This is a genomic window from uncultured Roseibium sp., assembly GCF_947496995.1.
In the GTDB taxonomy this organism is placed as follows: Bacteria; Pseudomonadota; Alphaproteobacteria; order Rhizobiales; family Stappiaceae; genus Roseibium.
In genome coordinates, this window is record NZ_CANMFD010000010.1 from 1 (window position 1) to 57,232 (window position 57,232).

At 61.2% G+C, this 57,232-nt stretch carries 52 protein-coding genes (1 of these 52 cut by a window edge); 21 read left to right on the top strand and 31 right to left on the bottom strand.

What is annotated here, in order from left to right:
* Positions 1–179 precede the first annotated feature (179 nt).
* From Q1B40_RS24235 to Q1B40_RS24280, 10 genes are all read right to left on the bottom strand, one after another.
* The gene (locus Q1B40_RS24235) at positions 180–935 is read right to left on the bottom strand and encodes an SDR family oxidoreductase (RefSeq protein WP_299821004.1); all 756 of its coding nucleotides are present in this window, start codon (positions 933–935) and stop codon (positions 180–182) included.
* Positions 936–998: 63 nt separating this feature from the next.
* A complete protein-coding gene (locus tag Q1B40_RS24240) occupies positions 999–1,883 on the bottom strand; it encodes a dihydropteroate synthase (protein ID WP_299821007.1) in 885 nt (294 codons plus the stop codon).
* Between the two features lie 178 nt (positions 1,884–2,061).
* Entirely contained in the window at positions 2,062–2,508 is a 447-nt protein-coding gene (locus tag Q1B40_RS24245) for a dihydroneopterin aldolase (protein ID WP_299821010.1), read from the bottom strand.
* Positions 2,509–2,656: 148 nt separating this feature from the next.
* Positions 2,657–4,069: an FGGY-family carbohydrate kinase gene (locus tag Q1B40_RS24250; protein WP_299821013.1), complete on the bottom strand. Its 1,413-nt coding sequence runs from the start codon at positions 4,067–4,069 to the stop codon at positions 2,657–2,659.
* Between the two features lie 5 nt (positions 4,070–4,074).
* Complete coding sequence (gene rhaM, locus Q1B40_RS24255) at positions 4,075–4,389, bottom strand: L-rhamnose mutarotase (RefSeq protein ID WP_299821016.1); 315 nt, start codon at positions 4,387–4,389, stop codon at positions 4,075–4,077.
* A 3-nt stretch (positions 4,390–4,392) separates the two neighbouring features.
* Positions 4,393–5,403, bottom strand: coding sequence for an ABC transporter permease (locus tag Q1B40_RS24260; RefSeq protein WP_299821025.1), 1,011 nt, complete (start codon positions 5,401–5,403; stop codon positions 4,393–4,395).
* Positions 5,400–6,383, bottom strand: coding sequence for an ABC transporter permease (locus Q1B40_RS24265; protein ID WP_299821028.1), 984 nt, complete (start codon positions 6,381–6,383; stop codon positions 5,400–5,402). The genes Q1B40_RS24260 and Q1B40_RS24265 overlap by 4 nt, the downstream gene beginning before the upstream one ends.
* On the bottom strand, positions 6,380–7,927 hold the full coding sequence (locus tag Q1B40_RS24270; protein ID WP_299821189.1) for a sugar ABC transporter ATP-binding protein: 1,548 nt from the start codon (positions 7,925–7,927) through the stop codon (positions 6,380–6,382). The genes Q1B40_RS24265 and Q1B40_RS24270 overlap by 4 nt, the downstream gene beginning before the upstream one ends.
* Positions 7,928–8,034: 107 nt before the next feature.
* Positions 8,035–9,027: a rhamnose ABC transporter substrate-binding protein gene (gene rhaS / locus Q1B40_RS24275; protein ID WP_068419463.1), complete on the bottom strand. Its 993-nt coding sequence runs from the start codon at positions 9,025–9,027 to the stop codon at positions 8,035–8,037.
* A 146-nt stretch (positions 9,028–9,173) separates the two neighbouring features.
* Positions 9,174–9,980 carry a DeoR/GlpR family DNA-binding transcription regulator gene (locus Q1B40_RS24280; protein WP_299821035.1) on the bottom strand — a complete coding sequence of 269 codons (807 nt, stop codon included), beginning with the start codon at positions 9,978–9,980 and terminating at the stop codon, positions 9,174–9,176.
* 185 nt (positions 9,981–10,165) lie between these two features.
* Between Q1B40_RS24280 and Q1B40_RS24285 the strand changes: the two genes are divergently transcribed.
* Entirely contained in the window at positions 10,166–12,268 is a 2,103-nt protein-coding gene (locus tag Q1B40_RS24285) for a bifunctional rhamnulose-1-phosphate aldolase/short-chain dehydrogenase (RefSeq protein WP_299821038.1), read from the top strand.
* A gap of 126 nt (positions 12,269–12,394) precedes the next feature.
* Positions 12,395–13,678, top strand: coding sequence for an L-rhamnose catabolism isomerase (gene rhaI / locus Q1B40_RS24290; RefSeq protein ID WP_299821041.1), 1,284 nt, complete (start codon positions 12,395–12,397; stop codon positions 13,676–13,678).
* A 129-nt stretch (positions 13,679–13,807) separates the two neighbouring features.
* On the opposite strand, the gene Q1B40_RS24295 is transcribed toward rhaI, so the two are convergent.
* Positions 13,808–14,500, bottom strand: coding sequence for a GntR family transcriptional regulator (locus Q1B40_RS24295; protein ID WP_299821044.1), 693 nt, complete (start codon positions 14,498–14,500; stop codon positions 13,808–13,810).
* Positions 14,501–14,591: 91 nt separating this feature from the next.
* Between Q1B40_RS24295 and uxaC the strand changes: the two genes are divergently transcribed.
* From uxaC to uxuA, 9 genes are read left to right on the top strand one after another with little or no spacing between them, the layout of a single operon-like run.
* Positions 14,592–16,034: a glucuronate isomerase gene (gene uxaC, locus Q1B40_RS24300; RefSeq protein ID WP_299821047.1), complete on the top strand. Its 1,443-nt coding sequence runs from the start codon at positions 14,592–14,594 to the stop codon at positions 16,032–16,034.
* Between the two features lie 24 nt (positions 16,035–16,058).
* Positions 16,059–17,039 (top strand): TRAP transporter substrate-binding protein, encoded by a 981-nt coding sequence (locus tag Q1B40_RS24305; RefSeq protein ID WP_299821050.1) that lies wholly within the window; start codon positions 16,059–16,061, stop codon positions 17,037–17,039.
* 55 nt (positions 17,040–17,094) lie between these two features.
* A complete protein-coding gene (locus Q1B40_RS24310; RefSeq protein WP_299821053.1) occupies positions 17,095–17,619 on the top strand; it encodes a TRAP transporter small permease in 525 nt (174 codons plus the stop codon).
* Position 17,620: 1 nt separating this feature from the next.
* Positions 17,621–18,901, top strand: a complete 1,281-nt coding sequence (locus tag Q1B40_RS24315) for a TRAP transporter large permease (RefSeq protein ID WP_299821056.1) — start codon at positions 17,621–17,623, stop codon at positions 18,899–18,901.
* 10 nt (positions 18,902–18,911) lie between these two features.
* A complete protein-coding gene (locus Q1B40_RS24320; RefSeq protein ID WP_299821059.1) occupies positions 18,912–19,229 on the top strand; it encodes a cupin domain-containing protein in 318 nt (105 codons plus the stop codon).
* Between the two features lie 29 nt (positions 19,230–19,258).
* Positions 19,259–20,083 carry a 5-dehydro-4-deoxy-D-glucuronate isomerase gene (gene kduI, locus Q1B40_RS24325; RefSeq protein WP_299821062.1) on the top strand — a complete coding sequence of 275 codons (825 nt, stop codon included), beginning with the start codon at positions 19,259–19,261 and terminating at the stop codon, positions 20,081–20,083.
* The gene (gene kduD, locus Q1B40_RS24330; protein WP_299821065.1) at positions 20,080–20,808 is read left to right on the top strand and encodes a 2-dehydro-3-deoxy-D-gluconate 5-dehydrogenase KduD; all 729 of its coding nucleotides are present in this window, start codon (positions 20,080–20,082) and stop codon (positions 20,806–20,808) included. Before kduI ends, kduD begins: the two co-directional genes overlap by 4 nt.
* Positions 20,798–22,228 (top strand): mannitol dehydrogenase family protein, encoded by a 1,431-nt coding sequence (locus Q1B40_RS24335; protein WP_299821068.1) that lies wholly within the window; start codon positions 20,798–20,800, stop codon positions 22,226–22,228. The genes kduD and Q1B40_RS24335 overlap by 11 nt, the downstream gene beginning before the upstream one ends.
* Positions 22,225–23,400 (top strand): mannonate dehydratase, encoded by a 1,176-nt coding sequence (gene uxuA, locus Q1B40_RS24340; RefSeq protein WP_299821071.1) that lies wholly within the window; start codon positions 22,225–22,227, stop codon positions 23,398–23,400. Before Q1B40_RS24335 ends, uxuA begins: the two co-directional genes overlap by 4 nt.
* Positions 23,401–23,462: 62 nt before the next feature.
* Here the strand turns inward: uxuA and Q1B40_RS24345 are convergent, their stop codons facing one another.
* The gene (locus Q1B40_RS24345; RefSeq protein ID WP_299821074.1) at positions 23,463–24,290 is read right to left on the bottom strand and encodes an AraC family transcriptional regulator; all 828 of its coding nucleotides are present in this window, start codon (positions 24,288–24,290) and stop codon (positions 23,463–23,465) included.
* A gap of 208 nt (positions 24,291–24,498) precedes the next feature.
* On the opposite strand from Q1B40_RS24345, the gene Q1B40_RS24350 reads away from it, so the two are divergent.
* The 7 genes from Q1B40_RS24350 to Q1B40_RS24380 all read left to right on the top strand — a co-directional run bounded on the left by Q1B40_RS24350 (position 24,499) and on the right by Q1B40_RS24380 (position 31,758).
* Complete coding sequence (locus Q1B40_RS24350; protein WP_299821077.1) at positions 24,499–24,876, top strand: hypothetical protein; 378 nt, start codon at positions 24,499–24,501, stop codon at positions 24,874–24,876.
* On the top strand, positions 24,876–25,760 hold the full coding sequence (locus tag Q1B40_RS24355; RefSeq protein ID WP_299821080.1) for a carbohydrate ABC transporter permease: 885 nt from the start codon (positions 24,876–24,878) through the stop codon (positions 25,758–25,760). The genes Q1B40_RS24350 and Q1B40_RS24355 overlap by 1 nt, the downstream gene beginning before the upstream one ends.
* 66 nt (positions 25,761–25,826) lie before the next feature.
* On the top strand, positions 25,827–26,681 hold the full coding sequence (locus Q1B40_RS24360) for a carbohydrate ABC transporter permease (RefSeq protein ID WP_299821191.1): 855 nt from the start codon (positions 25,827–25,829) through the stop codon (positions 26,679–26,681).
* Positions 26,681–27,802: an ABC transporter ATP-binding protein gene (locus tag Q1B40_RS24365; protein WP_299821083.1), complete on the top strand. Its 1,122-nt coding sequence runs from the start codon at positions 26,681–26,683 to the stop codon at positions 27,800–27,802. Before Q1B40_RS24360 ends, Q1B40_RS24365 begins: the two co-directional genes overlap by 1 nt.
* A 24-nt stretch (positions 27,803–27,826) precedes the next feature.
* Positions 27,827–29,104: an ABC transporter substrate-binding protein gene (locus Q1B40_RS24370; protein WP_299821086.1), complete on the top strand. Its 1,278-nt coding sequence runs from the start codon at positions 27,827–27,829 to the stop codon at positions 29,102–29,104.
* A gap of 61 nt (positions 29,105–29,165) precedes the next feature.
* Positions 29,166–30,674: a glycoside hydrolase family 28 protein gene (locus Q1B40_RS24375; RefSeq protein WP_299821089.1), complete on the top strand. Its 1,509-nt coding sequence runs from the start codon at positions 29,166–29,168 to the stop codon at positions 30,672–30,674.
* Positions 30,664–31,758 carry a glycoside hydrolase family 88 protein gene (locus tag Q1B40_RS24380; protein WP_299821092.1) on the top strand — a complete coding sequence of 365 codons (1,095 nt, stop codon included), beginning with the start codon at positions 30,664–30,666 and terminating at the stop codon, positions 31,756–31,758. Before Q1B40_RS24375 ends, Q1B40_RS24380 begins: the two co-directional genes overlap by 11 nt.
* A 22-nt stretch (positions 31,759–31,780) precedes the next feature.
* On the opposite strand, the gene Q1B40_RS24385 is transcribed toward Q1B40_RS24380, so the two are convergent.
* From Q1B40_RS24385 to Q1B40_RS24405, 5 genes are read right to left on the bottom strand one after another with little or no spacing between them, the layout of a single operon-like run.
* On the bottom strand, positions 31,781–33,421 hold the full coding sequence (locus Q1B40_RS24385; RefSeq protein ID WP_299821095.1) for a S8 family serine peptidase: 1,641 nt from the start codon (positions 33,419–33,421) through the stop codon (positions 31,781–31,783).
* 50 nt (positions 33,422–33,471) lie between these two features.
* Entirely contained in the window at positions 33,472–34,854 is a 1,383-nt protein-coding gene (locus Q1B40_RS24390) for a hypothetical protein (protein WP_299821098.1), read from the bottom strand.
* Position 34,855: 1 nt separating this feature from the next.
* Positions 34,856–35,443 (bottom strand): hypothetical protein, encoded by a 588-nt coding sequence (locus tag Q1B40_RS24395; protein ID WP_299821101.1) that lies wholly within the window; start codon positions 35,441–35,443, stop codon positions 34,856–34,858.
* Between the two features lie 8 nt (positions 35,444–35,451).
* A complete protein-coding gene (locus tag Q1B40_RS24400; RefSeq protein WP_299821106.1) occupies positions 35,452–37,095 on the bottom strand; it encodes a c-type cytochrome in 1,644 nt (547 codons plus the stop codon).
* 12 nt (positions 37,096–37,107) lie between these two features.
* Positions 37,108–39,993 (bottom strand): peroxidase family protein, encoded by a 2,886-nt coding sequence (locus Q1B40_RS24405; protein ID WP_299821109.1) that lies wholly within the window; start codon positions 39,991–39,993, stop codon positions 37,108–37,110.
* Between the two features lie 467 nt (positions 39,994–40,460).
* Between Q1B40_RS24405 and Q1B40_RS24410 the strand changes: the two genes are divergently transcribed.
* The 3 genes from Q1B40_RS24410 to Q1B40_RS24420 all read left to right on the top strand — a co-directional run bounded on the left by Q1B40_RS24410 (position 40,461) and on the right by Q1B40_RS24420 (position 42,556).
* Positions 40,461–41,117: a ParA family protein gene (locus Q1B40_RS24410; RefSeq protein WP_299821112.1), complete on the top strand. Its 657-nt coding sequence runs from the start codon at positions 40,461–40,463 to the stop codon at positions 41,115–41,117.
* On the top strand, positions 41,114–41,767 hold the full coding sequence (locus Q1B40_RS24415; protein WP_299821115.1) for a YcjF family protein: 654 nt from the start codon (positions 41,114–41,116) through the stop codon (positions 41,765–41,767). The genes Q1B40_RS24410 and Q1B40_RS24415 overlap by 4 nt, the downstream gene beginning before the upstream one ends.
* Before the next feature lie 162 nt (positions 41,768–41,929).
* Positions 41,930–42,556 (top strand): YcjF family protein, encoded by a 627-nt coding sequence (locus Q1B40_RS24420; RefSeq protein WP_299821118.1) that lies wholly within the window; start codon positions 41,930–41,932, stop codon positions 42,554–42,556.
* A 114-nt stretch (positions 42,557–42,670) separates the two neighbouring features.
* Here Q1B40_RS24420 and hpxZ read toward each other — a convergent pair whose 3' ends face one another.
* The 14 genes from hpxZ to Q1B40_RS24490 all read right to left on the bottom strand — a co-directional run.
* Positions 42,671–43,057 (bottom strand): oxalurate catabolism protein HpxZ, encoded by a 387-nt coding sequence (gene hpxZ, locus Q1B40_RS24425; protein WP_299821121.1) that lies wholly within the window; start codon positions 43,055–43,057, stop codon positions 42,671–42,673.
* Positions 43,057–43,824, bottom strand: a complete 768-nt coding sequence (locus Q1B40_RS24430) for a 5-formyltetrahydrofolate cyclo-ligase (RefSeq protein WP_299821124.1) — start codon at positions 43,822–43,824, stop codon at positions 43,057–43,059. The genes hpxZ and Q1B40_RS24430 overlap by 1 nt, the downstream gene beginning before the upstream one ends.
* A gap of 30 nt (positions 43,825–43,854) precedes the next feature.
* Positions 43,855–45,258 (bottom strand): AtzE family amidohydrolase, encoded by a 1,404-nt coding sequence (locus Q1B40_RS24435; RefSeq protein WP_299821127.1) that lies wholly within the window; start codon positions 45,256–45,258, stop codon positions 43,855–43,857.
* Entirely contained in the window at positions 45,255–45,440 is a 186-nt protein-coding gene (locus tag Q1B40_RS24440; RefSeq protein ID WP_299821130.1) for a DUF4089 domain-containing protein, read from the bottom strand. The genes Q1B40_RS24435 and Q1B40_RS24440 overlap by 4 nt, the downstream gene beginning before the upstream one ends.
* On the bottom strand, positions 45,437–46,126 hold the full coding sequence (locus tag Q1B40_RS24445) for a cysteine hydrolase family protein (RefSeq protein ID WP_299821133.1): 690 nt from the start codon (positions 46,124–46,126) through the stop codon (positions 45,437–45,439). Before Q1B40_RS24445 ends, Q1B40_RS24440 begins: the two co-directional genes overlap by 4 nt.
* Entirely contained in the window at positions 46,126–47,667 is a 1,542-nt protein-coding gene (locus tag Q1B40_RS24450; RefSeq protein WP_299821136.1) for an ABC transporter ATP-binding protein, read from the bottom strand. The genes Q1B40_RS24445 and Q1B40_RS24450 overlap by 1 nt, the downstream gene beginning before the upstream one ends.
* Complete coding sequence (locus Q1B40_RS24455; RefSeq protein ID WP_299821139.1) at positions 47,664–48,404, bottom strand: cysteine hydrolase family protein; 741 nt, start codon at positions 48,402–48,404, stop codon at positions 47,664–47,666. Before Q1B40_RS24455 ends, Q1B40_RS24450 begins: the two co-directional genes overlap by 4 nt.
* Before the next feature lie 5 nt (positions 48,405–48,409).
* Positions 48,410–49,429 carry a formamidase gene (locus Q1B40_RS24460; protein WP_299821142.1) on the bottom strand — a complete coding sequence of 340 codons (1,020 nt, stop codon included), beginning with the start codon at positions 49,427–49,429 and terminating at the stop codon, positions 48,410–48,412.
* Between the two features lie 10 nt (positions 49,430–49,439).
* Positions 49,440–50,366 carry an ABC transporter permease gene (locus tag Q1B40_RS24465; RefSeq protein WP_299821145.1) on the bottom strand — a complete coding sequence of 309 codons (927 nt, stop codon included), beginning with the start codon at positions 50,364–50,366 and terminating at the stop codon, positions 49,440–49,442.
* Entirely contained in the window at positions 50,363–51,430 is a 1,068-nt protein-coding gene (locus Q1B40_RS24470) for an ABC transporter permease (RefSeq protein WP_299821194.1), read from the bottom strand. Before Q1B40_RS24470 ends, Q1B40_RS24465 begins: the two co-directional genes overlap by 4 nt.
* Before the next feature lie 148 nt (positions 51,431–51,578).
* Positions 51,579–52,691 (bottom strand): BMP family ABC transporter substrate-binding protein, encoded by a 1,113-nt coding sequence (locus tag Q1B40_RS24475; RefSeq protein ID WP_299821148.1) that lies wholly within the window; start codon positions 52,689–52,691, stop codon positions 51,579–51,581.
* Between the two features lie 261 nt (positions 52,692–52,952).
* A complete protein-coding gene (locus Q1B40_RS24480) occupies positions 52,953–53,927 on the bottom strand; it encodes a 2-oxoglutarate and iron-dependent oxygenase domain-containing protein (protein WP_299821150.1) in 975 nt (324 codons plus the stop codon).
* Between the two features lie 17 nt (positions 53,928–53,944).
* The gene (atzF, locus tag Q1B40_RS24485; RefSeq protein ID WP_299821153.1) at positions 53,945–55,768 is read right to left on the bottom strand and encodes an allophanate hydrolase; all 1,824 of its coding nucleotides are present in this window, start codon (positions 55,766–55,768) and stop codon (positions 53,945–53,947) included.
* A 23-nt stretch (positions 55,769–55,791) separates the two neighbouring features.
* Positions 55,792–57,232, bottom strand: partial view of an ABC transporter ATP-binding protein gene (locus Q1B40_RS24490; RefSeq protein WP_299821156.1) — the 3' portion only. It continues 212 nt past the right edge of the window; only the last 1,441 of its 1,653 coding nucleotides appear in the window; its start codon lies off the right edge, out of view; the stop codon is at positions 55,792–55,794.

Consider the following 57,232-nt stretch of genomic DNA (forward strand, 5'->3'; position numbering starts at 1 on the left):
ATTTTCAGGAATTTAGAGCACAAAACCCTGTCGCCAGCGACGTTGCCGCCGTCGATGAGCCGCGTTATACGCAGCACTACAGAACACGTCAACTGCCGATTTGAATTTTCTTGCGAAAAATATCGTTCCGCCCGCAGCGGTGGATATTAACCATTCCAGAACCCTTGAGGACCCTGCGTCTACCCGACTGGAGAATTTCCGAAGCCCATCAGGCACTGGCCCGCGTCCACCACCAGAGTATGCCCCGTCACCTGTTTCGCCGTCACCAGATACCTGACCGCGGCAACGATATCGTCCGGCCCGAGCCCCTGGCCGAGCGGCGTCAACTTCTGGCGGCTTTCGAAGTTTTCCTGGCTCTGGTCGCTGGGAAGCACCAGCCCCGGCGCGACCGCGTTCACCCGGATCCCCTTCGGCCCGAGTTCGAAGGCCGCCAGCCGTGTTGCGCCGTCCAGCGCGAACTTGCCGCAGAAATAGCTGAAACGTTCGGGCGACGCCGAGGACATCTGGGTATCCAGCATGTTGATGATGGCGCCGCCATCCGGCAGCGGATCCTGATCCGCAAAGGCTTTCATCAGAAAGACGGGAGCAGCAGCATTCACATTCATCAGGAACTGCCATGTGTCCCAGCTCATATCGCCCAGGCTGTCAGTGTCGAAGGCCGAGGCGGAATTGACGAGAACCGAAACCGGGCCGCCCAGCGCCTCGGCAGCCTCCCGCACAAGGTCGCCCGCGGTGTCCGGCCGGCTGAGATCCTTCTGGAGGAGCGCGGCCTTGCCGCCGGAGGCAAGAATGTCCTCGTAGAGATCCTGCGCGCCGTCCGCAGAGGAATTGTAATGAAGTCCGAGCGCGTAGCCGTCTTCGGCCAGCCCCCTGGCGATGGCCTTGCCGACCCGTTTTCCTGCCCCCGTTACCAGCGCAATCTTGCCGACCGTCATGACTTGTCTCCCAACTGCACTCCCCTCAGGGAGGCGTGATCCCAACCGCCGCGCGGAACCGCGTCAGGCATAATCCTGCAGGTTCAGAACCGGCTGGACCCGCGACACCTCGTGGCTGCGCACCAGATTGGCCTTCGACATCACCGCCAGCGTCGCCGCGCTGGTCTGCGCCACCCGCACCTCGTCCCTGAACAGATAGACTGCCCCGGTGAGCTGCAACGTCACCGGCCAGCCAAGCTCGCGCAGCCGGAAGGATTGCAGGATACTGTCGGTCTGGTAGCGGATCCTGTCCGGCCCGTCCGGCAGGTGAAGGGCAAAGCCGAAGCCCGGATCGACCCACAGGCGTTCCACCCCGGCATCCGTTGCCAGGGCGACCCTCTCCCGGAAAAAGGCCAGCTGATGATCGAAGATCTCCTCCACCGGCGGCAGATAATCCTTCGAGCGTGCGTTTTCCCCCGGCGTGTAGCACATCACCAGACCGGCCTCATGGGAGGCAATCGCTTCATAAAAAGACCGGTCATCGACCCGGCCGGTAAGATTGACCACACCCGCCCCCGCCTCCAGAAGCGCGACGCCCACCTCCGGATGATAGGTCTCGACGGAGACGAGGATCCCCTCCTCCGCCAGCGCCTTCACCACGGGCCGCATGCGGTCGATCTGTTTTTCCGCCGCAACGAGATCCGCGGCGTCGCCGGTCGATTCCGCGCCGATATCCACCATCGCGGCCCCTTCCAGCGTCATCCGCCGGCCACGGTAGAGCGCTGCCTCGAGCGTATGACACACCGTTTCGCGATAGCTGCTGTCCGGAGACAGGTTCAAAACACCCATCTGGTAGGTTCGGTCCTCGAACCGGCGGCCGAATTTCGCAAACTCGAAAGTCCGGACCGGTGCTTCCAGCGCCTCCCGGTATTTGAGCCACAACGGGAGGAGGCGGTCTGCGGAAATCATGGAAGGCGGGGCTCCAGAGATAAGGCCAGGCAATCAGCACATTGGCGGGCAGCACAGTGGCGGGCAGGGTTCCCCGCGCATGTCACGCAGGCTCCAGAAAAGATAGGAAAATGCGGCGGTACGGCAAGGCCGAATGTCCCCAATCCAGTGTTTCCCGCTCATGTCCGGCGGTTGCCGCTCATGCGGACCGCTTGCGGCAGATCCTGATACCGACCCCTGCCGCATCGTCGAAAATGTCCAGCTTGGTCACCTTGACCGTAACCTGGTCGGCCAGCGGGTTTGTCAGGACGAAGCCGGCGACCGCCTCTGCCCAGTCCTCGACCATATCCGTGTGCCCGCCGGAAGCAGCCTTGTTCTGCACGAACTCGACGGTGTCGGCGTAGGATACATAGGCACCGGTCTCCTGGAAAATCTTGCGGTAGCCCGGCACGGTCCGGATCTCGACATCGAAGCAGACGGATTGGGTCCGCCCCTTTTCGCTGTCCAGAATGCCGATTTCCGCCGGCACCAGCAGCCCTTCGATCAGGATGACATCCTGTCCCTCTTCGGTCAGGCCTGTTTCGGTGCGCGAGCCGCCGGACCCGCCAGTTGGAGAGACTTTTGGAGAAACCGGGGATGCTAACATGAACCCACCTGTTGCCTGGAAAAACAATTGCAATCAGGTAAACGGGTGTAACCACATCCGGCCAAGGGTCAAGAAAACTTCACGTCCAGTTGATCGCACCGCAGCCTCAATTTTCATCACCATACGCAAGAGGCGGACAAAGCGCCCTTCATAAGGACGTGCCCATTCCGGATTTGGCGCCGCTGCGATGAACGTCTTCCAGCCAACGGGAAGCGTAGCTCTCGAGGCGTGGATCGGCGGGAGGACCCTCCACCGGAGCGGCTGCGCCGGATATCGTTTTCTTCTGTGCAACCAGCAGCGCCGCGCCGACGCTGGTCCCGGTAAGCGAGCCGGCGGCCGCCTCGGTTGTCCGGCCGGTCGCCGCCTGCAACATGTCCAGATAAAGCTGGTTCTTCGAAAACGGCCCCTCGACAAGGATCGGCCCCTCCGCACCGGTCATGGCGAGACATTCCGCGGTGGTCAGCGCCAGATAGAACGACAGCGCGGCATAACGCTCCCCGTCGCTGAGCGTTGTCTCGTCGACACTCCAGTCTTGCGCCCGTCCCTGGAACGGTCCGGACCGGGGATCGACCGCCGGAAAAAGCATGATCTCCCTTTCAAGAACGCTGGTGATGTCCGCCACCGAACATGCCGCTTCACGCGCGCCGAGGATCATTTCAAATTCCCGTCCGCCCATGAAACGGGCCGAGGGAACCGGATCGCCGAAGGCATTGACGTTGATCAGCGTGTCTCTGTCCGGGTCGAGACATCCGGCTTGTCCGCCGATGGACAGGACAATGACCCAGGTGCCGGTCGATACGACCGAAAACGGCGCCTGTCGCTTGAGAAGATGCGGATAGAGCGAAGCATTGGAGTCGTGGATGCCACAGGAGACCGGCAGACCTTCCGGCAGTCCTGTCGCTTGCGCGACTTCCGGCAGGATCGTGCCGGGCGGATCGGCCGCCCGCTTCACCGGCGGCATTTTTTCCGAAAGCCCCAGACGCTCCACAAGCGGGGAATAGCGATTGTCGCCCGGACACCACAGATCGGTGTGGCAGCCGAGCGATGTCACTTCGTTGGCCGTGACGCCCGTCAGACGGAATGTCCAGTATTGCGGATAGGTGAGCACCGACGCGGTCCGCTCCGCAAGGCCGGGGTCGGAGCGAAACTGCCAGAAGATCTGCGCGCCGGCATTCAGCCCCATGCCGAGACGCGGCGAACCGGTTTCGCTGAAATCCGGACGGATGGCATCGTAAGCTACGGCCAGCTCGTCGGGTCTGCCGAATTCATAATCGAGGATAGGCGCGGCAAGTTCGCTCTCCGCGTCCATAAGAACCACGCAGGCGCCGTGGGTTGTCACGGACAGCGCATCGATACCATGTTCAAGATGAAGCTGCTTGAGCGCGTCACAGATGAACCGCCAGTGCCCGTCCGTGTCATAATGCGGATACGGCGGGCCGTGCAGAACGCGATTGGGCCGCGTCAGCACGCCGATCTCGCATTCGCGCTCGAGATCGACGACGGCGACCTTGACGTTTGTCTTGCCGATATCGACGACCCCGACATGTTTCAGGCTCCTCATCGCCGTCAGTCCATGTGAAAGACGGTTTCGAGCGGCACCGCGACAGGTTCATTGTCGGGTTTGACCACCATCAGGTCAGCCATATGCGCCCACCACCGGCGCATCACCGGATGCGCAGGCAGGTCATCCATCGTGTGATCGTCCCGCCGCCAAAGGACCGCAAACAGGATATTCGTTACCCGGTCCAGATGGATGGAATAGTCGCTGACGCCGGCTTCCTTCAAAAGCGCAGCCAGTTCGGGCCAGATCTCGTCGTGGCGCTTCCGGTATTCGGCTTCCGACCCCGGATGCAGCTGCATCTTGAAGGCGACTTTTTCCATTGTTCAGTCCTTCCGTCCTGCAAGCAGACGCCGGGCAATACGCGGCAAGGCGATGACGGCAATCAATAGCAAGCCGATGAAGATCGACATGACGATGCCCGGAACATTCAGGAGGCCGAAACCGAAAGTCACCATGCCCATCACGAAGGCGGCGATGACGACGCCGGGAATGGTGCCGGACCCGCCCAGGATGCTGACACCGCCGAGAACGACCATGGTGACGACCTCCAGCTCCCAGCCGAACGCAATGGACGGGCGCGTCGCGCCGAGGCGGGAGGTCAGGCAGATGGCGGCCACGCCGGACATCAACCCGGTCAGTAGAAACAGGGCGAATTTCACGTTCGGCACGCGGATGCCGGAAAACAGCGCCCCAACAGGGTTGTTGCCGATGACATAGACCGCCCTGCCGAAATTCGTGCGGTGCAGAAGCACGGCAAACACCACTGCCAGCAGCGCGAACAGCACGAACTCGAAGGAAATCACCCACCAGACGTAGCCCTGACCGAAAAAGGCGAAATCGGACGGATACCCGGTATAGGCCTTGTCGCCGAGAACGATGTAGGAGATCCCCCGGAAGAGGCTCATGGTGCCGATGGTGACGACGATGGACGGCAGGCCGAAGCCGGTGACGAGCAGGCCGTTGAAAGCCCCGCAGGCGAGGCCGACGGCCAGACCGGTCAGAACCAGCACCGGCGTATCGGCGCCCAGTTGCACGGCGAACCCCATGGCGGTGGAGGCCAGTGCGAGGATCGAGGCGACCGAAAGATCAATTTCACCGGAAATGATCAGCAGCGCCATGGCAAAGGCGATCATGGCTTTTTCGGTGAAATTGAAAGTGGCGTCGGACAGGTTCCAGGGATCGAGAAAATACGGCGAGGCGAAGCTGTTCAACACGAAGACCGCGACGGCAACGCCGAGAAGCAGCAATTCCCAGCTCACCAGAAAACGCTGCAGCGGTGTCTTCAGTCGGTCCGGCAGCTGGCGTCCCGCCAGGTCAGGTGAGGCGAGGCTCATAGCGCGTGCTCCGCTTTTTTCAGGATCACCCGGCCCTTGGCCCGGCTCGACGTCGCGTTGAAGGCAACGGCGATGATGATGGCGCTGCCGGAGATGGCGAGTTGCCAGAAGGGCGAGATATGAATGACCGGCAGGGCGTTCTTGACGATCCCGAGGAACAGCGCACCGAGCAGCGCACCGCCCACCGAACCGATGCCGCCGGCGATGGAAATGCCGCCGATCACGCAGGCGGCGACCACTTCGAGTTCGAACCCGGCCGCGATATCCACATAGGCAACCGCGTAGCGCGCCACCCAGAGATACCCTGTCAGCCCGGCGAGCGCCCCGGAGAGAACATAGGCGGCGCATTGGGTGCGGCCGACATCGATGCCGGTATAGACTGCCGCATGCGGGTTGCCGCCGACCGCGAAAAATGCCCGGCCAAGCGGCGTTCTGCCGACAAGCACCACGAAGCCCGCGGCAACCGCGATCGCGATCCACGACAGGACCGGCAGACCGAACATAACGGCGCGCGGAAAGGCCTTGAACGTGTCGCTCATCTCGTGCGCATTGATCCATTCACCGCCCGAGATCACGAATATGATGCCCCGGAAGATGGTCATCGTGCCGAGCGTCACCACGATCGGCGGAATATCGAGCTTCCACACCAGCAGACCGTTGATCAGTCCCATGAAGGCACCGAGGCACAGGGCGACCAGAAGAATGAGGGGAACCGGAAGCCCGGGCATGACCGTGTTGAGCATGGCGACAGCCATGCCCGTCAGGGCGAGGTTCGCGGCAACGGAAAGATCGATGCAGCGGGTCAGGATGACCACCATCTGGCCCAGCGCCAGGATGATCAGCGGGGCCGTGTCGTTGAAGACATTGGCAAGGTTGGACGGCGCGACAAAGGCGGGGAACCGTGACGCGATCGCCGCCACGAGCACAAGGATCGCCGCACCCAGGATCATTTCGCGTGACTTGAACAGCAAGCGGATCATGTCCGCACCTCCGTTATGCCGGCCGCGGCCCGCACCAGATGCTCCGGCGTCAGGTCCGCGCCTTCGTATTCGGCTGCGATGCGCCCTTCGCGCATGACGATGACCCGGTCGGACATGCCGAGGATTTCAGGAATTTCGGAAGACACCATGATGACGGCAAGTCCGCCGGCGGCAAGTTCGGCCATGAATTCATGCACCGCCGCCTTGGAGCCGATGTCGATACCCTTGGTGGGTTCGTCGAGAATGATGACACGCGGTTTGGTCGCCAGCCATTTGGCGATGACCACCTTCTGCTGGTTGCCGCCGGATAGCTCGCCGATGTCCTGATCGAGGGCGGCGGCCCGCAGGTCCAGTCGCTGTGTGTAGTCGCGCGCCAGCGTGAATTCTTCCGCCAGCCGCAAGAACCCGTTTCGTGACGTTTGTTTCAGTGAAGGCAGCGAAACGTTCTGGAAGATCGGTAATCCCTTGATCACCCCCTGCTTGCCCCGGTCTTCCGGCACATAGACGATGCCGTGGCCGATCGCTTCGTTCGGCGTACGCGTGACGGCGACCTTGCCGTCGATGCGAATGGCCCCCTTGGAGGGTTTGGTGATACCGAACAGCGCCTGCATGAATTCGCTGCGTCCGGCACCTACGAGACCATAGAAACCGAGGATTTCGCCTGCGCGAAGGGTAAAGCCGATATCCTCGAACTCGGTCGGGTGCGCATAGCCGACGACCTTCAGAACTTCTTCGCCGAGTTGAGGTGTCCGCTTGGGGAAGACCTGGTCCACCGACCGGCCGACCATCAGCTTCACCAGCTCCCGTTCACCGACCTCGGCAATCTTTCCCGCGCCCACCATCTCTCCGTCGCGGAAAACCGTATAGCGGTCGGCAATGCGGAAGATCTCGTCGAACTTGTGGCTGATAAACAATATGGCCTTGCCGTCCGCCTTGAGCCGTTCGACCAGCTCATAGGTTTCCTCGATCTCCTTGTGGGATAGGGATGCGGTCGGCTCGTCCATGATGACGATCCGGGCGTCGATGGACAATGCGCGCGCAATCGCCACCAGATGCTTGTTGGCGATGCCGAGATCCCTGAGGGGAACGCCGGGATCGATCTGCGCGCCGATCCTCTCCAGAAGAGCCTTCGCCTTGCGTGTCATTTCCTTGCGGTCGATCAGCCCGAAGCGGGTTTTCGGCGCATGGCCGATGAAGATGTTTTCCGCCACCGAGAGGTCGTCGAATAGCACGGTCTCCTGATGAATGGCCGTCACGCCCGCGCTTCCCGCGTCCTGCGCGGTCGGGAAGCTCATGGGCTCGCCGTTGATGCGGATCTGACCGTCATCCGGCTGGTAGATGCCGGTGAGGATCTTGACGATGGTCGACTTGCCCGCACCATTCTCGCCGACCAGCGCCGTGACCTGACCCGGATAAAGGTCCAGGGCGACGCCCGAGAGCGCCTTGACGCCGGGAAAGGATTTGGAAATGCCCGTCAGGGACAGGACGGGAGCGGAACCTTCGCCGGATTGCGGCGATGCGTCCTCGATGCCCTTCGCAAGCATGACCATGTTCCGGCGCCTGTTCTGGTGAAGTGTCTTTGAAAGGACCCGGTGCGCAGTGCACCGGGTCGGAGTTTGCGGTCCGGTGGCCGGACCGGTTTTGACGCGACTTAGAAAATGTCCTTGAAGTCGTCGATGTTGGAGCTGTCATAGACGAACGGATCCGCCATGGCGCCTTCACTGTTCTCGTCGAGGGTCAACGTCCCCATACGGCCCATCGGAATTTCCGCTCCCGGTGCTGCCTCGGCCGCGCCGGTGGCAAGGTTATAGGCCAGGACCGTGGCGGAATAGCCGAGATCGATCGGGTTCCAGATCGCGAAGGACTTGGACGCACCGGATTCGATGTGGCCGGCCATTTCCGAAGGAAGTCCCAGACCGGTCACATTGACCTGACCGGCCTTTTCGGCGTCGGAGACAGCCTGCGCCGCCGCGACGATGCCGACAGAGGTCGGAGCGATGATCGCCTTCAGGTCCGGATAGGTCTGCATGAGGCCCTGCGCTTCGCGGTAGGACTTGTCGGCAAGATCATCGCCGTAGACGGTGGCGACGACATTGATGCCCGGATAATTGTCTTTCACCTTGTTCATTTCCTCGATCCAGATGTTCTGGTTCGTGGCCGTGGCGGAAGCGGACAGAACCGCCACATCGCCGCCATCAGGAAGATGATCGGCGGCAAGCTTGATGATCATGTTGCCGATCAGGGGATTGGACGACGGGTTGAGGTGAAGCTGACGGCCTTCAGGCGCAACGCCGGAATCCCAGGAGACAACGGTGATGCCGCGGTCCATGGCTTTCTTCAACGAGGGAACGAGGGCATCCTGATCGTTCGCGGAGATCGCGATGGCATCGACCTTCTGGGCGATCAGCGCGTTGATCACCTCGATCTGGCCTTCCGCCGTGGTGTCGGTCGGTCCGGTGTAGATGATCTCCACGTCACCGAGTTCCTTGGCCGCCTCTTCGGCTCCCTTGGCCGCGGCTTCGAAGAAGCCGATACCGAGGGCCTTCACGACAAGCGCAATGCGCTTGGTTTCAGCCTGTGCCGGCGCGGCAATGCAGACCGCTGCAACGGCGGTCGCGGCCAGAAGTGATTTAAGCAATTTCATGGTCTTCCTCCCAGGATCGTCCTGCAGACGTTTGACTGCAGAAACTTGATCGCTTTCAAAATTCCGGATCATCCTGCCCGCGTTTTTCACGGATACAGGATCCTCCGAATGGCTGCCGGCCCTCCCAGGTCCCGGCAGAATGCCGGCTACCCGTTCGAGGTCGCCTTGCTCTGTGCGGCGCCAACCTCCGCCACAATCAGTCTGATATCGGCCTGCTCCAGCATCTTGACCGCGCTGTCCGGAATTCCGTCATCGGTGATGATGGTGGAAATCCGTTCCAGCGGGCACAGGATCAGGCTCGAGCGCGCGCTGAATTTCGATGAATCCGCCAGAACCACCAGGTCGTCCGCCTGGCCGATCAATTTCTGTTCGGCCTGGATCAGCAGCGGATCGGCTTCCATCAGCCCCAGAGGCCCGAGCCCCTGGGCCCCCATGAAAACGCGCTTTGCATAGAAATTTCGCGTCACATCGTTTTCGAAGGGGCTCAGGATAATGTTCTGCTCGCGGTAGATGACCCCGCCCGACAGCATGATGGTGTTCTTGGAATTCTTCAGCAGATGCTCGGCGATCGGGAACGAATTGGTGAAGACCTGACAGCGCTTGGTCGCCAGAGGATGCACCATCTGAAAGGTTGTGGTGCCGCCGTTGATGATGATCGCATCGCCGTCTTCGCACAACTCCACGGCCTTTTGCGCAATGGCCCGCTTCTGCGCAATATTGATGGATTCATTGACGCTGAACGGACGGCCGGCGAGGCCGACGAATTGCGGCGGATGAATGGATTCCGCTCCACCACGCACACGCCGCAGCTTCTTTTGAACATGCAGCTGGGCAATGTCCCGGCGGATCGTCGCTTCGGAGGAATCCGTGAGCGCCACCAGTTCCTGAACTGTCACGACAGGACGGTCCTGGACAGCAGAAAGAATAATCCTGTGGCGTTCTTTTTCGTGCATCTGGTCCTCCCGTTAGAGCAAACGTTTCCACCAACACCGGTCAATGTCAATCACAAAAAATCATAAATCGTCATTTTGCAGCGCAATATGATTGATCTTGATTGTTTTTGATTGACAACCAGACTCGATCAAGCGAGTTTCTGCTGAAACAGCCGCAAGCTGTCAGGCATTACTGGGAGGACATGATGTTGAATTCTGCCGCCGGGTCCCGGCTGGAAAACCTGTGGGACGGTCAAAAGGCTTCAACCATGAGCGAGCCCGAGCGCCTGCTCTACCGGTCCAACCTTCTCGGCTCCGACAAGCGCATCACCAACTACGGCGGCGGCAACACATCCGCCAAGGTCATGCAGAAGGACCCGCTGACCGGCGAAATGACCGAGGTGCTGTGGGTCAAGGGCTCGGGGGGCGATGTCGGCACAATCAGGATGGATGGTTTCGCGACGCTCTACATGGACAAGCTTCGCACCTTGAAGTCTCTCTATCGCGGTCCGGAATTCGAAGACGAAATGGTCGGCTACCTGCCCCATTGCACCTTCAATCTCAATGCGCGCGCCGCCTCGATCGACACGCCGCTGCATGCCTATGTTCCCAGAAAACATGTCGACCACATGCACCCGGATGCGATCATCGCCGTTGCGGCGGCAAGCGAGAGCGAGGCGATCACCCGGGAGATCTTCGGCACCGAGATCGGCTGGCTGCCCTGGCGCCGTCCGGGGTACGAACTCGGCCTTTGGCTTGAAAAGTTCTGTCTGGAAAACCCGCAGGCCAGGGGCGTCGTCCTGGAAAGTCACGGCCTCTTCACCTGGGCGGACGATGCCGAAACCTGTTATGCGACCACGCTTGATATCATCAACCGGGCGATTGCCTGGTTTGAGGAGAAGACCGCCGGCAAGGAGGCTTTCGGCGGCTCCAGGCATCGCGCCCTGCCGCCCGTCGAGCGCCGCGACGTTGCCGCCCGGCTGATGCCTGCCATCCGCGGCATGGTCAGCGGCAAACAGCACATGGTCGGTCATTTCGACGACAGCGATGCGGTGCTGGAATATGTCTGTTCGGCGGACATGGAACCGCTTGCCGCCCTCGGCACAAGCTGCCCGGACCATTTCCTGCGCACCAAGATCCGTCCGCTCGTTGTCGATTTCGACCCGGTAAACCCCGATACGGATGCAACCCTTGCCGGGCTCGGCGAAGCGGTTGCTGCCTACCGCGAGGAGTATGCGGCCTATTACGAGCGCTGCAAACATGCCGACAGCCCGGCCCTGCGCGATCCCAATGCGGTTGTTTATCTCGTTCCCGGCGTCGGCATGATCACGTTTGCCAAGGACAAGGCGACAGCGCGCATTTCCGCCGAGTTCTACACGAACGCCATCAACGTGATGCGCGGCGCCTCCGGCGTTTCGACCTATCGCGGCCTGCCGGAACAGGAGGCTTTCGATATCGAATACTGGCTCCTTGAAGAGGCCAAGCTGCAGCGCATGCCGAAGCCGAAAAGCCTTGCGGGGCGGGTGGCTCTGGTCACCGGCGGTGCCGGCGGCATCGGCTCGGCCACGGCGGAACGCTTCCTGCGCGAGGGCGCTTGTGTCGTTCTTGCCGATATCGATGCCGAGGCGCTCACAGCGGCGGCTGAAAACCTGGAGGGCCGCTTTTCGAAGGACGTCGTGCGCACCGTCACCATGGACGTGACCAGCGAGGACGCCGTTGCGGGCAGCTTTGCCCGCGCGGCCATGGAATTTGGCGGCATCGACATTCTGGTGTCCAATGCCGGGATCGCATCTTCCGCGCCGATCGAGGAAACCTCGCTGGAGCTCTGGAACAAGAACATGTCGATCCTGTCGACCGGTTACTTTCTGGTCTCACGCTCGGCTTTCCAGGTGATGAAACAGCAGGGCATCGGAGGTTCGATCATCTTCATCGGCTCCAAGAACGGCCTTGCGGCTTCGCCGGGAGCGAGCGCCTATTGCACGGCCAAGGCGTCCGAGATTCACCTCGCCCGATGCCTCGCGCTCGAGGGCGCGCCGGACGGCATCCGCGTCAATGTGGTCAATCCGGACGCCGTGCTGCGCGGCTCGAAGATCTGGTCTGGCGACTGGCTGAAGGAACGCGCCGAAGCCTATGGCAAGGATACCTCCGAACTCGAGGAGCATTACCGCCAGCGCTCCCTGCTGAAGCGCTCCGTGCTGCCGGAAGATATCGCCGAAGCCAGCTATTTCTTCGCCTGCGAAGCGTCGTCGAAATCGACCGGCAATATCATCAATGTCGATGCCGGCAACGTGCAGTCCTTCACGCGCTAGAGCAAAACCTGGTCACACCGGACCACCCCGGTTCGGTGTGACCAGGTAGATTTGCTCGCCTTTTTTGCATGTGAGAGCACTTTCAAGCCTCACAGGATCTGAAGATATCCGGGAAAGGATTTTCTCATGATGATCGACACCTCTCTGATCGACGGCGACAACCGGACGCGGACCGGCAATCTCGAACGCGACTACGATGCGCTCGGCGAGCGGCTCGACCGTCAGGGAATTGCAATTGACGGGATCAAGCGGAAGGTCGCCGCCTATGGCGTTGCCGTTCCCTCGTGGGGTGTCGGCACCGGCGGCACGCGCTTCGCGCGTTTTCCGGGCAAAGGCGAACCCCGCAACATTTTCGACAAGCTTGAGGATTGCTCGGTCATTCAGCAATTGACCCGGGCAACCCCGAATGTGTCGCTGCACATTCCCTGGGACAAGGCCGATCCGTCCGAACTCAAGGCGCGGGCAGACGCTCTCGGACTTGGCTTCGACGCCATGAACTCCAACACCTTTCAGGATCAGGACGGCCAGGCCAATTCCTACAAGTTCGGCTCATTGTCCCACACCGACTCAGCCACCCGGCGGCAGGCCGTCGAACACAATCTGGAATGCATCGAGATCGGCCAGGCCCTTGGCTCCAAGGCCCTGACCGTCTGGATCGGCGACGGATCGAATTTCCCCGGCCAGAGCAATTTCACCCGCCAGTTCGAGCGGTATCTGGAGTCCGCAAAAGCCATCTACGCGCAACTGCCGGAAGACTGGCGTCTCTTTACCGAGCACAAGATATACGAGCCGGCCTTTTATTCGACCGTCGTCCAGGACTGGGGCAGCAACTACATGATCGCGCAGGAACTGGGACCGCAGGCCTATTGCCTCGTCGATCTCGGTCACCATGCGCCGAACGTCAATATCGAGATGATCGTCGCCCGGCTGATCCAGTTCGGCAAGCTCGGTGGATTCCATTTCAACGACAGCAAGTACGGCGACGACGACCTGGACACGGGCTCGATCGATCCCTATCGCCTGTTTCTCGTCTTCAACGAACTGGTGGATGCGGAAACCCGCCAGGCACCGGACTTCGCTCCGGCACATATGCTAGACCAGTCGCACAATGTGACCGATCCGATCGAAAGCCTGATGGTCAGCGCCATGGAAGTCCAGCGCGCCTATGCCCAGGCGCTTCTGGTCGACAGGGCAGCGCTGGAGGGCTTTCAGCAGGACAATGACGCGTTGATGGCGACGACGACATTGAAGACCGCTTTCCGCACTGATGTGGAGCCCATTCTGGCCATGGCCCGCTTGGACTCCGGCGGTGCCGTCGATCCCGTGGCGGCCTACCGGGCATCCGGGTATCGGCAGAAGGTGGCGGACATCCGCCCGGACGTCTCCGGTGCCGGAGGCGGGATCGTCTGAGGCTGGCGTCCTGTCTGTCTTGCCGATCATGAAAATGACGGCGGGGGCAATCATTCAACTGCACGGAGACACCGCCAAGAAACGGCCGGTCACTGACGGCGAAAACCCGTTCCGCCGTCGCTGGAAAGTTCAGTCTTCAAAATGTTCGGGATTGTCCGCGCGTATCCAGCTCAGAATGGTTCCGATCCGGCTCAGATGTACCGTCAGACATGCGCCTGCCCGCTCGCCGTCCCCCGCACGCAGGGCCTCGGTGATGCTGACGTGGTCGTCGAGAGCGGCCTGCGCACCGGAGGCGAGCGAGAGAAAGCGCACACGGTCCATATGAGCCTTCTGCTCGCGGATCAGCGCCCAGACATATTCATGACCTGATATTTCGCAGATGCGCCGATGAAAATCGTCATCAAGTCTGTGAAACTTCTGACGTTCATTCTCCGAGACGGCTGCCTGCTGTTCCTTGAGGAGCTCCTCCAGATCCTTGATGTCGTCCTGGGTCGCCATTTCCACGGCAGCCCTCAGACAGGCGATCTCGAGCGCCGTGCGAACGAACCTGGCCTTCAAAACGGCTGCTTCCGATATCTTGGTGATCACCGTGGCGCGCTGTGGCCGGATCAACAGAAAGCCGAGCTGCGACAACCGGTAGAACGCATCGCGCACCGGCTGGCGGGAGACCCCGAACGCCTTGGCGACCTCCACTTCCGACATGCGGGTTCCAGGGGCAAGTTCCAGGGAAAGAATCTGCTGATGCAACTCCTCGAAGACCGCATCGGCCACCGAAGGGATCTTTATCGGTTCCAGCGCCTTCAGGACGCTTGTTTCTACCATCAGCTTTCTCTCCGTTGACTCGCCTACTCAACTAGCATATCAGTTTACTAGTCGCAACAAAGGACGTAACGTAAGGTCCGCGGGGGTGAAAATGACACTGGGAAAAACGCAGGCGCAGGGTGCCTCCAGGAACGGACTTGATCCGAATCGCCTGCTGCCAGCCGATCCCTCTTCGCGTACCCTGGCTCTGGACCTTTACAATTCGGTGAAGGATCTGCCGATCGTCAGCCCGCACGGACATACCGATCCGCGCTGGTTCGCTGAAAACGAGGCGTTTCCGGACCCGGCGCAGCTGATCATCGTCCCCGACCACTATGTCTTCCGCATGCTGTGCTCCCAGGGCATCGATCTTGGCGCCCTCGGCGTTCCGAGGGTTGACGGAGGCCGGACGGAAAGCGACAGCCGCAAGATCTGGCGGCTCTTTGCAGAGAATTATCATCTCTTCCGGGCGACACCGTCGCGCATGTGGCTGGACCATTCCTTCCAGGAAGTCTTTGGTTGGACAAAGCGGATTTCGGCGGAAACCGCCGATGAATCCTACGACCACATCGCCGATTGCCTGACCCGTCCGGAATTCCGTCCGCGTGCGCTCTTCGAACGCTTCAACATCGAGGCGATCGCCACCACGGAATCGCCACTGGACGACCTGAAGTGGCACCGCCAGATCCGCGACAGCGGCTGGACCGGCCGCGTCGTGACCGCATACCGGCCGGACGCCGTGGTCGATCCCGAGTTCGAGGGCTTTCAGGGCAATATCGAAAAATTCGGTGAACTGACGGGAGAGAACGCCACCACCTGGCAGGGATATCTGAACGCTCACCGGTCGCGGCGCGCCTATTTCAAATCCTTCGGCGCCACCTCCTCCGATCATGGCCATCCGACCGCGCGTACGGAAAACCTGTCGGCCGTCCAGGCAGACGAGTTGTTCCAGAAAGCCCTGAAGGGAAGCTGCACGCCGCAGGAAGCCGATGCCTTCCGCGGCCACATGCTGACCGAGATGGCGCGCATGAGTCTGGAGGATGACCTCGTTCTGCAGATCCATCCGGGCAGCCATCGGAACCATTCGAAGGCGATCATGCAGACCTTCGGCCGGGACAAGGGCTTCGATATCCCGACACAGACCAATTACGTCGATGCGCTCAAGCCGCTTCTGGACGCGGTCGGCCTTGAAAAGAACCTCAGCGTCATTCTCTTCACGCTGGACGAAACTGCCTATGCACGGGAACTGGCGCCGCTGGCCGGTGTCTATCCCGTCCTGAAACTCGGTCCGGCCTGGTGGTTCTACGACAGTCCGGAAGGCATGCGCCGGTTCCGCGAAACGACGACGGAAACGGCCGGCTTCTACAATACCGTCGGGTTCAACGACGACACACGGGCATTCTGCTCGATCCCCGCCCGCCACGACGTGGCCCGCAGGGTCGACAGTGCATACCTCGCATCACTCGTTACATCCGGGAGGCTGGACGAGGACGAGGCTTTTGAGGTCGCTCTTGACCTCACTTACAGGCTTGTGAAGCAAGCCTATCGGCTCTAACGAGCAACTTCTGGGAGGAATATTATGAAAGTATTGAAGTCATTGGCGGCAACTCTGTTGGCAACTGCTGCCTTCACAACCGCTGCGGTCGCCTGCGAAGTGACCCTCAAGTCTTCCGACACCCATCCGGACGGTTATCCGACGGTGGAAGCCGTGAAGGCAATGGGCAAGCTTCTTGAAGAGCGCACCGATGGCCGCATCTGCGTGGAAGTGTTCCATTCCGCTCAGCTCGGCGAAGAAAAGGACACCATCGAGCAGACGAAGTTCGGTGTCATCGATCTGAACCGCGTCTCCATGGGCCCGTTCAACAACCTGGTTGAAGAAACCAAGGTTGTTTCGCTGCCTTATGTCTTCAAGGGCGTCGACCACATGCACCGCGTCATGGACGGCCCGGTCGGTGACGATATCCTGAAAGCCTTCGAACCGCATGGCTATGTCGGTCTGGCTTTTTATGACGGCGGTTCGCGCAGCTTTTACAACAAGGTTAAACCAATTAAATCGATTGAAGACCTTAGCGGCATGAAAGTTCGCGTGATGCAGTCCGACATTTTCGTCGACATGATGTCCGCACTCGGCGCCAACGCAACCCCGATGCCTTACGGTGAGGTTTATTCCTCCATCCAGACCGGCGTCATCGACGGTGCCGAGAACAACTGGCCGTCTTACGAGTCCTCGGGGCACTATGAAGTCGCCGGCTACTACACCTTGGACGAACACCTGATCGTTCCGGAAATTCTGGTCATGTCCAAGGTCACCTGGGACAACCTGTCCGCTGAAGATCAGGCTGCTGTCCGCCAGGCTGCCAAGGACTCCGTCGCAGTCATGCGTGACCTGTGGCAGGCCCGCGAAAAGGCTTCCGAAGAAAAAGTCCGTGCGGCCGGTGTCGAGGTCATCACGGAAATCGACAAGGAGCCTTTCATGGCCGCTATGGACAGCGTCTATGAAAAGCACGTCACTTCCGACAATCTGAAAGACCTGGTCGCTCGCATCCGCGCGACCGACTAACCACACAAGGACCTGCGGCCGCTTTTGGCCGCAGGTCTGCCTTCAGGACATCGACGTGCAAACTCATCTGAAATTCGCCGCGCATTTCTTGCGCTTCGTCTCGACGGCCGCCCTGTGGCTGGCGGGAACCGGTCTCATTCTGATGACTGTCTTCATCACCGCTCAGGTCTTCATGCGCTATGTCATGAACGACAGCATCGTGTGGAGCGAACCGGCCGCCGTCATCCTGATGGGCTGGTTCATTTTCCTGGGCGCCGCTGTCGGCATCCGGGAGGGGTACCATCTCAGCTTCGATGTCCTGCTGTATTTCGTACCGCAGCAAACAAAGCTGATCCTTTTCAGCATTTCGGACGTGGTCGTCGCCGCTTTCGGCTTCGGCATGGCCTGGTACGGCTCCAAACTGGCCCTGTCGGCCTGGGACGTCGTGCTGCCGTCACTCGGGATATCCGGGGCTATCGATTTCCTGCCGCTCGTCGGCGGCGGATGCCTTGTTTTCCTGTTTTCAATTGAACGACTATTCCGCCGTGCGGCCGGCTTACCGACCGCCCGTTTCGGCGAAGATCCTGTGGAAGAGATCTGATATGGAACCGGTTATCCTCTTCGGCACATTTGTCGTTCTGCTCCTCATCGGCACACCGGTGGCGTTCTGCCTCGGCGCGGCCTCCCTTGCCACTGTCCTTTACATGGGGCTGCCGCCCGTCATCGTGTTTCAGCGGCTGAATTCCGGCGTTTCCGTCTTCGCGCTGATGGCGATCCCCTTCTTCATCTTCGCCGGCGAACTCATGGTGCGCGGGGACATCGCCCGGCGGCTCGTTGCCCTTGCGGGGGCGGTCGTGGGCCATATGCGCGGCGGCCTCGGCCAGGTCAATATCGCCGCCTCGGTTCTCTTCGGCGGCATCTCGGGATCCGCCGCGGCGGACGCCACTGCCATCGGCGGCCTGATGATCCCGCAGATGAAGGAAAAAGGCTATTCGGTCCAATACGGCGTCAACGTCACCGTGATGTCCTCGATCATCGCGCTGATGCTGCCGCCCTCGCACAACATGATCATCTATTCGATCTCCGCCGGCGGACGGCTTTCGATCGCCGATCTCTTCACCGCAGGCATCTTCCCCGGCCTCTTGCTCGCCGTGTCGCTGATGATCACCGCCTGGTTCGTGGCCAGGAAGGCCGGATATCCAACCGAATCCTTCCCCGGCTGGTCCGCGCTCGGCGCGCTGTTCCTCAATGCCATTCCCGGCCTGCTGCTGATCGCCATCATCTTCGGCGGCGTCCGGTCAGGCATCTTTACCGCATCGGAAAGCTCGTGCATCGCGGCGGTCTATGCGCTTCTGGTGACCGCCATCGCCTATCGCACCATGCACTGGTCCGAATTCGTCGGCGCGACCAAGGCGGCAGTCCGAACCACGGCCATGGTGCTGCTGGTCATCGGCTCGGCGGCCTCCTTCGGCTGGCTTCTGGCCTTCCTGAAAATCCCGGCGGAACTGGTGGCGTTCATGAAGAACGTCTCGCAGAACCCTCTGATCATCCTCCTGATGATCAACATAGTGCTGCTGTTCCTCGGAACTTTCATGGACATGTCGCCGCTGATCGTGATCACCACCCCGATCTTCCTTCCCGTCGCCACGGCCTTCGGCGTCGATCCGGTGCATTTCGGCGTCATTCTAGTTCTCAACCTGGGGATCGGGCTGTGTACGCCACCGGTGGGGACGGTGTTGTTCGTCGGCTGTGCGGTCGGTAAGATTTCGGTTTGGGATGCGGTCCGGACAATCTGGCCGTTCTACGGGGCCGGCATCTTCACCCTTCTTCTAGTCACCTATATACCGGCACTGTCACTCTGGCTGCCGTCCCTGTTCCACTGAGGCTGATAGCATGTTTGTAAAAACCTTTCCCGAAGTCGCCGCCGATCCGGGCATTCTCCGGCAGGTCCTGTCCGACAGCGCCGAGCTGATGGTCGTCGCCTTCCGGTTCCAGGAAACCGGAGCGGAAGGCAAGCTCCACAATCACCCCCACATCCAGTCCACCTATGTCGAGAGCGGCAAATTCCGCTTCAGCATCGAGGGCAAGGAATTCGAGGTCGGCCCCGGGGACAGCTTCGTCATTCCCTCCAAGGCCATGCATGGCTGTGTCTGCATCGAGCCGGGAACGCTGATCGATACCTTCACGCCCCGCCGCGACGACTTTCTGTAAGAAACGCCCCACACCCGAGGACTTTTGCCATGACCAATGTAGAAACCCGATACGCGATCGACCCGGAAACCGCGAGAAAGCTGGACACGCAGGGCCTGCGCGATCATTTCCATGCCTCCGGCCTGTTCGTCGAGGGCGAAATCAATCTGGTTTACACCCATTACGACCGTCTGATCCTGGGCGGTGCGGTTCCAGGTTCGGGCGAACTTGTGCTGGACCATGTCCATGAAGCCGGCACCCCGTCCCTTCTCGACCGCCGTGAACTCGGCATCTTGAACATCGGCGATGCGGGAACCGTCAAAGCCGGAGGAAAGACCTATGACGTCGGCCGCGGCGACGTGCTCTATATCGGCATGGGCTCCGGACCGGTGACCTTTTCCGGCCCCGGCCGGTTCTATATCCTCTCCGCACCAGCGCACCGGACCTGCCCGACCAAACTGATCACCGTGAAGGACGCGCGCCGGGTCGAACTCGGCTCCGCCGAGACCTCCAACGAACGCGTCATCCTGCAGTTCCTCCATCCGGAAGTCGCCGAGAGCTGCCAGCTTCTGATGGGCTACACGCAGTTCGCACCGGGGTCCGTCTGGAACACCATGCCTGCCCACCTGCACGACCGGCGCATGGAAGCCTATCTCTATTTCGAACTCGGCGAAGACCAGCGCGTGTTCCATTTCATGGGCAAGCCCGAAGAAACCCGCCATCTTGTCATGGCCAACGAGGAAGCTGTTGTTTCCCCGCCCTGGTCCATCCACTGCGGCGCGGGCACAGGGGCCTACACCTTCTGCTGGGCGATGGCCGGTGACAATGTCGACTTCACAGACATGGACATGGTTGCAATGGGGGACCTGCGGTGAACTCCTTCTCTCTCGAAGGCAAGCGCGCCCTGGTAACCGGCGCCAATACGGGCATCGGCCAGGCGATTGCCATCGCCATGGGCGCAGCCGGCGCGGAGGTGCTCTGCGCCGCCCGCCGCGACTGCGACGAAACCCTGTCGAAAATCGAAAAGGGCCGCCACGTGGCGGTGGATTTCGCCGATCCCATGGCGGCCGTACCATTGTTCGAAAACGAGACGATCGACGTTCTGGTCAACAATGCCGGAATTATCCGGCGCGCGGATTCCGTCGATTTCTCCGAGGCCGACTGGGACGACGTCATCGACGTGAACCTGAAGGCCGTGTTCTTCACCTGCCAGGCTTTCGGCAAGGCCTCCCTTGCGGCCGGCCGGGCCGGAGCCATTGTGAATATCGCCTCGCTGCTCTCCTTCCAGGGCGGCATCCGGGTGCCTTCCTACACGGCTTCCAAACATGGCGTTGCCGGCATCACCAAGCTGCTTGCCAACGAGTGGGCGGCCAAGGGCATCAACGTCAACGCTATTGCACCGGGGTACATCGCCACCAACAATACCGAAGCCCTGCGCAACGACCCGGACCGCAACCGCCAGATCCTGGAGCGGATTCCGGCCGGGCGCTGGGGTGAAGCCAGCGATATCGGCGAAGCTGCCGTTTTCCTCGCCTCGCCCGCGGCAAAATACATTCACGGAACCGTTCTCAGTGTCGATGGAGGCTGGCTTGCGCGTTAGCCGCGAAAAAGGACCGGCGCCGACCGCAGGCATCGTCCACCTGGGCCTGGGAGCATTCTTCCGGGCCTTCGGTGCCGTCTATATCGAAGAAGCCATGCAAAAGTCCGGCGGCGACTGGGGCATCATCGGCGTCAGCCTGCAAAGCCCGACGACGCGCGATCAGCTCGCGCCGCAGGATTTCGTTTATACGGCCCAGGAACTGGGGCCCGGCGGCTCCCGTCTCCACCAGGTCGAAATCATCCGCGACGTTCTCGTGGCCCCCGAGTCGCCCGAGGCCGTTCTGGCCGCGATGGCCGATCCCGCCATCCGGATCGTTACGCTGACGGTGACCGAAAAGGGCTATTGCCATGATCCCGCGTCCGGCAGCCTCAACTTCAAGCATCCCGGCATCCAGCACGACCTGACCAGCGAACTACCGACGACCGCGCCGGGGTACCTTGTCAGGGCGTTGCAGAGACGCAAGGCAGCCGGTCTGCCGCCTTTCACGGTTCTGACCTGTGACAATCTTCCCGACAACGGCCGCCTGGTGAAGGGCATCGTTCTTGAACTGGCGCGAAAAATCGATCCCGCCCTGGCGGACTGGCTTGAAGCGGAAGGCCGCTTTCCCGCCACCATGGTCGACCGGATCGTACCGGCGACAAAGCCACAGGACATCGAGGTGCTGAGCGCCAGGACCGGACGCGACGATGCCGCGCCCGTAATGCACGAACCTTTCAGGCAGTGGGTGGTGGAGGACGATTTCGTTCCCGCCTACGGCAAGGATGCACGGCCGGACCTTGGTGCTGTCGGTGTCGAGCTGGTCGACAACGTGACCGCGTATGAGCATATGAAGCTCAGAATGCTCAACGGCACGCATTCCTCGCTTGCCTATCTCGGCTATCTGGCCGGACATGAGACCATCGCCGAAACAGTCGCCGATCCCGTCCTTGCCGCCTATGTCAAACGGCTCTGGAAGACCGAGATCATTCCGTCCTTTACCGCGCCACCCGGCGTCGATCTGGAAGGTTACGCCGACGCCCTGTTCGACCGCTATTCCAATCCCGGCATTCAGCACCGCACCTGGCAGATCGCCATGGATGGCAGCCAGAAGCTGCCGCAGCGGATCCTGGGAACCCTGCGCGACAACCTTGACGCCGATCGCGCCTGCCCCGGCCTTCTCACCGCTGTTGCGGCATGGATGATCTATGTGGGTGGAACCGATCTCAAGGGCGAGCCCATCGATGTGCGCGACCCGCTCTCCGAGCGGCTCAAGATCCTTTCCGACGGCGCGTCCAATACGCAAGGCAAGGTCGCCGCGCTTCTGGGCGTGCGGGACATTTTCGATGCCGCTCTGGCGGACGCCATCCAATCGGAAGTCACCGCCGCCTATGAGCGGCTGGCATCCGGCGGCGTCCACCGAACTCTCGAGGCACTCGCATGATTGAAGGTTGGCGCTGGTATGGCGCTCTGGATCGTATTTCCCTGTCCGAGATCGCACAAACAGGGGCGTCCAGCATTGTCACCGCCCTGCACGAAATCCCCTACGGTGAGGTCTGGCCGCGTGAAACGGTCGCCGCCCGCAAGACGCAGATCCGCGACGCCGGGTTCGACTGGACGGTCGTGGAAAGCCTGCCTGTGCATGAGGCGATCAAGCGCGGCGAAGGCGACCTGACGCAGCTGTTCGCCAACTACCGGCAGTCCATGGCCAATCTTGCCGCCGAGGGCATCCGGGTGATCTGCTACAATTTCATGCCGCTGCTGGACTGGACCCGCACCGATCTGACCGCCCCTGTGAAACGCGGCGGCTCCTGCCTGAGGTTTTCCGCCGAGAAAATGGCCGCGTTCGAACTCTTCATGATCGAGCGGCCCGGTGCAGAGCAGGATTACACGGCAGAAAACATCGCCGCCGCGAAACGCTGGTACGAGAACGCCACATCCGAGGATCTTGAGATCCTCGTCACCGCGATCATGGCCGGGTTGCCGGGTGCCTATGACCGTTACGACGTTCAAGGACTGCGGCAGGCACTTACGCCTTATGCCGGCCTCGACCGCAATACCCTCCGCGCGAATTACAAACGGTTTCTCGATGAAGTCATTCCAGCTGCCGAGGACCTGGGGCTGAGCTTTGCCGTTCATCCGGACGATCCGCCAAGGGATATCCTCGGACTGCCGCGCATCGTCTCCAGTGCCACCGACATCGACTGGATCCTGTCCGCGCACGAGAGCCTGTCGAACGGACTGACGTTGTGTGCCGGCTCGCTCGGAGCCAATCCGGCAAACGATGTTCCGGCAATCGCGAAACAGTTTGCCGGAAAGATCCATTTCGCCCATTTGCGCAACGTCGCGAAGGAACCGAGCGGGTCCTTCGAGGAGGCAGCCCATCTGGAAGGCGATACCGACATGCCGGCGCTGGTCGAGGTGCTGATGAGCGAGGAACAACGGCGGAAGAGCGAAAACCGTCCGGACAGCGACATCGTCTTCAGACCCGACCATGGCCACGAATTGCTGACCGACGCTGATAAGGGAACCCATCCCGGCTATCCCCTCATCGGCCGCATGCGCGGCCTCGCCGAACTGCGGGGCATCATTGCCGGGCTGAATCACGCAGCCTGAACCACGCCGCCTGAACCACGTGGCCCATCCCGCATGAACCGCGGGATGGCCGTGACTTCCTCCTATTCGACAGACCTGTACCGGGACCGTGCGGTTCGTTTCAGCCGATAGCTGGACGGGCTGGCGCCGATATACTGCTTGAACATGCGGCTGAAGAAATAGGGGTCCGAATATCCCAGTTCCGCCGCGGTTTCCTTGACAGTCTGCCCGAGTCCCAGCCGGTGCACCGCGTATTCCATCCGCTTGAACTCCAGATATTTCTGCGGCGTCATGCCGATCCTCTCGCGAAACGCCCGGCGGAAATAATCGCGGTTGTAGGGGACCATCTCCATCGCTTTTTCCAGACCCTTCTCCATCAGCGGTTCGGCAGCGAGCCTTGAGGCGAGCAACATGATCTGCAGCGACAACTGCCCCTGATTGGCGAGCAGGTCGCCCTCCTCCCGCCAGCCGAGGAATGCATCGTCAAGGAATGCGAGAAGCAGGACCATGAACTGGTGGTGTTGCACAAGCGTCGGGCTCGTGGTCGCCGCCATGGTCCGGTAATGATCGATGAGAGGCTGAAGAACCGGCCAGTTGCGCAGTTCCACCTTGCGCTGCAGCCGCATCTGGTCGATCAGGTCGGCGCGGCCGAAGAGATCAAGCGTGAAGTGCTGTGCAACACCGGTATATTCGCCACCACCGCCGTGAGCGCCGCGAAATCGCTCCCGTCCCCGGATCAGCATCGCCTCGCCTTCAGAGAGTGTGAAACTCTCCTCTCCCACCCGGTACCGGGCCGTTCCCGACAGGCAGAACACAAGATCGTGGACCGGATTGATCTTGTTGATCCGCCATGTCTGCGCATGCTTCATCCGGATGGGCGTGCGGGCAAGACGCAGCGATAGGGCCTGCACGGGAATCCGCGTGAGCGGACTATGTTCGTTTTTCTCCATGTTTTTGTTTATTTGCCTTCATTTGAATCTCACCAGCCCGTCGATAAAATCAGAAAATTGAGAGAAGCGACACCCATAACGACCGCTCTCCATGGGAGGAAACAGTGCCGGGCCCGCATCGGGACAGATATATCCAGTCGCACGGCGGCAGGCACTTTTTGCAAAAGACATGAAACATTCCGAATACGGATCTCCGGTAAAAATCGCATATATCGGCGGCAGATCGCCCGACCGGGGTCAGATGGAAGGGCCGGATCCGGACGCAAGCGCCGAGACCGACGCCGCCTCCCTTCAGGAAAAGATCATCCCGATTAAAGCTGGCAGACTTCCGCAGGAACTGGAAAAGATCGTTCTGGATCACTCCGGACGGCAAACGCGACTGTTGACCGCTCTTGCGAACGCAAACCACGACAGTCTCGTCCCGCTGTTTTGTGCAGATCCGCTTGTCCGAGACCTGACAGAACGGGATGCCTACGCAATGTTCCAGGAAATGATCTCTTCAACGGCCCATCCGCTTCCCTCCGGTCTTGCGGCGGAGGCAGCCTGATGGGAGGTGACAACAAGTATCTCGGCTATTTATATGTCGCGCCATATGTTGCGGGTCTGCTGCTGTTTACGGCTTTCCCTTTCGCCGCATCCTTCTATCTGAGTTTTACCGATTACGATCTGCTCTCCACGCCTAGATGGACGGGTCTGGACAACTATCACAAGCTGTTCACACGCGACCGCACGTTCGACAAGTCGCTGAAGGTCACGCTGCTCTATGTCTTCATGACGGTGCCGATCAAGCTGGCCTTCGCGCTGCTGATCGCGGTGATCCTGAACTACCGGCTGAAGGCGATCAATTTCTTCCGCACAGCCTATTACGTGCCCTCGATTCTGGGTGGATCGATCGCGATTGCCGTCCTGTGGCGCTACATCTTCGCCCAGAGCGGCCTCGTCAACATGATCATCGGTCTTGTCGGGCTGGAGCCCATCAACTGGTTCGGTGATCCCCAGAACGCGCTGATCACCATCACGCTCCTGCGCTGCTGGCAGTTCGGCTCGGCCATGGTGATCTTCCTCGCCGCGCTGCAATCGGTCGACAAGTCGCTCTACGAGGCGGCCTCCATCGACGGCGCCAACCAGTGGCATCTGTTCCGCTACATCACGCTGCCGCTGATCACCCCGGTGATCTTCTTCAACCTGATCATGCAGACGGTGCAGGCCTTCCAGGAGTTCAACGGCCCCTACATCATCACCGAGGGCGGACCGCTGAAATCGACGTACCTGTTGCCCCTTTATATCTACGAAAAAGCCTTCAAGAGCTTCGACATGGGCTACGCCTCCGCGATTGCCTGGGTGCTCTTCGCGATCATCATGATCCTGACCCTTGCCGCCTTCTGGTCGTCCAAGAAATGGGTCTACTACGCCGGCGACAAGAGGAGCTGAACGATGACCGCCTCTTTCGACCTGAACCCGCAAAAGCTGCTGGCCACAAGCGAGCCGGCGACCGCCATGGAAATCAAGCTGCGCCGCCGCAGCCGGATTTCCAGCGCCATGCGCTACAGCGTTCTGCTCATCTTCGGCCTGATCATGCTCTATCCGCTGATCTGGCTGATCGGCGCCTCCTTCAAGACCAACTCCGAGATCTTTGCGAGCCCATCGTTCTGGCCCAAGGACCCGACCCTCTCGGGCTACATCAAGGGCTGGGAAACATCCACGCCCTACACTTTCGGACGGTTTTTCTGGAACACCTTCCTGATCATCACGCCGAAGGTCATCGGCACGGCCATCTCCTGCACCCTCGTCGCCTACGGCTTCGCCCGGTTCGATTTTCCCGGCAAGCGCATCCTGTTCATGACGGTGATCGCGACCCTGCTGCTGCCGAACGTCGTGACCCGCATCCCGCAATATCTGCTGTTCCGCGATATCGGCTGGCTCGACAGTTTCCTGCCGCTCTGGGTGCCCTCGGCTGTCGCGGGAGATGCGTTCTTCGTCTTCATGCTGATCCAGTTCCTGCGGGCCATTCCCCGCGACATGGAAGAGGCGGCAAGGGTCGATGGCGCCAATACGCTGCAGACGCTGATCTATATCGTCGTGCCCATGCTGATGCCGGCCATCGTCTCCGTCTGCCTTTTCCAGTTCATGTGGACCATGAACGACTTCCTCGGACCGCTGATCTATCTGTCATCAATCGACAAGTACCCAGTGAGCCTGGCCCTCAAACTGTCTATCGACACGACGGAGGCCTTCGACTGGAACCAGATCCTGGCCATGTCGGTCCTGGCGCTCGCGCCGTCACTGACGGTGTTTTTCATCGCACAAAAATACTTCATCGAAGGTATCTCGACAGGAGGGGTCAAAGGCTGATGGCCGAGCTGCAACTGAAATCCGTCGAGAAGACCTACGGCAGCGGCTTCAAGGCCGTGCACGGCATCGATCTCACCGTCCAGGAAGGCGAGTTCATGGTGCTTGTTGGTCCGTCCGGCTGTGCCAAGTCGACCACCCTGAGGATGATCGCCGGCCTGGAGACCATCACCGGCGGTGAGATCCGCATCGGCGACCGTGTCGTCAACGACATCGTCCCGGGCAAGCGCGGCATCGCCATGGTGTTCCAGAACTACGCGCTCTACCCGCACATGAAGGTGAAGAACAACCTCTCCTTTGGCCTGCGCCTGAAGCGCCGGCCGAAAGCCGAAATCCACGACGCGACCCAGGACGTCTCGAAGGTTCTGGAGATCGAAGAGCTTCTGGACCGCCTGCCGAAACAGCTTTCGGGCGGCCAGGCCCAGCGCGTTGCGGTCGGACGGGCACTGATCAAGCACCCCGAGGTGTTCCTCTTCGACGAGCCGCTTTCCAACCTCGACGCCAAGCTGCGGGCCTACATGCGGGTCCGCATCACCGATCTTCACAAGCGCCTGAAGGCGGAAGGCCGCCCGGCGACCGTCGTCTATGTCACCCATGACCAGGTGGAAGCCATGACCATGGGCGACCGTATCTGTGTCATGCGCGAAGGCCACATCATGCAGGTAGCTGACCCGGTGACGCTCTATGAACGTCCCGCCAACGCCTTTGTCGCAGGCTTCATCGGCATGCCGGAAATGAACCTTGTGGACGCGGTGCTGATGACCAATCAGGTGCCCCACATCACAATAGGTGACCAGACCATCAGGGTTGACGAAGGTCTTGGCGAGCGGCTCAGCGAGACCACAGGTCCGGTGAAGTTCGGCATTCGCCCCCAGCACCTGGAAGTCTGTCCGCCCGGCACGGAAAACGCGCTTTCGGGAACAGTGACCACCGTCGAATTCCTGGGACACGAAATCAATCTTCATATCGGCATCCACGGCCAGATCTTTGTCGCCGTGGTGCCAAGCGACCATCTCACTGCAATTCCGAAGCGCGGAGATGCTGTCGCACTCAAACCTGTCGGACACCGGATTCATCTGTTCGACAGGTACAGCGAGCAGAACATCTCGCTTGCCGGACTTTAAGTCTGATCGTCATGGGAGGAAGAAATGACAGGATTGAAACTTGGCCTTGGTGCATTGCTGACCGCAACCGCACTTGCAACAACAGTTTCCGCTGCGGGCGCGGCGGAATTGCGCATGAGCTGGTGGGGTGGCGACAGCCGCCACGAAGCCACACAGGCAGCCCTGAAGGTTTGCGGTGAAAAACACGGCCACACGATCAAGCCGGAATTCACGGGCTGGTCGGGTCACCTGGAAAAGGTCACCACGCAGATAGCCGGTGGAACCGAAGCCGACATCATGCAGATCAACTGGCCGTGGCTGCCGCTGTTCTCCTCCAACGGCGAAGGCTTCGCCGATCTGAAGGAGCTTTCCGGCGTTATCGAGCTGGACAACTGGACCGATGCCCAGCTGGATTCGACATCCGTGAACGGCCATATCAACGGCCTGCCGGTCTCCACCACCGGACGTGTTTTCTTCTTCAACAAGACCACATTCGACAAGGCAGGCGTTCCGCTGCCGGCAACCTGGGACGAGCTGTTCGCAGCCGCCCAGCAGATCCGCGAAAAGCTCGGCGAGGAGTATTATCCGCTCAACGCCATCAAGGAAACCGCGGCCCTGCTGGTATCGCTCTACACCACCCAGCAGACAGGCAAGGATCTCATCGATCCGGCAACCGTCACCGTTGCCTGGACACCCGAGGAACTGGCTGCGGGCATCGAGGTCTATGGCAAGATGATGGAAAGCGGCGTGACCATGACCCAGCAGGAGGCCAACGCCGCCGGCAACGCCAACCTTTATGAAAAGCCGGAATGGACGGATGGGCGTATCGCCGGGTCCTATGAATGGGATTCGACCTACTTCAAGTTCTCCGACCCTCTCCAGGAAGGCCAGAACCTCGTTCCGGTCAAGATCCTGACAGGCGAAGGCGCACAGACGGAAGGCATCTACCGCAAACCGTCGATGATGTTCTCCATCTCGAAGCGTTCCGAGAACAAGGAAGCCGCCGCCCAGATCCTCAACTGCCTGCTCAACGAGCCTGAAGGGATCGAGGCACTCGGCACGACCCGCGGACTGCCGGCGTCAAAAGCTGCGTCGGGCCAGTTGAAGGCCGCCGGCAGCATCAAGCCGGAGCTGGCGGATGCCAATGCCATCATCATGGCAGCTTCCGGCCCCACCGTATCGCCGCTGAACGAGCATCCGGACGTTCGCTCGATCTTCCTGGATACGCTTGAAGAATATGCCTACGGGCAGATCGATGCCAACGCGGCCGCCGAGCAGATCATCGATGGCGTCAACGAGGCCATCGAGGAATACCGTCCCTGAACAATCGAAGCGGCCGGGTTCTCCCGGCCGCTTCCTGTTCGCTTTGACCCGCAGTGTTTCAATGACCCTACTCAAGCTCATTGCCGTTTCATCGAGGACGGCAACCGTGCTCCTCGCGCCTGCCGGGGCGAAATATGCCCTGCCGGAGCCGGTCGGGTTCATATTGACGCCGCTGACGGACGGAGAGTCCGTTTCAGGCCGCACGGAACAGGCCGTCCTGCAGTTGAACGATCTGCAACCGGACACCGGTTACGGCCTGACCTGCATATTCGGCAGCATCGAGTTCCGCACGAGACAGTGTCTCGGCGCGACAGACATCCTCGCCCATGGCGCCGACCCCTCCGCTGAAGACAATTCGCCTGCCATTCAGGCAGCCATAAACGCCGTTCCAGAAGGCGGCACGCTTCTGGTTCCACCCGGCCGCTTCATGACCGGCCCGCTGTTCCTGCGCTCCCGCATGACCCTTCATCTGGAGCAAGGTGCGGAGCTTGCCGCCATCGGCGAATGGCAGGACTGGCCGATCCTTGAAGAACGCGACACGGCAGGCCGCGTCATCGGCACCTGGGAGGGGCTTCCGGAAAGAAGTTTTGCAGCGCTGATCACGGCGATCGGCTGCAAGGACATCGCCCTGACAGGAGCCGGAACGATCGACGGCGGCGGTGACCGGGGCGACTGGTGGACGTGGCCGAAAGAAACAAGACGGGGCGCCCGGCGGCCGAGAACGGTTTTTCTCGCCCATTGCGACCACGTCCTCATGTCCGGCCTGACAATCCGCAATTCGCCCTCATGGACCGTCCATCCCTTCCACAGCCGCCATGTCACCGCGGCCGGACTGAAGATCGAGAACCCATCCGACAGCCCCAACACCGATGGCCTGAATCCGGAATGCTGCGAAGAGACCAACCTGACCGGCATCCATTTTTCGGTCGGTGACGACTGCATCGCCGTCAAGTCCGGTAAACGCGACGGGGACCGCGTCGACCACCTTGCGCCGACGCAAAACCTGACCATCAGCCATTGCCTTATGGAACGGGGCCACGGGGCGGTAGTGCTCGGATCGGAAATGAGCGGCGGGATCAGCGGTGTCAGGATTGAACACTGCCGCTTCCTCGGCACCGACCGCGGCCTGAGGATCAAGACACGCCGGGGCCGGGGTGGAAAGGTCGCCGATATTTCCATGACGGATGTCGACATGGACCGTGTCGCCACCGCCTTCGCGGCCAACGCCTTCTATTTCTGCGATGCCGACGGCAAGTCCGAAGCCGTCCAGTCCCGCGACCCGGCCCCTGTGGACGACACCACGCCGCAGGTCTCGGCGATCACGCTCAGGGATGTCACGGCGACCAATGTGCAATTGGCGGCCGTTGCCCTTCTCGGTCTCCCCGAGGCCCCGTTTTCGGATATCCGCATCGAGAACATGCTGGTGTCCTTCGATCCGAATGCCGTTCCCGATGTGCCGCTGATGGCGTGCCGGGTCCCTGCCTGCCGACATGAGACTATTGTTGCTCAATTCGCAGAAGTCGTTGGCGGAATAACTCTTGCCCCCGAGGACAAACCTCATGCTGACTGACTTTTTCGACCGGTATGCAACGGACTACAAACCCTACAAGGGCGGCAACTGGTGCTACGAAGACGGCCTGATCTACCGCGGTCTGGAACTGCTGCACATGGCAAGCGGCGAAAGCCGGTGGCTCACCCATCTCAAGCGGCTCGTGGATGCACAGATCCTGCCGGGGCCGAAGCTCTCCGGTTATATTCTATCAGAATACAACATCGACAACGTCAGGGCGGGCAGCGCCCTGCTGTACCTCGACATGCTTACGGGCGACCCGAGATATCTTGCCTGCGCAGATCTTCTCGCCGATCAGCTCGCCACGCAACCACGCACCAAATCCAACGTCTACTGGCACAAGGCACGCTACCCCTGGCAGATCTGGCTGGATGGCCTTTACATGGCCGCCCCTTTTCAGATCGCCTATGCCCATGCGCGCAACCGGCCCGAACTGATCCGCGATTCCCTGACCCAACTCGAAATTGCGCTGAAAGAAACCTATGTGCCGGAAACCGGTCTCTATGCTCATGGCTACGACGAGATCCATCACCAAGACTGGGCCGATCCGCAGACAGGCAGGTCACAGGCGCACTGGGCTCGAGCGCTCGGCTGGTTGTGCATGTGCCTTGTGGATGTCGCCGACCTGATCGGACCTGAAAGCTTTTCACCGTTGCGCCAGCAGACCACCGATCTCCTGAACCGCATCCTCGAACTGCGCACGAAAGACGGCCTCTGGCTTCAGATAATCGATGCGCCCGATCTTGAAGGCAATTACCCGGAGACATCCGCCTCGGCGATGTTTGTCTATGCTCTGGAGCGCGCGCAGGCCCTCGAACTCATCGCCCCTGTCCGCGAGGATCTTATGGGAAGCCTGACCGCCCATGCGATCGGTCCGCGCGCCGACGGCAGGATACGTATGTCCGGCATATGCGAAGTCGCAGGCCTGGGTGGCTTTGAAGGCGTATACCGCGATGGAACGCCGGAATACTATCTGAGCGAACCTGTCGTGGAAGACGATCCGAAGGGCGTCGGCCCGCTGATGATGGGCGTTGCGACGATCATGATGAACAGATCCTCCGAAGACCTCGCCGCGCTCCCCTGAAGCGAATCTTATCGGGAGAGTTTCAAAGCGCGGCCTTGAGGCCCGGCCGTGATTTGAGCCGTTCGAGCAGTGATGCGGACAGCGGTTCGGCGCGGGCACCCGCGATTGTCTCCAGCACGCCCCGTTCTCCGCTTCGCAGCCCTCCTCCGGCCATTGCGTTGGTGTAGATGTTCAGGGCGATCTCCGGTCCGTAAACGTCCCAATCGATGTCCTCCACCGGTTGGTCGCCGGCGGCGCCTTCGACCAGCGAACGCACACTGCCCGTATCCCGCGCCGCAACCGCCAATTCCGGTTGAGGACCTTGCGGGACCAGGTCAAAATCTGCACCGAGAAGAGCGGCGGCATCCAGGATACCAGCCCCGAATTCCTCGGAATTCCAGCCCGGAACCTTCCTTGCGGTGGCGATGGCGAGCCGCGCGAAACTCTGCTGCAGTTTCTCGCCCCGCGCTTCTGCCTTGCTGACAAGCATGTCCCGCCCGTGATGGGCGAGCCAGCAGGCAGCGACACCTGCGGTCAGTGCGACAGCGAAGCTCGTTCCCTGGCCTTGCCCGGTCGAGAACCGCGCCTCCTCATCGACGCGTTCCGCCCGCGCCCTGTAGACATTCTCGGCCGGTGCGCTGATGGCCACCGAAGGCCCCCGGCAGGTGCCGCGCCAGGGCTGATCGTCGATATTCGTTCCCGCAACCGCCATGCAGTCGTCATACCGTGCCGGATAGACAACCTCGCGCACACAGTTGCCCGAGGCCGCCATGACGATGATGTTGTTACGCACCGCCCTGCGAACCGCGGCCCGCAGGAAAAACGACGGCACGCCTCCCAGGCTCATGGTGATGACGTGAGCACCATTGTCCACCGCGTAATTGATCGCCTCGGCGACACTGAGTTGCGAGGTGCGCACAACGCTGCGAATGGCCCGGATCGGCATCAGGACGGCTTTCGGGGCGGACCCGAGCACGTCGCCGGGTGCCTTGCTGAAGACAACGCTGGCCGTCGCCGTGCCGTGACCGTTGTTGCCGAACCACGCCGTCAACGGGTCCTCCGGATCGCTATCTCCCTGAATGAGGTCGATGGGATTCTTTAACCGGATATCCTGCAGCTCGGCATGATCGGTCAGGCCTGTATCGGGCTGAGCGATCACAATCCCGACGCCTTGCGTGCGATCCGGCGGCGACAGGTCCCAGGCCTCCTTGACCCGCATCGCCGTCAACGCCCATTGCTTGTCGCTTTCCACGCGCGGTTCCGGCGGTGCCCAGCATCCGCCGGGGGTCGCGACCGCCAGTTCCTCCAATCGCTGCGGACCGCCAAGGTCCGGCTCCACGAAGATACCGGTCAGTATTTCCGGCTCGGCGTTGGAAAGTCCGAATGCGTCTATCAGCCGGTAGGCTGCTTCGAAACACAGGTGAGGACTGTCGTAAAAGCACCGCCCTGGCAGGGTCAGGACGAGCAATTCCGGCTCGTCCTTCCTGAGAGGCTGTTCGATAGTCACCGCGAACCTTGTCTCGAAGCTTCGGGCGATATCGTCCATCGCCTTCGCGGCGTCCTCTCCCGGCTTCAACAGCAGCGAGAACCGCGCCGGAGGCAGCGGCTGGCCGGCTGCTATCGAGAAGGTCGCCTGATGCAGAACATCCAGAACGTTTTCAAATGCATTCCCGTCGACAACCATTCCGGATGCCTCCCCAGTTCAAATTCATGCCCGGCGGAAGTCTGGCGCAATCAAGTGCCCGTCTCCGTGTCCCACAGCGCATCGTGGTTCCGATGCCGCTCCGTGACCCCGTTCCTGAAAAATTTCTCGTAATACGGCAGCTCGACGTGATGCACCTGCAGCCACACACCGGGCACGTGAATGGCTTCGCAATGTGCCGGGAACCGGCCATGGGTGTCATGAATGTAAGTGCAGATGTCGCGCACGCAGCTGATGACGTCCTTGTCGTATTGCGCCGCCTCTTTCAGATAGCGCTCGCCGTAATCGTCCTTGTAGATTTTCCGGAAGGTATCGCCGTCCTGGTAGACACCGCCCGACCCGAATTTCTGCGCAACGACCGCATCCACCGCTTCGCCCATACTGGCGTAATTCGGCGGGCACTTGGCCTTGATCAGGTCTTCGCCCTGATGGCGCAGGGCAACCGGGTGCGCCCGGACATCCGCAAACCGCGGCAACGGTACGTGCCATCTCAGAATGTCCATCAGCCGCCACTTGGGGACCACATGGTCAAACCCCAGCATCGGCCCGAACTGATCGCGGAACTTGGGATCGCCCGTCAGCACCGGCGGGCTGATGGTGGCGTGGATCCATGCCCCGAGCCCCATGGCTTCGGCGACCAGAAAGAGGTTCTGCAGCAGCAAAGGCGCTTCAAGCTGGGTCCGCAACGACCCGACAACGCCGAGCGGAACCTTGATGTCGTTATTCAGAAAGCCGCGGCGGATCCACTCCTTCACCCCGGCGGACATGTAGAAATTCCTGTCGTCCACCAGGGCGGGGCGGGCACCGTCCGGCTGGGTGAGGAGATACATCAGCCCGTTGATATATTGGTGCGAAAGATCGACCACCGGAAGCAGGATCGTCGTGCCCGGCAGGTTGGACAAGAGGCGATTGGAATCCAGATAGGCGGGAAAATTCCGCGCGCCCTTCTCCACGTCCAGACGCTTGTCCAGCAGCTTGACCTTGGCCTCATCCGCTCGCCGGATCAATGCCTCGGGCGAGAACGCCTCCTGGCTCGCCGGCAGTTGGCGCAGGAAATAGGTTCCCGTGTCGTTGATCAGGAAAAAATGGGTGCCTTGCGCGTTGTCGGGACTGCCTGCCGTCCGCCCCGTCATCGTCAGGTTCGGTTTTGCCATGACAAGACGGCCCGTGTCGGGATCCTGAAACGGCCGGTCTGGCATGGTCAGGCCGGTCGCGCCGGTCATCGCGATCAGCAGCGCTTCCTCCAGCTCCGAAAGGGGTTTGGGGTCCTGCTGCGAGCGGTAGGTCATGGACCCGGCGGCAACTTCCTCCACGCCGCGCGGAACCCTGTGGGTCCTGCGCTGCCAGATCGTTTCGATCAGGGGCCGGCTGAGAAGATCTGCAAGCCCACCGTGAATTTCCGCATTGTTGTCCATATCAGGTTTCCACCCTTGCTGCCGGCACCTGGACGATCGCCCGGACCAGCGCGCCGGCAACCAGGATTCCGGTAAACACAAATCCGAGGATCTGGATGGACCCGCCTCTCAGGGCGACCAGGGTCAGGGCGAAGATCAGGAATGCCAGCAGCCTTGCGACCAGTTGAACCCAGTAGGACTGAAACCGCGCCGGCAGCAGCCAGATCATCGCGACATCAAGCGTCCAGACGGCCAGAAGGAAAAAATTCCCCCCGGCGATAAGCGTCCCCTGCTGCACGAATGTGTCGGCGATACCGTCGAAAATGATGAAGATCGCCCAGTAGGCATGCAGCAGGAACACCACCCAGGCAGCTGTCCAGAAGAGATACCCGAGATTGGCGATAGCCCGGTTTGTCGTCCGGAACAGCCAGAATGCAAGCGCCGGAACAAGCAGGAAGGTCGTCGCCCAGATGGTCAGCTTGGTGCGGCCGAGTTCCAGCGCACCGCCCAGTTCCGGTGCGAACATGGTCCACAGGATCAACAGCGTGGTCGGCACACTCATCGCGGTGAATTGCGCGAGCGTCACCGCCTTCGGTTTGTCATGGTTCATGGCGGACCTCACAGGGTTTTCAGATAGGCGAGCAGATCACCAAGGGCTGCCGGATCCCGTCGGGGATCGTCGATTGCCCAGGGATAATCATGACCGGAATTCGCGTTGCCTGGCGCCGAAGTGTCGAACCGGAAATAGCGCAACGCATCCCTGCGCGGCGGACTGGCAAGACCCGCACGATCGGTGTCGTAAAGGTTCCGGCCGCGATAGAACTGTGCCCGTCGCGGCTCCAGGTTGATCAGCTCCGCCAGTGTCAGAACGCTGGCATTATGCAGGTAGGGCGCCCGCAGGAAGGCTCCGTCGATCGGACCGGCCACATACCCCCGGATGTCGATGTTGTCGGCGTCTTCCGACTGCGGAAAGATTTCGCTCCTGTCGAGCGCGAAAGGATGGTCTTCAGGAAAATACCGGTAAAGCGCGTCGGGCATTTCGCCGTAGTGACGGAACATGACGCGTTCCGGATCGGTGCCGATTTCGGCAACCGGGATCACCTCGTGCGTCCGTTCGCCCGGTTCCCAGCTCTGGCCGGACCTGTCGCCGTGACAGGTCATGCAATTTTCCCGGTAGACTTCCCGTCCGCGACGCACCGCCTCCGGATCCTGCGGCGCCGCGTCGGGGAAAACATCCTCGAAGCGCGGTGGTGCAAGCGTGACCGTGTATTCGATCGCCTTGCGGATGTTGTGCACGATCTCCGGATTGGCCAGATTGACATCCGTTGCCCCGGCGGCGACCGCCGCCAGCGAGCTTCGCGCCTCCGAACTGGAGATCGATCCGTCGAACTGCGCCCGCTCGCGCCAGCCCTGATTATAGATCGTCGCAATCTTGGAATGGATCGGCAGGTCGTTCGCCGGGTAATTCATCACATTGCGCAGCAACGTGCGGAAAGCCAGCGTCCGTGTCGGCCCCGTCGGCGTGACGTCCTCATCGCGCGACCGGCCGTTGCCGTAAGGTTCGTCGAAACGGGAGATACTCTCGGTCATCCGGTCGCGGATCTGGCCAAGCCACATGCCGATCATGAGCCGCTGCATCAGTCCCAGGCTCTCGCCGGTCTTGTCTTCATAGGCTGCGGTGATCGCGTCCACCGTCAGCGTGAAAGGCGCGTCCGCCGCCGCCTCGCCCACCGCCGCCGGCTGCCGTTCGAGGAGCGAAGCCTGGAACGCGTCGAGCCATGCGAACAGATTGATCGAAACGCTCCCCGGGCCGACCAGCCGGGTGGGTGCCCCGCCGTCCGATGTGCGCAGTTCGGTTGTATGGCACAGGGCGCAGGTCAGGGCGACGAACCTGACCGGTGAAGGCGCGGCGGACTGGGGCCGGTAGTTGGTCGTGGTAAAGCCGATCGGAAGCCCGTCCGGGTTTTCCGGATCGTCCAGAAATCCGAACTGTTCCACCCAGCTGCCCGCGTCCTGTCCGCCCGGCTGGAAATGATGCGGAAACAGGTACGGCAGCACGAGGGCAACCGGCAGCGGCATCACCTCTGTCCCGATGGTGCCATGCCGAAAGGCTTCAGGCGTGTCCCGGAAGACCGGTTTCGCCCAGCCTCCCTCGATATAGATGAACAGGCCCGTCAAGCCGAGCGCGATCAGCAGGACCGCGTTGCACACCCAAAGGACCGTTCGCCAGACGTAATTGAGGCGGTGATTGGAGACCGGCATTGCACATGCTCCTCAATTCTGCCGCCGCCGCCACGGGGCGAACGCGCTTTGCCCCGTCGGCAGGACGGACGCAAAGTCGGGGAAATGGCGCAGAATAATGCTGCTCATGGTGTTTTCCTGCACCCAGGCAATTCCGAGCGGCGAATAGATTTCCGGCCGGAAATCGACGGTCAGGAAACGGTCCGACTGAAGCCTGCGGGTCGCCATCAGGATGAATATGCGGAACGAGGTGTCGGAAAAGCCGAAGCCCGGAGGCGGCGTTTCGGCGTAAAGGCCGACCATCGTGTCGACATCGTCGATGGACTTGTAGACTTCCTTGAGCAGACGCACGTTTTCGCTGTCGGCGGTGATGTCCTCCCAACGCTTGATCGGCGACTTGTGCAGCCCCTGGCGGAACTTGTTGTAGCGGGGAATACCGCGCGAGCGTTCCCGCACCAGATCGACCACCGACAGGTCGATGATTTCGGATTTGCCCTCCGGCGATGTGCGGGTGAAGTTCTGCAGCGACCTTGGATAATTGTGCAGCGTAATCGCACCCGGATGCGCGATCCCCATGGAATAAAGAACGCTGGACAGACCCATGCGCCGCATCACCTCGTCCGTCCTTATGCCCTGTACCGCGTCGAAGTTGAACACCTCCTGAAAGGCTCCGGTCTGGGAATCGTGGATGCGGTAATCGTCCGGCAGAAGCGGATGCAGCCTGTAGACCGTGACGAAATCTTCGGTCAGGCAGTATCTGGCGTTGTGATGATCAGGCAGCGTTTCGGGAATGCCGCGCAACGCGTGGGCTTCCTGAAGCCAGAGCCCCATCCGCGTGAACGCGCCCGCGGGGCCCGACCAGTTGGCGTTGAGAGCGACGTCGATTTCCGGGGTTGCCAGAATGGCCGGCGTCCATTCCACCGTATGGATCTTCGCGATCAGCGCGGAGATGATCAAACGGGCTGTCTGGTAGACCCTTTCGTCGCTCCAGTCCCGGTATTCCCGTTGCAGCGCGTCGCAGACGGCATTGTGCTCGCGGGCGAAAAGGGTGTGCAGCGATGACAGGCCGAGCCACCAGCTTTCATTGAAGCCAGTCACTTCCATGCCGATGTTGTCTTCCGGCAGGTAGCCGTTCTCGAGCCGCAGCTTCGCCCCGCTGCCCTCCCGAAGACGCTGCGCATTCTGCAGGGTGCTGCCGTAGATTTCCGAGCCGTCCCACCAGTGGGAAACGGTGTTGCCGAAAACCGGGTTCATGTCGTCGGCGGCTCCCAGCGGACGGTCGCCGGAAATCCGCATGACGCTTTCATTCTTGCCGCGCGGCGTGTTTTTCCACGTCATCCCGTCGGGCATGGGAACTTCGACATCCCGCTGGCCCGGCGGAAAGCGGCTGTGCTGCACCCAGTCATGCACCTGGAACTGGATCCAGGCGGCGGCGAGCACATTCAGCGACGACGCCGGGATGAACTGTTTGCGGTAAAGCAATTCGCGGCTGACAAGAACGGGATTGGGCGTGTTCACATCGCCCGGACGCGGATCCGGGTTCAGGTTGCGGCCGAAGGCGGCGCCTTCCCGGCCCATGTCGGCAACGCTCAGATCGTTCTGCTTCCCGTCGAAGCTTCTGCTGTCGCGGAAGTTTTCCGGCACCGCAGGTTCCGGCTGGGTCGCCTGCGGGTTCGGTTCGACAGGCTCCCGATCGATGAGGTTTTCCTTGCGCAGCTGGTGACGCAGCAGCGACAGGTTCAGGAGCGCCACCAGATGCGGCAGCCGGTACCACGGAAGCCAGCGGTTGAGCAGCGAAAAGGCCGGCGAGAAGCACGCCGTCACGACCCGGTTGCGCAACGGCACCGGCTCGTAGAAGCGTCTGCGCAGGCGATGCGCGGCACTTGCCGCATAGACGGCCTTTCTGGCCCGGTTGAGATTGCCGAGAGGCCGGAATTCGGGCGTGGTATTCCAGGGATTGAAGGAAAGCCCGTCAATCTCTGCTGTTTTCGCCTGGGCCTCCAGCGAGGTGATGTCCTGCTGCGGAACGGTAAGCGTTGCGACCACGATCGGCCTGGACTTTTCCTGTGGCCATTCGGCGGCGGCATCTTCGACCGGCGTGACGTCTTCGCTGATGAACCGCTGAACGCAGAGTTCCCAGCTCACATCGCCCTTGGCAAGCAATTGCGCCATTTCAGCGCGCAGGTAGTTCGGATTGTCCGGCGGCTGCCAGTCCTTCGCCCCGGCCTGTGCGACGTTCCCGGCCACCGGACGCAGAAAATACCTCACCGGACCGGCGTCCTCACCCCAGAGGATGGCGCCGCGGCTCCAGAAGCTCTCGCCCGCCAGCGACTGGACCGGCCGTCCTGTTCCACCGGCAACATTGCGCAACATCCGGATGGCTTCTGCGGGACCGACAGCGAACATCAGTTTCGCAATACCGAGAATGCGGTTGCCCGCCATCGCAGAAGCGAAGGCGATGAACTGGGCGGCATCGCGTGCATGCGGAACCGGAAAATTGGTCATCAGCAGGTCATGCACCGCCGACCCTGCGTCCACCCGCAGCGCCGCCCCGCGCAGATCGCGCTGACTGTCCGCCTGGTGAACCCCGCTCGCATTCGACAGGCGCAGAATGACCGGGAGCTCCGCACCGGCCCGCCACGGGCCAACGACAAGGTCTTCCGGCAGATCGTCCGCGATCCTGAGCATCGCATTATCGACCGCCAGCAACGCCTTGGCGTGCTGCGCACGGTCAATGCGCAGAACGCCGGACCGGCGCCGAACCGTATCCTGGACCTTCAGTATCGCAACGGAAAAGCGCTCGAAATCACGACGCTCCGAGTCCGCGTCGCCATGAGCACCCTTGTAATGTTCCCAACGTGTAATCTTGTCGAAGCCACGATCCACGTCGTGTTCGACTTCGCCGTCCGGAGCCAGCATGCGCGCCTCCAATTACAACTTTAAGTAGAATTTAGGTAAATCAAAAATCAATAAATATCAGTAGTACGACGCAATCATATAAGCTCTGGTTGCATTTTTCAATACAGGATTCTGCGGCGCTTCGCTAAAACAGCGCACCATCATGACCGAAGAGCCATCCAGTCGTGCAGCAGAAAATGAAAAAAGAACGCCCGCACAAAGACATGCGGGATCGCGCCTTTTTCAGGTCATGATCGAAATATCGCACGGATATCTTCAGCCCGGGCGTTGCCCGCATCCCAGCGCCGCAAGCCCGGTTCTGCTGCCGTTGTTATCGCTTTATGATCGCAAAAAACGAGTTATCTTCATACGGCTGCAGGGATTGCCAGTGGAAACCGGTCGAGACAGACCTGCCGGGCGTGGTAAACCTGTCATTCTTTGTTAAGCTTTTTATCGATGGACGTGGAAAAATCGAGGCGGGCTAGGAAATGGGCGGACCGGTTGTCACCATCGCATCCCTGAAGGGAGGCAGCGGAAAGACGACGCTGGCCTGTTGTCTGGCCGTGCAATGGCACCTCGATGGTCACAGACCCCTGATGATTGATGCCGACCCTCAGCGCTCCGGCATCCGGCTCGCAGAGCGCGATCAGGCTCTCGGACACATCGACGTGCTTGAGAAAGCCGACAAGGATCTTTGGAAGACATCCCGGCAAATCGCAGAAAACCATGGCATTACGATCATAGACACACCCGGGTTCGACAGTGAAATCACGGTTGCCGCTCTTGCCGTCGCGGATCTTGTCCTTATTCCGGTCAAGGCATCACCGCTCGATGTCGACCGGATGATGGATACGGTCAAGACCCTGATGAACGAAGTGAAGGGCTGGGCGCCGACATTCCGATGCGTACTGACGCAAACGACCAGGGGCAGTGTCATCTCCAGGCATGTGCGCAGTGAACTGGAGGAAAGCGGCTTCCCCCTGCTCGTCAACGACATGCCCAATCGCGTCGCCTATGCCGAGGCAGGACTTTACGGGGCAACTCCCAGCCTGACAGCTCCGGACGGCCCCGCCGCTCGGGACATAACCGCCATTGCTGAAGAAATTGCGGTCCTTCTGGAAACCAAGAAGAGGCTGTCCGCATGACCAGAAAGCTGCCGAGAACGTCCAACCGCACAATGAATGATCTTCGCAGGGCTGCAAATTCGACACTTGCCCGGGAAGAACAGGCTCGCAGACAGAGCGAGACCGAAATTGAGGAAGTCGCCTCGCCGAAGCCCGGCAAGAGCCAATCCGGGGGCGCTGCACCGGCAACGGAGGCCGCAGGCCACGCGCCGGAACCGGACATTGGATCGAAACGGTCGTTTCCGTTCTCCAGTCTGGAGCGCGTCCCGGCTCGGACGCCTCCCCCCGGCAAAGCGGAATTCCTCAGGAATGCCGGACAGCTGATTGTCGACAGGCACGCCCAGTTTGGAGCCATCGCCGGGCTGGTTCCCCTGCCATGGGTGGATCTGGCTGCGATTGCCGCCGTTGTCGAACGGATGCTGCGCAAGCTTTCCCGTCTTTATGGGCAACCGATCAGCGCGGAGCGCGGCAAGCATCTGGCCGCCGCATTGCTGACGGGAATGGCCGCGCCGGGCATCGCCAGCTTCACGACGGGCGGCCTTCTGCAGATGGCCGCTGGTCCAAATCTTCTGGGCATGGCAATCACCTCTGTTTCCGCCGCAGTTCTTATCCGCATTGTCGGCGAAGTCTATCTGCAGCGGCTGTGCCAGGGGCCGGAGCTTGTGGCATAGCGACCGTCGAGGCTTCCTTTGGGACACCAGGAGACAAGGACGACAAACAGCAATTTGAGGATGCAAAAGCTTTTCTTTCAACACATGAGGGAGTAACGTCCCAAACGAAAGCAATCCGCCTGGTTGATGTCCATCGTCAGGCAGACGCTGAGGAGATCCGAAATGGCGAGCAGAACGAGCGCGACCGCGACGAAGACAACCAGAACAAGAACGGCCAAAACCGACAAGCCGAAGGAACCGGAGAAGGAAGCCGACACCGGCGAAGTCGAAGACGACGCGGAGTTTTCCGTTACGCGGGAACTGACGGCAGACAACCTGGTCAAGGACTATGTCATCGCCTCCGTCGCAGCCAGCATCGTGCCCGTTGCATTCTTCGATATAGCGGCCGTCATCGCCATCCAGCTCCGAATGATCCAGAAGCTGTCCAACCTCTACGGAAAACCCTTCTCCGAGCATCTTGGACGCAAGGTCATATATGCTCTCGTTGGTGGTGTTCTCGGCTACAGCGCCGGATATTTTGTTGCCGCAAGCGCATCCAAACTGATCCCCGGCATCGGCTGGATGGTCGGAATGGTCTCATTGCCTGTGGTGGCGGGCGGAGCGACCTACGCTGTCGGCCGGTCCATCATCAAGCATTACGAAGAGGGCGGCACGCTCATGGACTTCAATGCTGCCAAGATGCGTGCATTCTTTAACGAACAGTTCGAAAAGGGAAAATCCTTCGCCAGCAAAGCGAAGGACAAGGTCAAGTCCGAGGATGCCGAAACCGCGGAAGATACCACGTCCTGACCATCCTCCCGACAATGCAGCCGTGTTCGGCATTCATCCTGTAAATATCAAAAAAGCCCCATCGGTTCTCACCGTTGGGGCTTTTCCTTCATTTTAGGGGCGTTGTCCCGCATCTCAGACGGCTTCTGAAATGATGCTGACATGGGCGGCGACGACCTGCCAGCCGTTGTCGGTCTTCACCCATGTCTGCATCTGCCGGCCGACCTTGCCCGGCGCGCTGTCGCGATGAAAGAGGGTCGATGCAGTCGCGAAGGACGTTCCGTAGGTGGTGATGACCGTCCGATCCAGGCGGCGGACGAGATCCTGGCTGCTTCTGGCGGAGCGGAAAGCGGCGATCTCGTCATAGCCGTAGAGGTTTTCACCACCGCCATAGCGAATGGTCGTCGGGGCGTCGAGAAACAGCCGGTCAAGCGTGTCGACATCGTTGGTGACCAGCGCCAGCTCATAGTCGGCAAACACCTTCTCGACCTCGGCCCTGACCTCCGGGAGGTTGATTTCCATCAGTTGATGCTTCCTGTTTTCAGTCTGTCGCGCAATGTTTCAAGAAACGGAATGTCACGGTACTGATCGGGCTGGACGTGCTCCCAGGCGACGCCGCTCGGCTGTCCGAAGGAGGTATGCGTCTCGATCAGTTCCTGCTCCGTCGCAATCGCATGCAGCGCGCTGTCATGTGCCATCATGACCAGCCGGTCGTTGCCGACCACCTGGGAGGAATGTACCGTGGTCGTGATCAGCGTGTCGGGTTTCAGCTTCGAGAGCTCGCGGAAGATGCCGAGTTCAAGATCGGCAAAGCCGCCGCCCTTGCCCGTGCGCGCCCCGGCACGGCTGACGGCAACGCAACCGACAACGATGAAATCGAGCGGTTCCATGTCCTCGAATTCGACCGGCTCGCCATGTTCGACAAAACCCTGTGAGGTTGCGGCCAGCTCGAACTGAATGCCCTTGCCCGCAAGTACCCGCGGATCCAGCCGGACGAACGGAAAGGGTTTCAGAAGTTCAGGCACCGGCGCGTAGACGATCTTGCCATCATAAAGTGCCCGCAGCCGCACCGGGATCTGGGGCGGGTCCGGATTGCACTTGACGACACGTGCCGCCCGCCATTGAGGCAGCTTCGACAGATTGTGGGCAGCGACATCCGCACCGACAAAATTGGGGATGCGGCTGTTTGCTGGCCCGATGGAGGTCCCGCTTCTCTCTAGGCCGGACCAGATTTCATGCCGGATTTCATCCTTGTCGGAGTTCCGGCCCGCCCAGCGCGCTTCACCCATGCCGATACCTTCCTTTTGCGTGTCCGATGTTCACAAGCGAGCGACCGGCGCCCTGCAGACACCGTCCTTCTCCAGCTGATAAGCCACCCTCAGGGCGAGATCCTCCCGCCAGGCGGGCGCGATCACCTGCACGCCGATGGGCAAGGCAGCTTTCTCACCCCACACGGGAACCGCGACCACCGGCAGGCCGATGAAGGAGATCGGTTGGGTGAACAGGCCGATATTGGGCCGTGCCGGCATCGTCTCCCCACCAAGCGTGATTGTCTTCGTGCCGGAAGGAAGAGCGGAGAACGGTGTTGCAGGCGCAAGAATGACATCTACATGCTCGAAGATTTCCTGCATCATCGTGCGGAACCAGCTGCGAAACCGCTGCGCCTGCTGGACCCAGACCCCGGGCACCATAGTGCCGGACAGGAACCTGTCCCGCGTATCGGGATCGAAATCCTGTGGCCGAGTGGTGATCCGCTCAAGATGCTGGTTGGCGCCCTCGGTGACGGTGATCACATAAGCCGCGGCCCGTGCCCTTGCCGCTTCCGGAAGTTCGATCTGCACGGCAGTGCCGAGAGCTTTTGCGACACGGTCGACAGCCGCAAGAGCTTCGGGTTCGGCTTTTTCGCGGAAATAGCGCCCTGCGACCGCAACGCGCAATCCCTCCGCGCCGCGTCTCAGATCATCCTGCGTGGCAAGCGGGGGACGGTCTGCCTGAGCCGGATCGTCAGGATCCTTGCCCTGGAGCGCGTCGAAGACCAGAGCCAGATCTCGCGCCGAGCGAGCCAGCGGACCAAGATGATCGAGACTGCCGACGAAGGGAAAAGTGCCGTGCCGCGACAACCGGCCATAGGTCGGCTTCAAGCCGAACAGACCGCAGAAGGATGAGGGAACGCGGATGGACCCGTTGGTATCGGATCCGAGCGATACAGGCACCATGCCGGCGGCTGTGGCCGCGCCGCAGCCCGACGACGACCCGCCGGTCATGCGGGTCAGGTCATGCGGATTGAGGCAATTGCCGTCATGCGCATTCTCGCCCGTGAAATCATAGGCGTATTCCCCCATATGAAGCCCGCCCATGAGCACACCGCCCGCCTCGCACAGACGCGAAACAAGAAATGCATCGGATGTTGCAGGCTGGTTTTCCAGGTTGATCTTCGAACCTGCGCGCGTGACCACTCCATCCATGTCGAAAAGATTCTTGACCGCGAACGGAACCCCTGCAAGCGGTAGAACCGCACCACCTGCAATCGCCTTGTCGACTTGTTTCGCGTCGGAAAGGGCGCGCTCCGCCGTCACGTCGGTGAAGGCCCTTGTCACAGGATTGAACTGGTCGATCCGCTGCAGACTGGCTTCGGCCACCTCGCTCGCTGTGAGGTCTCCGCCCTGAACCGCGGCTACGATGTCCACCGCATCGAAAGAAGCAAAATCGTCGATAGCGCTCATGCTTCGAACACCGGCGCAGCCTCGACATGATCTTCCAGCGGGAATGACAACACCAGGTCCGCGGCCTGCTGCGTCGCCGCGATATGGGCCTCGACAACGGGACGCCACTCGTCCCTTATCGTCAGACCCATCACCCTTTCCATGTGTGCGACATGGGCGTTGGCGTCAAAGTTCGTGCTCATAGGACCTCCGGTTGCCTGGTCTGTCTTTCAAGGGCCGTCTTCAGGGCGGCGAGGGAGGCTGTCCAGCCGACGATCCCGCCCTGCGCCCGGATCATGTCGAGCGTCGCCGCCTTGAATTCCGGGAAATAGCTCTCGGTCGCCTCTTCGATCAGCAGACACTCAAAGCCCCTGTCATTGGCCTCGCGCATGCTCGTCTGGACGCAGACCTCCGTCGTCACTCCGGCGAAAACGAGGGTACGGATCCCACGGTCGGCGAGCAGATCTCCGAGGCCGGTGGCATAGAAGGCCCCCTTGCCCGGCTTGTCGATTACGATCTCGCCATTGACCGGGGCGCAATCGGGAATGATCTCCGCACCGGGTTCGCCCCGGATCAGGATGCGGCCCATCGGCCCGTCGTCGCCGATGCGCAGGGAAGGGCTGCCGCGATCACGCTTCGCCGGGGGGCAGTCGCTAAGATCGCCCGCGTGATTTTCGCGCGTGTGGATCACGAGCCAGCCCTGTTGCCGGAAGAGCGCAAGAAGGTCCCTCACCGGGGCGATGGCCCGCTGCATGTGGGAGATGTCGTTTCCCAGCGTCTCACCGAAGCCACCCGGCTCGATGAAGTCGCGCTGCATGTCGATGACGACGAGCGCGGTCCTTGCCGGATCGAAACCGAATTCGAAAGGAGTTGCATCGACCTTGATCATCAGTGATGCCCCGCCATCGCATGGCCGATTGTCGCACGGTCCGTCTCCGCCATCGCGGACTGATAGGAAATGCGGCCTTCCGACATCACGGCCACCTTGTCGGCCAGCTCCAGGATCTCGTCGAGATCTTCCGAGACAAGCAGAATTGCCGCGCCCTTGTTGCGTTGCTCCATGATCTGCGCCCGGATTTCGGCGACGGAAGCAAAGTCGAGGCCGAAGCACGGGTTCGCGACGATCAGGACGTCGACGTCTCCGGAGAGTTCCCGCGCCAGGATCGCGCGCTGAACGTTGCCGCCGGAAAGGTTTTCGATCGGCTCCTCGGTCGACGGCGTCTTAACCCTGTAGGCGGTGATCAGCTCCTTTGCTCTCCGCCGCATCGGCATAGGCGACAGCCAGCCCCGGAAAGGGGAAATCGGCGCCTTGTCGAAGGTGCGGAAGGCCATGTTTTCGGCAACGCTCATGCGTGGGACAGCGACATTGCGCAAGGGTTCCTCGGAAAAGCCGAACACCTTGAACCTGTCCATCTGGTCGCGCTGGGGCTCGTAGGGCTGCTTGTCGATGAAGATCCGGCCATGCTTGAGCAGGCGCTGGCCTGACAGGACCTCGATCAGTTCGGACTGGCCATTGCCCGACACACCGGCAATGCCCAGGATCTCGCCGGAATGGATCTTGAGGCTGATAGCCTCGATGGCAGGCAGCTCCTCGTCGTCGTCGGCAAAAAGGCCGGCAAGCTCAAGCTTCAGCTTTTTCAAGGGCTGCTCCACCCTGGTAGCGCTCTCGCGGATTTCCGTTTCCCCGATCATCATCCGGCTCATGTCGGCAACACTAAGATCCTGAACCCGCCCGGCACCGACGACCCGCCCGCGCCGCAGCACCGTCACGTCGTCCGCATAGGCCGTCACCTCCCGGAACTTGTGCGTGATCATCAGGATGGTCAGCTCGCCCGCTTCCGTCATTGCGCGCAGAAGCCCCAGGACCTCGTCGGCCTCGTCCGGCGTCAGAACCGAGGTCGGTTCATCCAGGATCAGGAAACGCTGATCGAGATAGAGCTGCTTGAGGATTTCCAGTTTCTGCTTCTCGCCCGCAGAGAGCCCGGACACGGGAACGTCCAGCGGCACCTTGAAGGGCGTGGTTTCCAGAAAGGCCTTGAGGGCCTTTCTCTCCTTGCCCCAGTCGATGACGGTCGGCGTATCTGCCCGTGCGATCACCAGGTTTTCCGCGGCGGTCAGCGAGGGCACAAGCGTGAAATGCTGGTAGACCATGCCGATGCCCAGGGCATGCGCGGCGCGCGGATTGGGCACGGAGCCAGCCCTGTCGTTGACCAGCATCTCGCCGCGTGTGGGCTGGTAGAAGCCCATCATGCATTTGACGAGTGTCGACTTGCCCGCGCCGTTCTCGCCGAGGAGCGCGTGGAACGTGCCGGGTTTGACCCGGATCGAAACATCATCGAGAGCCTTCAGGTTGCCGAAGATCTTGGTCATGCCGATGGTTTCGACACCGATGGCCCGTTTCTCCGTCTCCAGCACCTGCGCAACGCTCATTCTGCTGCCTCCGCCGAAACGGAGCTGAGCCCTGCCAGAAACGTTTCACTGTCCGCAACGGCTCCGAAGACGCCGCCCTGCATGGTGACCATCTTGAGGGCGGCCTCATGGTTGCCGGGGTCTGTTGCAGCACAGCAGTCCGCGAGGATCAGGCATTCGAAACCACGGTCATTGGCTTCGCGCATCGTGGTGTGAACGCACACGTCGGTGGTGATACCCGTGAGGATCAGGTTCTCGATGCCGCGCGTGCGCAAAAGCAGCTCGAGGTCGGTTGCGCAAAAGGATCCCTTGCCCGGCTTGTCGATGATCGGCTCACCCGGCAACGGTGCCAGTTCCGGGATGATTTCCCAACCCGGTTCGCCGCGCACCAGGATCTTGCCGCAGGGGCCCTGGTCACCGATACCCGCCCCGATCCGGCGGGAGCGCCAGCGTTTGTTCGGCGGCAGGTCCGCAAGATCCGGCCGATGGCCCTCGCGGGTATGGATGATGTGGTAGCCCGCCTGGCGCATGGCCGCGAGCACCTTGCCGATCGGTGCGATCGGGGCTCGCGTCAGAGAAATGTCGTAGCCCATGGAATCGACATAGCCGCCTTCGCCGCAGAAATCTGTCTGCATGTCGATGATGATCAAGGCCGTGTTTTCGGGACGAAGGTCACCGTTATAGGGCCAGGGATAGGGTGTCGCCCGTACCGGACCTTCCTCGGCGAGCGTCGTTGTCTGGTCTTCGGCAAGGCTCATCCTGCTCACTCCGCTGCATCGCTCAAGGATTTCTGACCATAGACGCGATCCGGCGCCGCGAAGCCGCAGGAGGTTCCGTCGGTGTGAACCACCTCGTCTTCCCATGGCAGGCGGTATTTCCCGGCGGCGAGATCCGTCATGTATGTGTAGGGACAGTCCTGTGCCCCTCCCTTGACGGCGACATAGCCGCGGTGGCCGAACTGGTAGATGTTGTTCTCCACACCCCAGTTGACCCTGGCTTCGCGCACGAGATCCGGCCGCACCTCCGCGGTGATGATCTCGTTGGCCCTGCCGCTGCTGCCGTGAGCGAGAATGGTCCCGTCGAAGTTGACGATCATGCCCTCGCCCATGGAATCGAAGGTACCGTCGGTCCCGCACATGCAGACATTGGCAGTGACCATGAGATTACAGAAGGCGTTGGACTGGTTGGTGAACTTCCAGCTGTCGCGGATCGGGGCGGTGTAACCGGCGGTGCGGATCATGATCTCCGCCCCCTTGTAGGCACATTCGCGCGCCATTTCCGGGAACATGCCGTCATGGCAGATGATCAGCGCCAGCTTGCACCCCTTCGGTCCCTCGATCACCGGAATGCCGCGGTCGCCCGGCTCCCAGGGTTCGACTGGAACCCAGGGGTGCATCTTGCGATAATAGAGCTTCAGCTCGCCCTTGTTGTCGATGACCAGACCGGAATTGTAGGGCATGCCTCCGGGATTGAGTTCCATGATCGAGAAACAGCCCCAGATGTCATTGTCGACACAGGCCTTCTTGAAGGCGGCGACTTCCGGTCCGTTGAGCGTGCACATGATCTGCGGATTGGTATCCATGGAGAGGCCATGAAGCGCATATTCGGGAAAGACGACCAGATCCATTGACGGCATGTTGCGCCGCGCCTTGGCGACCATGTCGACGATAACCTGTGTCTGCCGGGCAAGATCGATCTCCGTGACGACGGTCGGCAGCTGCAGCTGCACCATGCCGAGCACCAAGCCGTTCGGGGATTTGTTGAGACCTCCAAGTCCGCTCATGATGTGGCTCCTATTTGGTGATCGACAATTCGCCCGGCGCGCCTTTCAGCGACCGGCGCGGCGATGTGCTGGCGATCATGATGAGAAGGGTGAGGATGTAGGGCGCTGCATTGAAGAAATGATAGCCGCGCGAGACCCCGATGGACTGAAGCGCCGGTCCCAGAGCTCCCGCCGCTCCAAACAACAGCGCGGCCCAGAAGCAGTAGATCGGGTTCCACCTTGCAAAGATGACGAGCGCGACCGCCATAAGCCCCTGGCCGGAGGACAACCCCTCTGTCCAGCTTCCCGGATAGTAGAGCGACAGGAAGGACCCGCCGATGCCGGCAAAGAAGCCGCCGGCCATGGTCGACAGCAGCCGGACGCGATTGACGTCGATGCCCAGCGCCAGGGCGGCCGGAGCGCTGTCCCCGGTGGTCCGGATGATGAGGCCGAAACGGGTGTTCCTGAGCGCCCACCAGAGAAACACCGCCAGCGCGATACCGAGCAGGAAAAGCGGGTTGATCTCCAGGGCCTGGCGAATGCCCGGATGGTCGCTCCAGCTTCCGAAGGAGATCGAGGGAAGGCGCGGGGCGGATGGCTGGATGTAAGGCTTGCCAAAAAAGAAGGCGAGACCGGTCCCGAACAGCATCAGCGCAATGCCGATGGCAATGTCGTTCACCTTCGGCAGCTTGCACAGAAAACCGTGCAGGGCGCCGAACAGGGAACCGCAGAAGCCGGCGACGAGAACGCCGAGCCAGGGGGATCCGGTGTGATAGGAGATCGCATATCCGGACATGGCGCCGAAGACGAGCGTGCCTTCCAGCCCCAGGTTGATACGCCCGGACTTTTCCGTCAGCATTTCACCGAGACTGACGAAGAGGAACGGGGTCGACACGCGGATGGCACCCGCGAACATCGCAAGGAGAACGGTCATCAGACCGGGGTCGTCACCCATCATGCCTCTCCCTTCGATTGGAAGATGGACAGCCGCCCGTAAAAGGTTTCAGAGACAAGGATCACGACGAAGAGCAGTCCCTGCAGCACCAGAACCGTTGCGTCCGGCAGATCCATGCGCCGTTGAACAAGGCCGCCCGAGGCAGCGATGCCGCCGAGAAAGATGGCGACCGGAATGATGACGAGCGGATTGTGCCGTGCCAGGAAGGAAACGAGGATGCCGGTGAAGCCGTAACCGGCGACGAGCGACGCATTTGCCTTGCCATGGATCGCCGCCACCTCAAAGAAACCGGCGAGCCCCGCGCAGGCGCCGGCGATGGCGCAGGAAACGACCATCAGCTTCCCGACCGGCAACCCCTGGGACTGCGCCGCGCGCAGGTTTCCACCGGCCACCTGCGCAGCAAAGCCGAAGGTCGTTCGGTTCATCAGGAGATACAGCAATCCGCAAAGAAGGACGCCGACGAGCAACCCCCAGTGCACGTCTGTTCCCGGGATCACCCCGATCATGTTGTCGCTGCCGATCGGCCTGGTCGACGGCTTGTTGGGGTCTGAAGGATCCCGCAGGGCACCTTCGACAAAGAAGTTCAGGATGGAGACGGCGATGTAGAACATCAGCAGCGAGGCAATGGTCTCGTTGACACCCCGGTAGTGGCGGAGCGCGCCGACACATCCGATCCAGATCCCGCCTGCCAGCATCCCTGCAATCGCCATGACACCGAGAAGCAGAAAGGTCGGTGCCCAGTCGATCATCGGAATGGCGATGGCTGCGGCCGCGAAGCCACCGAGCACGAGCGCTCCTTCCCCGCCGATGATCACCAGCCCGAGGCGCGCCGGGATTGCGACGCAAAGTGCGGTGAAAACCAGTGGCGCCGCACGAACGAGGGTGTTCTGCCAGGAGAAACTGGTGCCGAAGCCGCCTTTCCAGACGAGCGCGAAGAAACCGACCGGCGATTTGCCGAGAAGAGCCAGAAAGACCGAAAAGAGGATCCCGGAAACGATCAGGGCAAGCAGGGGAATGACGACAAACTCCGCCGATCGCCTGAACCTTTCCGGGAGATCCGAAGCCATGCTCGTCTCGACCGCGAAACCAGGCGTTTCAGTGGTATCTGCCATGCTTGTCCCCTGGCATTGAATGATTTCCGGCGGGTGCCGGACGGAAACATCAAGGCATCGGCCGTGTCGGAAGAAGATCTCCCGGCACGGCCGAGCACCAGGATCAGGTGATCGAGCCGCTGACGCCCTCGATCAGGTAGTCGGTCTGATCAAGCGCGGGCTCGTAGTTATCGAGGCTCTCTCCGGCCGCCAGAAGCGGCGTGCCGTCCTGCTTGTTGATCGGGCCGACAAAGATCGGCTGGCCGGCTTTGACCTCTTCCCGGGCAGCATCCGCAGCTGCGATCGCAGCTTCGGTTGCGCCTGCCCCGTAAGGCGTGCTGCGCACGAAATCGACATCGAAGCCACCGCCGGTGAAGTTCGGCAGGGCCTCGCCTTCCGCAAGATCGGTGGCGAACATCTTGTAGATGGTTTCCCACTTGTATTCGGCACCGGTGATGAAGCCATTGGGAGCCAGCGGCGCCTGGGAAGCATTGTGGCCGCAGCATTTGATGCCACGCGACTCGGCGGTCTCGATCACCACCTTCGGGCCGTCGACGTGGCAGGTCAGGACGTCACAGCCGGCATCGACCAATGCATTGGCGGCCTCGGCCTCGCGCACCGGCATGGACCACTCCCCGGTGAAAATGACCTGGACCGTTGCATCCGGATTGACCTTGCGGGCGCCCAGCAGGAACGAGTTGATGTTCCGCAGAACCGTGCCGATGGGCTTGGCGGCAACGAAGCCGAGCTTGTTGGTGGTGGTCGACAGCCCCGCCGCGATACCGTCGATATAGTGCGCCTGGTCGAGGTAGCCGAAATAACTGCCGGCATTCTTCGGGTCAGCTTCCGTCCAGAGCGGCGCCGCATGTCGGAACTGGACATCAGGATACTTGGCGGCGAGATCGAGGACGAAAGGCTTGTAGTAGCCGAAGGACGTCGCGAAAATCAGGTTTGCGCCGTCCAGGTTGATCATCGATTCCATGGATTTCTCGACGGCGATGGTCTCCGGAACGTTTTCCTCCTCGACCACGGTCACTCCGGGAACGTCCTTGAGGGCCGCAGCGGCGACGGCGTGTGCCTGGTTCCAGCCGAAGTCGTCGCGCGGGCCGACATAGACGATCCCGACCGTGAGACCGGCTGCCTGTGCGAAACGTGGAAGACCGGCAGAAGAGAGTGCCGCAAGACCTGCGGCGGAAGATTTCAGGATAGTCCGGCGAGAAAGTTTGAATTTCGACATAACGTCCTCCGTTATTAAGACGGGAGCGCGCAAGATCTGCAGCTCCGTCCAGCCTCCTGCAGTAAAATCAGCAAGCTTTGTGCCAATTCCCTGTCAGGCTCTGTTCCTTGGCTCGTCCCTGGCATTTCATTGTTATTATTGTCATTTTTTCATTTTTCACTTCGGTCAACGACCAATTTCGCAAGCAGGCAGTCCTCGGGCACTCAAGAAAAACGCCTAAAATCTAGCCAACTTCATTTTCTGCCGCTCGGTTATGCACTCTCATCCCCCTGCCGATTTCGATTTCACCGGGGCATAGCTCGCGTCCAGACGTGATTTGAGGTAGTCCGCGCCGGAAATGGGCTCATACGCTGCGGACTGGCCTTCCGGAACGCAACCGGGCAGACAGACCACCTGCGCATCGGGGTTGGGGTCGAGGAAAAAAGCGATCGAATAGCGCTGCCGGCCTCCGGAATTCACCACCCGATGAGGTGTCGAGACATAGACATCGTTGGTCCAGCGCATCAGGCAATCGCCGATGTTGCAGACAAAGGTGCCGTCTATGGTCGGCGCCTTCAGCCAGACCCCGTCGCGGCGGCGGACTTCCAGACCGCCGACCGCATCCGGCAGCAGGATGGTCAGGTTGCCGTAATCGGTATGCGTTCCTGCCCCGATCTGACCGGCTTCCGCGCCTGCCGGCTGCGGCGGATAGTGCAACAGCCGCAATGTCGCCAGTGGTGCATCGAGCTTGTCCTCGAAATAAGCCGGATCAGTACCGAGATCCGTGGCGACGGCCCGGTGGATCAAGCGCCCCAGGCCCCAGACACTGTTGAAGTAGGATAGGACCGTTTCCTTCCAGCCCGGAATTTCCGGCCATTGATTGACTGCCCGGAACGGCTCGCCCGAAACAATCCTGGGATCATCCGGCGCCAGGTCCAGGCCGATGTTGAAAGCTTCCTTCAGATCCGCAGGCTTGTCCGGATCGAGGTTCTCGCCCTTCATCGGCACATAACCGCGATTGGTTTTGTAGAAGTCCTTCGTCAAGGCCATCTTCGTCTCTATCGGCTCGGCAAAGAAACGATGAGCGGCGGCAAAGGTGCGCTCGACCAGCGCACTGTCAACGCCGTGGTTGCGGACATAGAAGAAGCCGATCTCCCTCGCCGCACGGCCGATTTCTGCGGCGACCTTTTCAAGGCCGCCCGGCGCTCCCGAGACCAGCGGTTCAAGATCGATTATCGGAAGATCGTGTTCGGCCATGCTTTTCCTGCCCCGCTTCACTCGGCCGCCGCAACAGAACGGCTCGCGGCTGGTGCGGCAATGAATTTCCGCCAGCTTCCCAGTGATGTGATGTTTTCAGCTCCCTTGGTACCGGCAGCTTCACACATGAAGCCTGTCACGCTGCGCCCGTCGGCAAGAGCAAGCGTACCGAGGCCCAGCGGTGCCGGGATGCCAGCCAGGAAACCGCCGACCTGATCGAGGGGAAGTGCCCAGATCTCGACCTCGATCCGGCCGCCGGAACCGGCTTCACCGCGGACAAGACCGGGACGCTTCGGCGGACCTCCGGCCAGCGCGTAAAGTGAATAGGCATCGCTGGTTTCGGACGCCTCCAGGAAGCGGCCACCCCGCGAGGTCAGCTCGTGATTGAGGGCCATTCCGGACATATGCGCGCCGCAGACAGCAAGGGCGAGTTCGCCCTCTTCGGCCCGCGGTGTGATCTCGGACGGCGCAGGCAACTCCCAGCCAGTCGCTCCAAGCGTATGCGATGCAAGCTGTTCCAGCTTGCAGCCGAGGGCCGCAAGAAAACCGTCTTTCCCGGAGGCCGCCAGCAGGGTCACGCTGCCGGGCCGTCCGTCCTCACGCGGTGCGACCGGAACGGCGAGGCCGCACATGTCCAGCAGGTTGACGAAATTGGTGTAAGTGCCGTTCCGCGAATTGGGACCGATCGGATCCGCCTCCAGATCCGCAACACTGTAGAAGGTCGGCATGGTCGGCACGCACAGGAGATCGAGCCCGGCCAGCACCGGTTCGGTTTTCCTGGAAAGTTCCTTCAGTCGGTAAAATCCGCGAAAGGCATCCGTCGCCGTCAGGTTCAGCGCCGCCCCAACGACCTGGCGCGTCACGGGGTGCACCGCCTCCGGATTGTCCCGCATCAGGTCCTCGATTACAGTATGCCGCTCGGCGACCCAGGCGCCTTCGTAAAGCATGTGGGCGACGTCGTAGAACGGGGTGAAATCCACCTCGACGATCTCGGCGCCCGTTGAACTCAGAAGCGCCACGGTGTCCGCAAAGGATTTTTCCTGGGGCTCATCGCCGCAAAACTCGATGGATCCGGCATCCGGGATGCCGATGCGGAGTTTTTCGGGAACCGGCTGCAGCGCCGGAGCGGTGATCCGCCTCGAATAGGCGTCGTCGTCATCATAGCCGGCGGCGGCCTGGTAGGCCGTGTAGGCGTCTTTCACTGTAAGCGCGAAGATGGAAATCGTATCCAGCGTCCGGCAGGCCGGAACGACGCCGGAGGCGGAAAGGGCACCGAGCGTCGGCTTGAGGCCGACGATGTTGTTCAGCGCGCCGGGCACACGGCCGGAGCCCGCAGTGTCCGTGCCGAGGGAGAAGCTGACGATGCCATGTCCGACAGCAACTGCCGACCCCGATGAAGACCCGCCGGGAACGATGTCCGGATCGACGGAATTCTTCGGCGGCGGGAAAGGCGAGCGCACACCGACCAGACCGGTCGCGAACTGGTCGAGATTGGTCTTTCCGATTGCCAGCGCACCGGCCGCCTTCAGCCGTGCGACGACAAACGCATCCTTTTCCGCAACATACTCATATGCCGGGCAGGCAGCGGTAGTGGGCTTGCCGGCAACATCGATATTGTCCTTGAGGACGAAAGGAATGCCCCACAAGGGTTTTGCCGGATCGTAATTCCCCAGTGCCTTTGCTGCTTCCAGCACTTCGGCCTTGTCGAAGAGACAAATAAAGATCCCCGGATCACCGACGCTGTCGATGCGACGATACACTTCCTCGACAATGTCGGCAGGAGATGTCCCGGTCTCGTAAGCCGCCTGAAGGGAGGATAGGGTAAATGGAAGTTCGAACATCCTGGACCTCAATAACTTGACTTTCATTCGGCAGCTGTGCGTTCCGGCGGAGCCGGGAGCGGTGGTTTGGGGGACGCTGCGAGCAGCTCACGGGTGTAGGGGTGAGAGGGAGTTTCCATGACGCTGGCCGCCGTCCCCTGTTCAACGATTTCCCCATCTCGCATGACGATGACACGATCGCAGAGCAGCCGCACGACATGCAGGTCATGGCTGACGAAGAGATAGCTGATGCCGAGCTTTGTCCTGAGGTCGACCAGCAGATTGAGCACGATCGCCTGGATGGAGACATCGAGTGCCGCCGTCGGCTCATCGAGAATGAGGAATTGCGGATCGACGGCGATTGCCCGGGCAATGCCGACACGTGCCTTTTGGCCACCGGAAAGCTGGTGGGGGAAGCGATCCAGCAGGGGGCGCGGCAATCCGACAAGGTCTGCGAGTTCCTCGACCCGCGCCACCCGCTGGCGCTTCGGCGTATTGGTCAGGCGTGCCAGCGGCTCGGCGATCGACTGGCGCGCCGTATGCCGCGGGTTGAAACTGTCGGTCGCATCCTGGAATACCATCTGGATCCGGGCCCTGTCCGCATCGCGGGCAAAGTTGCGGGCAGGTGACCTGGCCAGATCCCTGCCATTGAAGAGGATCTCACCGCTGGTCGGGTCGATAAGACGGACCAGCATCGAGGATGTCGTCGACTTGCCGCAGCCGGACTCGCCGACGAGACCGACGCTTTCTCCCTTTCTGACCTCGAAGGAAATCCCCTTGACCGCATGGACCGGGCCGGATCTACCCTGATAGGTCTTCGTCAGGTCGCGGATCTCCAGCAAGGGCGTTTCCGCCTTCGGCAGTTGCGGCTCCGCAGAGCGCTGATCCAATGGCAGGAGCTGGCGCACGCTCGCTCCGGGCCGCGGCGTCGCATCGACGAGCTTGCGCGTATAGGCGTGCTGCGGCCTGGAGAACAGCGTTTCAGGCCCCCCCTCCTCGACGATCTCCCCGTCTTTCATCACGACCAGGCGGTTGCAATACTGTGCGGCTAGACCGAGATCATGGGTGATCACCATGGCGCTCATGCCGCGCTCGGCGATGAGGTCCGCTATCAGGTCCATGACGGCCTTCTGCGTCGTTATGTCGAGGCCTGTCGTCGGTTCGTCCGCAATGAGAAGCTTCGGATCGCAGGCAAGGGCGATGGCAATGACGACCCGCTGACACATCCCTCCGGACAGCTCGAACGGATAGGCATTGTAGCGGGCTTCCGCGTCGCGTATCCGGACCGCCTCCAATGCCCTGATGGCCGCGGACCTTGCGTTCGACCGGGTAGCCTTGGCATGCCGGCGCAGGACGTCCTCGATCTGGTGCCCGACCTTGCGGATCGGATTGAGGGCCGCCCGCGGGTTCTGGAAGATCATCGAGATTTCCCGCCCGCGCAGGTCGCGCATCGTGCTTTCGCGCGCCTGCCGCAGGTCGATACCC

Excerpts from the sequence above, each read along its gene's own strand:
- rhaS (WP_068419463.1), bottom strand. The coding sequence starts at position 9,027 with ATGAAATTGCTTAAATCACTTCTGGCCGCGACCGCCGTTGCAGCGGTC.
- Q1B40_RS24260 (WP_299821025.1), bottom strand. The coding sequence starts at position 5,403 with ATGAGCCTCGCCTCACCTGACCTGGCGGGACGCCAGCTGCCGGACCGA.
- Q1B40_RS24360 (WP_299821191.1), top strand. The coding sequence starts at position 25,827 with ATGGAAATCAAGCTGCGCCGCCGCAGCCGGATTTCCAGCGCCATGCGC.
- Q1B40_RS24405 (WP_299821109.1), bottom strand. The coding sequence starts at position 39,993 with ATGCTGGCTCCGGACGGCGAAGTCGAACACGACGTGGATCGTGGCTTC.
- Q1B40_RS24440 (WP_299821130.1), bottom strand. The coding sequence starts at position 45,440 with ATGAGCACGAACTTTGACGCCAACGCCCATGTCGCACACATGGAAAGG.
- Q1B40_RS24350 (WP_299821077.1), top strand. The coding sequence starts at position 24,499 with ATGAAACATTCCGAATACGGATCTCCGGTAAAAATCGCATATATCGGC.
- atzF (WP_299821153.1), bottom strand. The coding sequence starts at position 55,768 with ATGTTCGAACTTCCATTTACCCTATCCTCCCTTCAGGCGGCTTACGAG.
- Q1B40_RS24390 (WP_299821098.1), bottom strand. The coding sequence starts at position 34,854 with ATGGACAACAATGCGGAAATTCACGGTGGGCTTGCAGATCTTCTCAGC.
- Q1B40_RS24235 (WP_299821004.1), bottom strand. The coding sequence starts at position 935 with ATGACGGTCGGCAAGATTGCGCTGGTAACGGGGGCAGGAAAACGGGTC.
- Q1B40_RS24445 (WP_299821133.1), bottom strand. The coding sequence starts at position 46,126 with ATGATCAAGGTCGATGCAACTCCTTTCGAATTCGGTTTCGATCCGGCA.
- Q1B40_RS24460 (WP_299821142.1), bottom strand. The coding sequence starts at position 49,429 with ATGAGCGGACTTGGAGGTCTCAACAAATCCCCGAACGGCTTGGTGCTC.
- Q1B40_RS24415 (WP_299821115.1), top strand. The coding sequence starts at position 41,114 with ATGACCAGAAAGCTGCCGAGAACGTCCAACCGCACAATGAATGATCTT.
- kduI (WP_299821062.1), top strand. The coding sequence starts at position 19,259 with ATGACCAATGTAGAAACCCGATACGCGATCGACCCGGAAACCGCGAGA.
- Q1B40_RS24270 (WP_299821189.1), bottom strand. The coding sequence starts at position 7,927 with ATGCTTGCGAAGGGCATCGAGGACGCATCGCCGCAATCCGGCGAAGGT.
- Q1B40_RS24400 (WP_299821106.1), bottom strand. The coding sequence starts at position 37,095 with ATGCCGGTCTCCAATCACCGCCTCAATTACGTCTGGCGAACGGTCCTT.
- Q1B40_RS24265 (WP_299821028.1), bottom strand. The coding sequence starts at position 6,383 with ATGATCCGCTTGCTGTTCAAGTCACGCGAAATGATCCTGGGTGCGGCG.
- rhaI (WP_299821041.1), top strand. The coding sequence starts at position 12,395 with ATGATGATCGACACCTCTCTGATCGACGGCGACAACCGGACGCGGACC.
- Q1B40_RS24465 (WP_299821145.1), bottom strand. The coding sequence starts at position 50,366 with ATGATGGGTGACGACCCCGGTCTGATGACCGTTCTCCTTGCGATGTTC.
- uxaC (WP_299821047.1), top strand. The coding sequence starts at position 14,592 with ATGACACTGGGAAAAACGCAGGCGCAGGGTGCCTCCAGGAACGGACTT.
- Q1B40_RS24450 (WP_299821136.1), bottom strand. The coding sequence starts at position 47,667 with ATGAGCGTTGCGCAGGTGCTGGAGACGGAGAAACGGGCCATCGGTGTC.
- hpxZ (WP_299821121.1), bottom strand. The coding sequence starts at position 43,057 with ATGGAAATCAACCTCCCGGAGGTCAGGGCCGAGGTCGAGAAGGTGTTT.
- uxuA (WP_299821071.1), top strand. The coding sequence starts at position 22,225 with ATGATTGAAGGTTGGCGCTGGTATGGCGCTCTGGATCGTATTTCCCTG.
- Q1B40_RS24370 (WP_299821086.1), top strand. The coding sequence starts at position 27,827 with ATGACAGGATTGAAACTTGGCCTTGGTGCATTGCTGACCGCAACCGCA.
- Q1B40_RS24480 (WP_299821150.1), bottom strand. The coding sequence starts at position 53,927 with ATGGCCGAACACGATCTTCCGATAATCGATCTTGAACCGCTGGTCTCG.
- Q1B40_RS24435 (WP_299821127.1), bottom strand. The coding sequence starts at position 45,258 with ATGAGCGCTATCGACGATTTTGCTTCTTTCGATGCGGTGGACATCGTA.
- Q1B40_RS24395 (WP_299821101.1), bottom strand. The coding sequence starts at position 35,443 with ATGAACCATGACAAACCGAAGGCGGTGACGCTCGCGCAATTCACCGCG.
- Q1B40_RS24295 (WP_299821044.1), bottom strand. The coding sequence starts at position 14,500 with ATGGTAGAAACAAGCGTCCTGAAGGCGCTGGAACCGATAAAGATCCCT.
- Q1B40_RS24240 (WP_299821007.1), bottom strand. The coding sequence starts at position 1,883 with ATGATTTCCGCAGACCGCCTCCTCCCGTTGTGGCTCAAATACCGGGAG.
- Q1B40_RS24385 (WP_299821095.1), bottom strand. The coding sequence starts at position 33,421 with ATGGTTGTCGACGGGAATGCATTTGAAAACGTTCTGGATGTTCTGCAT.
- Q1B40_RS24355 (WP_299821080.1), top strand. The coding sequence starts at position 24,876 with ATGGGAGGTGACAACAAGTATCTCGGCTATTTATATGTCGCGCCATAT.
- Q1B40_RS24285 (WP_299821038.1), top strand. The coding sequence starts at position 10,166 with ATGTTGAATTCTGCCGCCGGGTCCCGGCTGGAAAACCTGTGGGACGGT.
- Q1B40_RS24245 (WP_299821010.1), bottom strand. The coding sequence starts at position 2,508 with ATGTTAGCATCCCCGGTTTCTCCAAAAGTCTCTCCAACTGGCGGGTCC.
- Q1B40_RS24455 (WP_299821139.1), bottom strand. The coding sequence starts at position 48,404 with ATGAGCCTTGCCGAAGACCAGACAACGACGCTCGCCGAGGAAGGTCCG.
- Q1B40_RS24375 (WP_299821089.1), top strand. The coding sequence starts at position 29,166 with ATGACCCTACTCAAGCTCATTGCCGTTTCATCGAGGACGGCAACCGTG.
- rhaM (WP_299821016.1), bottom strand. The coding sequence starts at position 4,389 with ATGGAAAAAGTCGCCTTCAAGATGCAGCTGCATCCGGGGTCGGAAGCC.
- Q1B40_RS24305 (WP_299821050.1), top strand. The coding sequence starts at position 16,059 with ATGAAAGTATTGAAGTCATTGGCGGCAACTCTGTTGGCAACTGCTGCC.
- Q1B40_RS24365 (WP_299821083.1), top strand. The coding sequence starts at position 26,681 with ATGGCCGAGCTGCAACTGAAATCCGTCGAGAAGACCTACGGCAGCGGC.
- Q1B40_RS24315 (WP_299821056.1), top strand. The coding sequence starts at position 17,621 with ATGGAACCGGTTATCCTCTTCGGCACATTTGTCGTTCTGCTCCTCATC.
- Q1B40_RS24320 (WP_299821059.1), top strand. The coding sequence starts at position 18,912 with ATGTTTGTAAAAACCTTTCCCGAAGTCGCCGCCGATCCGGGCATTCTC.
- Q1B40_RS24470 (WP_299821194.1), bottom strand. The coding sequence starts at position 51,430 with ATGGCTTCGGATCTCCCGGAAAGGTTCAGGCGATCGGCGGAGTTTGTC.
- Q1B40_RS24280 (WP_299821035.1), bottom strand. The coding sequence starts at position 9,980 with ATGCACGAAAAAGAACGCCACAGGATTATTCTTTCTGCTGTCCAGGAC.
- Q1B40_RS24380 (WP_299821092.1), top strand. The coding sequence starts at position 30,664 with ATGCTGACTGACTTTTTCGACCGGTATGCAACGGACTACAAACCCTAC.
- Q1B40_RS24430 (WP_299821124.1), bottom strand. The coding sequence starts at position 43,824 with ATGGGTGAAGCGCGCTGGGCGGGCCGGAACTCCGACAAGGATGAAATC.
- Q1B40_RS24410 (WP_299821112.1), top strand. The coding sequence starts at position 40,461 with ATGGGCGGACCGGTTGTCACCATCGCATCCCTGAAGGGAGGCAGCGGA.
- Q1B40_RS24475 (WP_299821148.1), bottom strand. The coding sequence starts at position 52,691 with ATGTCGAAATTCAAACTTTCTCGCCGGACTATCCTGAAATCTTCCGCC.
- Q1B40_RS24250 (WP_299821013.1), bottom strand. The coding sequence starts at position 4,069 with ATGAGGAGCCTGAAACATGTCGGGGTCGTCGATATCGGCAAGACAAAC.
- Q1B40_RS24420 (WP_299821118.1), top strand. The coding sequence starts at position 41,930 with ATGGCGAGCAGAACGAGCGCGACCGCGACGAAGACAACCAGAACAAGA.